This window comes from Pseudoduganella albidiflava (assembly GCF_004322755.1).
In the GTDB taxonomy this organism is placed as follows: Bacteria; Pseudomonadota; Gammaproteobacteria; order Burkholderiales; family Burkholderiaceae_D; genus Rugamonas; species Rugamonas albidiflava.
In genome coordinates this window covers 4,072,994-4,130,664 of sequence record NZ_CP036401.1, presented here as the reverse complement: position 1 = coordinate 4,130,664, position 57,671 = coordinate 4,072,994, and the positions used below count along the sequence as shown (strand labels likewise).

At 67.5% G+C, this 57,671-nt stretch carries 45 protein-coding genes (1 of these 45 cut by a window edge); 25 read left to right on the top strand and 20 right to left on the bottom strand.

All coding sequences use genetic code 11. The annotated features are described in order from the left end of the window. Positions 1–1,283: the 3' portion of a glycoside hydrolase family 35 protein gene (locus tag EYF70_RS16970; RefSeq protein ID WP_131146456.1), read on the top strand. The gene continues 466 nt to the left of window position 1, outside the view; only the last 1,283 of its 1,749 coding nucleotides appear in the window; its start codon lies beyond the left edge, outside the window; the stop codon is at positions 1,281–1,283. Here EYF70_RS16970 and EYF70_RS16965 read toward each other — a convergent pair. After that, complete coding sequence (locus EYF70_RS16965; protein WP_165497703.1) at positions 1,280–3,778, bottom strand: polysaccharide lyase 8 family protein; 2,499 nt, start codon at positions 3,776–3,778, stop codon at positions 1,280–1,282. The genes EYF70_RS16970 and EYF70_RS16965 overlap by 4 nt on opposite strands. Positions 3,779–3,951: 173 nt before the next feature. On the opposite strand from EYF70_RS16965, the gene EYF70_RS16960 reads away from it, so the two are divergent. After that, entirely contained in the window at positions 3,952–5,061 is a 1,110-nt protein-coding gene (locus EYF70_RS16960; protein WP_131146454.1) for an ABC transporter ATP-binding protein, read from the top strand. Beyond that, complete coding sequence (locus EYF70_RS16955) at positions 5,058–5,873, top strand: hypothetical protein (protein ID WP_131146453.1); 816 nt, start codon at positions 5,058–5,060, stop codon at positions 5,871–5,873. Before EYF70_RS16960 ends, EYF70_RS16955 begins: the two co-directional genes overlap by 4 nt. A gap of 50 nt (positions 5,874–5,923) precedes the next feature. Here the strand turns inward: EYF70_RS16955 and EYF70_RS16950 are convergent, their stop codons facing one another. Beyond that, a complete protein-coding gene (locus EYF70_RS16950) occupies positions 5,924–7,984 on the bottom strand; it encodes an EAL domain-containing protein (RefSeq protein WP_131146452.1) in 2,061 nt (686 codons plus the stop codon). A gap of 209 nt (positions 7,985–8,193) precedes the next feature. Next, positions 8,194–9,054 (bottom strand): alpha/beta fold hydrolase, encoded by an 861-nt coding sequence (locus tag EYF70_RS16945; RefSeq protein WP_131146451.1) that lies wholly within the window; start codon positions 9,052–9,054, stop codon positions 8,194–8,196. A gap of 116 nt (positions 9,055–9,170) precedes the next feature. Between EYF70_RS16945 and EYF70_RS16940 the strand changes: the two genes are divergently transcribed. Beyond that, positions 9,171–10,022: a LysR substrate-binding domain-containing protein gene (locus tag EYF70_RS16940; protein WP_131146450.1), complete on the top strand. Its 852-nt coding sequence runs from the start codon at positions 9,171–9,173 to the stop codon at positions 10,020–10,022. 107 nt (positions 10,023–10,129) lie between these two features. Here the strand turns inward: EYF70_RS16940 and phaP are convergent, their stop codons facing one another. Next, the gene (gene phaP / locus EYF70_RS16935; RefSeq protein ID WP_229420423.1) at positions 10,130–10,774 is read right to left on the bottom strand and encodes a phasin family protein; all 645 of its coding nucleotides are present in this window, start codon (positions 10,772–10,774) and stop codon (positions 10,130–10,132) included. Between the two features lie 697 nt (positions 10,775–11,471). On the opposite strand from phaP, the gene EYF70_RS16930 reads away from it, so the two are divergent. The 3 genes from EYF70_RS16930 to EYF70_RS16920 all read left to right on the top strand — a co-directional run bounded on the left by EYF70_RS16930 (position 11,472) and on the right by EYF70_RS16920 (position 17,179). Beyond that, positions 11,472–12,617 (top strand): GGDEF domain-containing protein, encoded by a 1,146-nt coding sequence (locus tag EYF70_RS16930; protein ID WP_165497702.1) that lies wholly within the window; start codon positions 11,472–11,474, stop codon positions 12,615–12,617. Between the two features lie 278 nt (positions 12,618–12,895). Beyond that, positions 12,896–13,516 (top strand): PEP-CTERM sorting domain-containing protein, encoded by a 621-nt coding sequence (locus EYF70_RS16925; protein WP_131146448.1) that lies wholly within the window; start codon positions 12,896–12,898, stop codon positions 13,514–13,516. A gap of 111 nt (positions 13,517–13,627) precedes the next feature. Then, complete coding sequence (locus EYF70_RS16920; RefSeq protein ID WP_131146447.1) at positions 13,628–17,179, top strand: pectinesterase family protein; 3,552 nt, start codon at positions 13,628–13,630, stop codon at positions 17,177–17,179. Between the two features lie 86 nt (positions 17,180–17,265). Here the strand turns inward: EYF70_RS16920 and EYF70_RS16915 are convergent, their stop codons facing one another. Then, a complete protein-coding gene (locus EYF70_RS16915) occupies positions 17,266–20,202 on the bottom strand; it encodes a glycosyl hydrolase 115 family protein (protein ID WP_229420422.1) in 2,937 nt (978 codons plus the stop codon). A 294-nt stretch (positions 20,203–20,496) separates the two neighbouring features. On the opposite strand from EYF70_RS16915, the gene EYF70_RS16910 reads away from it, so the two are divergent. Next, on the top strand, positions 20,497–21,510 hold the full coding sequence (locus EYF70_RS16910; RefSeq protein WP_131146446.1) for an alpha/beta fold hydrolase: 1,014 nt from the start codon (positions 20,497–20,499) through the stop codon (positions 21,508–21,510). A 22-nt stretch (positions 21,511–21,532) separates the two neighbouring features. On the opposite strand, the gene EYF70_RS16905 is transcribed toward EYF70_RS16910, so the two are convergent. From EYF70_RS16905 to EYF70_RS16875, 7 genes are all read right to left on the bottom strand, one after another. Continuing rightward, a complete protein-coding gene (locus EYF70_RS16905) occupies positions 21,533–22,279 on the bottom strand; it encodes a hypothetical protein (RefSeq protein ID WP_131146445.1) in 747 nt (248 codons plus the stop codon). Between the two features lie 31 nt (positions 22,280–22,310). Beyond that, positions 22,311–22,844 (bottom strand): TlpA disulfide reductase family protein, encoded by a 534-nt coding sequence (locus EYF70_RS16900; RefSeq protein ID WP_131146444.1) that lies wholly within the window; start codon positions 22,842–22,844, stop codon positions 22,311–22,313. Then, positions 22,841–23,401, bottom strand: a complete 561-nt coding sequence (locus tag EYF70_RS16895) for a carboxymuconolactone decarboxylase family protein (protein WP_131146443.1) — start codon at positions 23,399–23,401, stop codon at positions 22,841–22,843. Before EYF70_RS16895 ends, EYF70_RS16900 begins: the two co-directional genes overlap by 4 nt. Positions 23,402–23,713: 312 nt before the next feature. Further along, positions 23,714–25,309, bottom strand: a complete 1,596-nt coding sequence (locus EYF70_RS16890) for an outer membrane protein assembly factor BamB family protein (RefSeq protein WP_131146442.1) — start codon at positions 25,307–25,309, stop codon at positions 23,714–23,716. Between the two features lie 131 nt (positions 25,310–25,440). After that, on the bottom strand, positions 25,441–25,950 hold the full coding sequence (locus tag EYF70_RS16885; RefSeq protein ID WP_131146441.1) for a response regulator transcription factor: 510 nt from the start codon (positions 25,948–25,950) through the stop codon (positions 25,441–25,443). Between the two features lie 192 nt (positions 25,951–26,142). Continuing rightward, positions 26,143–26,697: a nuclear transport factor 2 family protein gene (locus tag EYF70_RS16880; protein ID WP_131146440.1), complete on the bottom strand. Its 555-nt coding sequence runs from the start codon at positions 26,695–26,697 to the stop codon at positions 26,143–26,145. A 128-nt stretch (positions 26,698–26,825) separates the two neighbouring features. Then, complete coding sequence (locus EYF70_RS16875; protein ID WP_131146439.1) at positions 26,826–27,338, bottom strand: ferritin-like domain-containing protein; 513 nt, start codon at positions 27,336–27,338, stop codon at positions 26,826–26,828. A gap of 414 nt (positions 27,339–27,752) precedes the next feature. Here EYF70_RS16875 and EYF70_RS16870 point away from each other — a divergent pair, with 414 nt between their 5' ends. The 11 genes from EYF70_RS16870 to EYF70_RS16820 all read left to right on the top strand — a co-directional run bounded on the left by EYF70_RS16870 (position 27,753) and on the right by EYF70_RS16820 (position 44,972). Beyond that, the gene (locus EYF70_RS16870; protein ID WP_131146438.1) at positions 27,753–28,982 is read left to right on the top strand and encodes a DUF5009 domain-containing protein; all 1,230 of its coding nucleotides are present in this window, start codon (positions 27,753–27,755) and stop codon (positions 28,980–28,982) included. Positions 28,983–28,984: 2 nt separating this feature from the next. Next, on the top strand, positions 28,985–30,091 hold the full coding sequence (locus EYF70_RS16865; RefSeq protein ID WP_131146437.1) for an acyltransferase family protein: 1,107 nt from the start codon (positions 28,985–28,987) through the stop codon (positions 30,089–30,091). Between the two features lie 18 nt (positions 30,092–30,109). Beyond that, positions 30,110–31,414 (top strand): glycoside hydrolase family 18 protein, encoded by a 1,305-nt coding sequence (locus EYF70_RS16860; protein WP_165497701.1) that lies wholly within the window; start codon positions 30,110–30,112, stop codon positions 31,412–31,414. Positions 31,415–31,750: 336 nt separating this feature from the next. Next, a complete protein-coding gene (locus EYF70_RS16855; protein ID WP_131146435.1) occupies positions 31,751–34,411 on the top strand; it encodes a TonB-dependent receptor in 2,661 nt (886 codons plus the stop codon). A 2-nt stretch (positions 34,412–34,413) separates the two neighbouring features. Beyond that, positions 34,414–35,328: an SMP-30/gluconolactonase/LRE family protein gene (locus tag EYF70_RS16850; RefSeq protein WP_218943687.1), complete on the top strand. Its 915-nt coding sequence runs from the start codon at positions 34,414–34,416 to the stop codon at positions 35,326–35,328. A 76-nt stretch (positions 35,329–35,404) separates the two neighbouring features. Next, complete coding sequence (locus tag EYF70_RS31645; protein WP_131146434.1) at positions 35,405–37,318, top strand: MFS transporter; 1,914 nt, start codon at positions 35,405–35,407, stop codon at positions 37,316–37,318. 52 nt (positions 37,319–37,370) lie between these two features. Then, a complete protein-coding gene (locus EYF70_RS16840) occupies positions 37,371–38,609 on the top strand; it encodes an ABC transporter substrate-binding protein (protein WP_229420923.1) in 1,239 nt (412 codons plus the stop codon). Between the two features lie 85 nt (positions 38,610–38,694). Next, positions 38,695–41,343: a family 20 glycosylhydrolase gene (locus EYF70_RS16835; protein ID WP_229420421.1), complete on the top strand. Its 2,649-nt coding sequence runs from the start codon at positions 38,695–38,697 to the stop codon at positions 41,341–41,343. 69 nt (positions 41,344–41,412) lie between these two features. Next, positions 41,413–42,840: an ABC transporter substrate-binding protein gene (locus tag EYF70_RS16830; RefSeq protein WP_229420420.1), complete on the top strand. Its 1,428-nt coding sequence runs from the start codon at positions 41,413–41,415 to the stop codon at positions 42,838–42,840. Then, positions 42,809–43,519 carry a response regulator gene (locus EYF70_RS16825; protein WP_174800453.1) on the top strand — a complete coding sequence of 237 codons (711 nt, stop codon included), beginning with the start codon at positions 42,809–42,811 and terminating at the stop codon, positions 43,517–43,519. The genes EYF70_RS16830 and EYF70_RS16825 overlap by 32 nt, the downstream gene beginning before the upstream one ends. Beyond that, positions 43,482–44,972 carry a sensor histidine kinase gene (locus EYF70_RS16820; protein ID WP_131146432.1) on the top strand — a complete coding sequence of 497 codons (1,491 nt, stop codon included), beginning with the start codon at positions 43,482–43,484 and terminating at the stop codon, positions 44,970–44,972. Before EYF70_RS16825 ends, EYF70_RS16820 begins: the two co-directional genes overlap by 38 nt. A 139-nt stretch (positions 44,973–45,111) precedes the next feature. On the opposite strand, the gene EYF70_RS16815 is transcribed toward EYF70_RS16820, so the two are convergent. Next, complete coding sequence (locus tag EYF70_RS16815; RefSeq protein WP_131146431.1) at positions 45,112–46,269, bottom strand: branched-chain amino acid ABC transporter substrate-binding protein; 1,158 nt, start codon at positions 46,267–46,269, stop codon at positions 45,112–45,114. A 189-nt stretch (positions 46,270–46,458) separates the two neighbouring features. On the opposite strand from EYF70_RS16815, the gene EYF70_RS16810 reads away from it, so the two are divergent. Continuing rightward, positions 46,459–46,899, top strand: coding sequence for an FKBP-type peptidyl-prolyl cis-trans isomerase (locus tag EYF70_RS16810; RefSeq protein WP_131146430.1), 441 nt, complete (start codon positions 46,459–46,461; stop codon positions 46,897–46,899). Between the two features lie 5 nt (positions 46,900–46,904). Here EYF70_RS16810 and EYF70_RS16805 read toward each other — a convergent pair whose 3' ends face one another. The 5 genes from EYF70_RS16805 to sdhC all read right to left on the bottom strand — a co-directional run bounded on the left by EYF70_RS16805 (position 46,905) and on the right by sdhC (position 52,041). Beyond that, on the bottom strand, positions 46,905–48,587 hold the full coding sequence (locus EYF70_RS16805) for a GGDEF domain-containing protein (protein WP_229420419.1): 1,683 nt from the start codon (positions 48,585–48,587) through the stop codon (positions 46,905–46,907). Positions 48,588–48,754: 167 nt separating this feature from the next. Next, positions 48,755–49,465: a succinate dehydrogenase iron-sulfur subunit gene (locus tag EYF70_RS16800; protein ID WP_131146429.1), complete on the bottom strand. Its 711-nt coding sequence runs from the start codon at positions 49,463–49,465 to the stop codon at positions 48,755–48,757. 13 nt (positions 49,466–49,478) lie between these two features. Beyond that, positions 49,479–51,257 (bottom strand): succinate dehydrogenase flavoprotein subunit, encoded by a 1,779-nt coding sequence (gene sdhA, locus EYF70_RS16795; protein ID WP_131146428.1) that lies wholly within the window; start codon positions 51,255–51,257, stop codon positions 49,479–49,481. Between the two features lie 3 nt (positions 51,258–51,260). Continuing rightward, positions 51,261–51,623 carry a succinate dehydrogenase, hydrophobic membrane anchor protein gene (gene sdhD / locus EYF70_RS16790; protein ID WP_130184892.1) on the bottom strand — a complete coding sequence of 121 codons (363 nt, stop codon included), beginning with the start codon at positions 51,621–51,623 and terminating at the stop codon, positions 51,261–51,263. A gap of 1 nt (position 51,624) precedes the next feature. Then, positions 51,625–52,041 (bottom strand): succinate dehydrogenase, cytochrome b556 subunit, encoded by a 417-nt coding sequence (gene sdhC / locus EYF70_RS16785; RefSeq protein ID WP_131146427.1) that lies wholly within the window; start codon positions 52,039–52,041, stop codon positions 51,625–51,627. A 158-nt stretch (positions 52,042–52,199) separates the two neighbouring features. On the opposite strand from sdhC, the gene EYF70_RS16780 reads away from it, so the two are divergent. The 4 genes from EYF70_RS16780 (at position 52,200) to EYF70_RS16765 (ending at position 54,548) form a co-directional block, all read left to right on the top strand. Further along, positions 52,200–53,156, top strand: a complete 957-nt coding sequence (locus EYF70_RS16780) for a LysR family transcriptional regulator (RefSeq protein WP_131146426.1) — start codon at positions 52,200–52,202, stop codon at positions 53,154–53,156. After that, complete coding sequence (locus EYF70_RS16775; protein WP_131146425.1) at positions 53,153–53,581, top strand: hypothetical protein; 429 nt, start codon at positions 53,153–53,155, stop codon at positions 53,579–53,581. Before EYF70_RS16780 ends, EYF70_RS16775 begins: the two co-directional genes overlap by 4 nt. A 225-nt stretch (positions 53,582–53,806) precedes the next feature. Next, positions 53,807–54,247, top strand: coding sequence for a hypothetical protein (locus tag EYF70_RS16770; RefSeq protein ID WP_131146424.1), 441 nt, complete (start codon positions 53,807–53,809; stop codon positions 54,245–54,247). 28 nt (positions 54,248–54,275) lie between these two features. Further along, positions 54,276–54,548 carry a hypothetical protein gene (locus EYF70_RS16765; RefSeq protein WP_131146423.1) on the top strand — a complete coding sequence of 91 codons (273 nt, stop codon included), beginning with the start codon at positions 54,276–54,278 and terminating at the stop codon, positions 54,546–54,548. Positions 54,549–54,638: 90 nt separating this feature from the next. On the opposite strand, the gene EYF70_RS16760 is transcribed toward EYF70_RS16765, so the two are convergent. Beyond that, entirely contained in the window at positions 54,639–55,127 is a 489-nt protein-coding gene (locus tag EYF70_RS16760; RefSeq protein WP_131146422.1) for a hypothetical protein, read from the bottom strand. Between the two features lie 198 nt (positions 55,128–55,325). Further along, a complete protein-coding gene (locus EYF70_RS16755) occupies positions 55,326–56,348 on the bottom strand; it encodes a glycoside hydrolase family 43 protein (RefSeq protein WP_131146421.1) in 1,023 nt (340 codons plus the stop codon). 307 nt (positions 56,349–56,655) lie between these two features. On the opposite strand from EYF70_RS16755, the gene EYF70_RS16750 reads away from it, so the two are divergent. Continuing rightward, on the top strand, positions 56,656–57,618 hold the full coding sequence (locus tag EYF70_RS16750; RefSeq protein WP_131146420.1) for an alpha/beta hydrolase: 963 nt from the start codon (positions 56,656–56,658) through the stop codon (positions 57,616–57,618). Positions 57,619–57,671: the final 53 nt, after the last annotated feature.

Here is a 57,671-nt window from a genome sequence, read left to right as displayed (position 1 = left end):
TGCAGGTCGAAAATGAATACGGCAGCTACGGCAGCGACAGCCGGTATGTGGAATGGGTGCGCGCGCTGATGGTGGAACTGGGCGTTGAAACGCTGCTGTTCACGTCGGACGGTGCCACCGACCACATGCTGACCCACGGCACGCTGCCCGCTGTGTACAAGACGGCGAATTTTGGTTCGCGCGCCGACGGCGAGTTCGCCAAGCTGCGCGAATACCAGCCGGACGGGCCGCTGATGTGCATGGAATTCTGGAACGGCTGGTTCGATCACTGGGGCGAGCCGCACCATACGCGCGACGCGGCCGATGCGGCACAGGCGCTCGACGAGATTCTCGCCAGCGGCGCATCCGTCAATGTCTACATGTTCCATGGCGGGACCAATTTCGGCTTCATGAACGGCGCCAACACCGATCTCGACACGCGCGCCTACCAGCCCACGGTCAACAGCTATGACTACGACGCGCCGCTGAGCGAGGCGGGCGAGCCGACCGCCAAGTTTTACGCCTTCCGCGAGGTGATCGCGAAATATGTCGACCTGCCGCCGCTGTCGCTGCCGCCACCCGCGCCGATCCTGGCGCCAACCGCGGCACGCTTTGCCGGATCGGCCGCGCTGGCCGATGCGCTGCCCGTGCTGGCGACGGCGCACCGCGACATCGTGCCGCGCGCCATGGAAAGCCTGGGGCAGGACTATGGCTTCCTGCTGTACCGCACCACGGTCGCGCATCCGCCGGGCAAGGTCACCTTGTCCGTGGAACGCGTGCACGACCGCGCCCAGGTGTTCGTCAACGGCGTCGAGGCGGGCGTGCTGGCGCGCGATGGCGACGGCAAGCTCGAGATCGACCTGCCCGCCGGCCCGGTCACGCTGGACCTGCTGGTCGAGAACATGGGGCGGGTGAACTACGGACCGGACCTGCAGGACCGCAAGGGCCTGCTGGGCTGGGTGCGGCTGGGCATCAACAAGCTGTATCACTGGACCATGTTCCAGCTGCCGCTGGCCGACCTGTCGCGGCTGGAATTCGCCGCCGCCGCGACGGCCGGCCCGGCATTCCACCGCGCCGTGTTCGACGTGGCGGCGCCGGGCGACAGCTTCCTGTCGCTGCCCGGCTGGAGCAAGGGCGTGGCCTGGGTGAACGGCTTCAATCTGGGCCGCTACTGGGAGCGGGGACCGCAGCAGGCGCTGTACGTACCGGCGCCATTGTTGCGGCAGGGCGAGAACGAGCTGATCGTGTTCGAGCTGCACGGCGTGCGCGGTGGCGACGCCGTGCTGGGCTGGCCGGTTCCCTAGCGAACTTCGGAAGGCGCCAGCCGGAAGCTGGCGCTGAACGAGCGGCCCGCCGCGCCGGCCACGTCGACCGCCAGGCGGATCGTCGGCCGCGTTTGCAGGATCGCGATGCCGGGCGAGGTCGCCACGATCTCGCCGGCCGCGCGCGCGATGTCGATCGTGACCGGTGCCGTGCCGGCCTGGGTGGGATCGGCCACGGCCACATGTAGCATGCCGCCAGCCTCCTGCACGAGAACCGCCGCCTTGCGGTCGCTGGCCAGGTAGGGCACGTGATCCATCTTCACGACCGCGGCGCCGTCGGCCCAGAAGGTCGCGCCGACCAGGCCGAGCGCCGCGTCGCGTACCGCGGTGACCGAGGCGGAGCGCTCCAGCACCGTGACAGTGGGTGCGGCCGCATACGCGGCCGCCTGGGCGGCGCTGCGGCCCGGCAGGATCACGTACGCATAGCCGGCATCGCGCGGATTGCTGCCGTGCGGCAGGGCCAGGCTATGGAAATGGTTCGTCACCACGTTCGTGCCACCGCTGGCAGACATCGTGCGCCAGGTGGCGCTGCGTGTCTCGCGCAGGCTCTCCAGCGCGGGCTTGTCGGGGAAGTACCACGCCACGTCGGACCCCGGCACGTTGCCAGCCAGGTGTGCCCAGCGGACGGCGGGCAGGGGCGCGGCGCTGCCGGACACCGGGCGCTGCACGACGCCGTCCACGGTCAGCACATTGCCGCCGTGCGCGGCAAGTTTGCGGTTCTCGACGATCGTCTCGACCGGCACGCCGTCCGTGCTGGCGAGCCCGCTGCCGACGGCCACGATCCGGTCGCCGAACAGGAACCACGATTTGCGCCCCGTGAGCGTGCTGCCGGTTACGCCCCCCGTCGCGAACGCCATGCCGGCCACGGCGTACTTGCCAGCCAGCGTGGCGCCGCCGGTCCAGCCGCCCGTGTTGGGATACTTTTTCCAGTCCACCGGCACGCCGCTGCCGGAACGGTCGGTGGTCGTGCCGGGCAGCCGCCGCTTGTCGATGGTGGGCCAGTAGCCGCCCAGGTAGCGCGCCTGGTCGGCGTCGTACAGCGCGAGCATGCCCATGCCGGTCCACCAGCCGGCCAGGTTTTCGCCGTTGCCGTACTCGAACGCCGAGATCCGGTCCGAGAACAGCGCCAGGCTGGCGGCGAAGCCGGGGCCGCGCTGGACCACGCGGTCCATCGATGCGAAGACGCGCACGCCTTCCGGCTCGGCCGCGGCGGCCACGCGGGGATCGGCCATCAGCGCCTTGATCGCGACGATGTCGTCGACCGGCAGCGGTGCCGGCACGAACGCATCGGTTGCCGTTTTTGCGGCGGCAAGCGGCGCGGCATGGCTGCCGCCGAAGGTCGTGTCGCGCGCGATCCAGCCCTTGGTGGCGGCCGCGATGGCGGCGCCTTGCCGGGGATACGCCGTGGTGCCGGCCCGCGCCAGCCGCACCAGCGCCGCGATGGTGCTGCGCCCTGCCGTGTGGTCGGTCGAATTATGGCGCGCGATGGCGCGGCCCCGCACCGCGTCCATCATCGCGCCGTCGTAGATAAATGGAGCATAGGCGGTAGTAGCCCAGTCGAATACGTTGGCAACGTTCGGATCGGCCAGGGCCCACCGCGAACCTTCCAGCAGGGACAGCAGGCGGGACATGTCGTCGATCACGGCGGGGCCGTACGCGCCAGTGTAGGGCACGTAGTCGTGCTGGATGAACGAACCGTCGCGGTAGAAGCCGTCGCCTTCCGTGACGTACAGCAGCGCGGGGCCGATGGCGGCGCGGCCCTGCGCGATCTTCGCCGCCGACTGGCCCAGCACGCCGCGCAGGATCACGGCAAGCGACTTGTCGAGCAGGTTGGCGCCCGTCTCGGCGGCCAGCACGGTGCCGTCCGGTTTCAGCCGCACCGCCGGGTCGGGCACGAAGCGGTCGATGGCCGCCAGCCACGCCGCGCGCCGGCCCGCGCCCAGCCGTTCGTGCATCAGCGTCATCGTGTTCGCCAGCGCCAGAGGCGTGCCGATATGCCAGTCCCACCAGTTGCCGTACCAGGTGACGGTGGCGTTGTAGCGGTGCGCGTGCAGCCAGTCGAGGCCCGCCACGATGTCGGCCGCCAGCGCCGCATCGCCCCGCAATGGCGAGCCGGCGGTGGACCAGGCCAGCGCCATCGCCTGCAGGCGTACGTAGCTGTTGGTGATGTTGGCCGAATTCGCCGGCGCTGCCAGGTCCGGCCACAGCGCGCCGCGCGCCGGGCGCTTGTCCATCGCATCCCAATGGCGCCGCGCGTTGGCGGCCAGGGTCGCGACGGCCCGGGCGATGTCCGGATCGCGGGTGTCGAGGGCTTCGCCGCCGGTCAGGCGGGCATGCCACCTGGTCCGCAGCTGGTCGAACTCACTGGCATCCACGGCCGGGGCGGCCCGGGTGGCCACAGGTGCGAGTGCCAGCATGGCGGCGCACAGGACGGGCAGCGCGCGGTGGCGGGGGCGAAGGGCTGGGCGGATCGGCATAGGTCTCCATTGTCGATGCGCTGGCGGCGGGCAGCAAGCGGGCGCCAGCGGTGGATAGATAACGTTATCAATTTTGTGCGCGCTGATTTGTACTGGCCCGTTGCGCCACCGGAAAACAAGGACTAATATACATGACATCATAGTTAACGTTAACATTTCAGGGATAAACCAGCATGGCGGCGATCTCGTTACAACAGGTGCGCAAGTTCTACGACAACGGTTTCCATGCCGTGCGCGATTTCAGCCTCGATATCGGCGATGGCGAATTCGTCGTCTTCGTCGGCCCGTCCGGCTGCGGCAAGTCGACCACGCTGCGCATGATCGCCGGCCTGGAAGACATCTCCGACGGCACGCTGCGCATCGGCGGCACGGTCGTCAACGACCTGCAACCGAAGGAGCGCGATATCGCCATGGTGTTCCAGAGCTACGCGCTGTATCCGCACATGACGGTGCGGCAGAACATGGGTTTCGCGCTGAAGCTGGACGGCGTGCCGAAGGCGGCGGTCGCGCAGCGGGTGGACGAGGCGGCGCGCATGCTGCAGCTCGATCACCTGCTGGAACGCCGGCCGAAGGAACTGTCCGGCGGCCAGCGGCAGCGGGTGGCGCTGGGCCGTGCCATCGTGCGCAAGCCGCAGGCGTTCCTGATGGACGAGCCCTTGTCCAACCTCGACGCCAAGCTGCGCGTGGAGATGCGCGCGTCGATCCTGAAGCTGCACCGCCAGCTGGGCGTGACCACGGTCTATGTCACGCACGACCAGGTGGAGGCGATGACGATGGGCGACCGCATCGTCGTCATGAAGGGCGGCGAGATCCAGCAGGTGGCCAGCCCGATGGAGCTGTACGAGCGGCCCGTCAACGTGTTCGTCGGCGGCTTCATCGGCTCGCCGGCGATGAGTTTCCTGGACGGGGAATTGCGCGATGGCTGCGTGGTCGGCGACGGCTATGCGTTGCGCCTGCCGGCGGCGATGGCGGACCGCGTGGCGGCCGGCCTGGCAATGAACGGGGGGCGCGCCGTGAAACTGGGCCTGCGCCCGGAAATCCTGTCGCTCGACCGGGCTGCCGGCGAACCGCTGGCCGCCGTGGTGGACGTGGTGGAACCGCTGGGCGCCGAGACCATCGTCACCTTGCGCGTGGGCGGCGGCACAGTGGTGGCACGGCTCGGCGGCCATGCGAGACTGGAGCCCGAGCAGGCGCTGACGCTGTACCTGGACACAGCCCGCACGCACGTGTTCGACGCGGCCACGGAAGCGAACATCGGCCTCGGCCAGCGGGAGGCCGCATGATGCCCGCGCTGACCCTGCTGGCGATCGACGAAGGCCGCCAGCGGCTGCACCTGGTCGATACGGGCGATGCGCGCGCCGGCTGGCAGCGCGACCTGGCCGACTTTCCGCTGGCGCGCGACCTGCAGCGCATCGGCCGCGACCGCGCGCTGGTGGGCTTCGAGCGCGGCTTCATCGAGCTCGACATCGCCACCGGGGCCGTGCTGCGCGCCTGCGACCGGTGGACCGGCGTGACCGCCGCGCGCCGCCTGCCCGACGGCCGCACGCTGGTGACCGGCATGAACCTGGACGGCGGCGTCGACGGCATCCACGTGCTGACCCTCGATGCGGACCTCTGTCAGGTCGCCTCGGTCCGCCGCGACGGCGACTACGTCCGCCTGATGCGGCCCGCCGGGGAGGGCTACCTGCTGTGCACCAACGACCATATCCTGGAGACGGATTCGCAATTGCGCCCGCTGCGCAAGCTGGCGGCACCGGGCTTCGAGCATGCGTGGAAAGCCGAGCGGCTGCCCTGCGGCGGCACGCTGGTGTCGGCCGGCTATGGCGCGTTCATGGCGCGCTTCGACGCGGGTGGCGCGCTGGTGCATACGTTCGGCCGGGCGGGGCAGGTGCCGGACGACGTGGCGCCGCATTTCTATGCCACGTTCCAGGTGCTGGACGACGGCCGCGTCATCGTCGCCAACTGGCAGGGGCATGGCCCGGACAACGGCCACAAGGGCCGCCAGCTGCTGTCCTTCGGCGCCGATGGAACACTGCTGGACACGTGGTCGGACCCGGCGCGCATCTCGTCGCTGCAGGGGATCCTCGTGCTGTGATGTGATTCCTGACGGCGATCCCCGCCGTGCCCATTGCTTTTCGATGCTATCTATCGCGCCCTGGCGCCGGCGCCTGCCGGGGCCGCGCCCGCCGACTGTTCGCTCGCGCCGGCCGCACGGTACTGCTCCACCTGTGCGGGCGGTACCGGACGCCCGAAGAAATAGCCCTGCATTTCAACGCAGCCGAGTTCCCTGAGCCGGGATGCCTGGGCGCCGGTTTCCACGCCCTCGGCGATCACGTGGATGCCCAGGCCACGGCTGATATCGATGACGCCCTTGACGATGGCGCGCGAGCGTGCGCTATCCTGCAGGCCGCCGATGAAGGAGCGGTCGATCTTCAGCTTGTCGACAGGCAGTCGCATCAGATAGGACAGGCTGGAAAACCCGGTGCCGAAATCGTCGAGGCTGAGCGTGACGCCGAGTTCCTTCAGCTGGTACATGATGCTGATCGCGCGGTCGACGTCGTGCACCGCCACCGATTCCGTCAGTTCCAGTTCCAGCAGGTGCCCGGGCAGGCGATGGGCGGCCAGGGCTTCGCGCACCGAGCCGGCGATGTCGCCATGCAGGAACTGGCGCGGCGACAGGTTCACGGCGACGGGCAACGGCATGCCGCCCGCATCGGCCCAGGCGCGCAGCTGCCGGCATGCTTCGTCCAGCGTCCATCGCCCGATGTCCACGATCAGGGCGCTTTCCTCGGCGACGGGAATGAAATCGGCCGGCGAAATCAGGCCCAGTGTCGGGTGCTGCCAGCGGATCAGGGCCTCCACGCCGGCCATCCGGTCGCTCTCGACGTTGCGTTTTTCCTGGTAGAGCAGGAACAGCTGGCCACCCGCCACCGCGCCCCGCAAGTCGTGTTCGAGGGAGCGATGATTGAGCCGGTACAGGGCCTGGTTGAAAGCGCTCATCAGTCCGTGGCCCAGGGCCTTGGCCTGGCGTACCGCTTCATGTGCGGTATTCAGCCACGCCCCGGCATCGGCCCAGCTGTCGCGCAGCGGCGCGTACCCGGTGGTCAGGCTGCAGTGGATGACCAGGTCGTCGCTGAGGACCAGCTTGTTCAGGGCTTCGTGCACAGCGCCGAGGCGGCCGGTTGCCGCGGCCAGTGTCGTGTCGCCCTGTACCAGCAGCGCGAACATGCCGCCGCCGATCCGGGCACAGGTATCGCGTGCGCCGGCGAGCTCCTTGAGCCGCTCCGCCACCACGGCGATCAGGCGGTCGCCGATCCGGTGGCCCAGCCGCTCGTTGATGCCGGCGAGGTTGTCGATGTCGATGAGTGCCAGCAGCGCCGTGCCGCTGCGCCGCGGCGCGAGCGCCAGCATTTCCTCGATCTTCCGGTCGATCGCGAAACGGTTGGGCAGGCCGGTCAGCGGGTCGCGCAGCACCTGGTTCTTCAGCGAATGGACCCGCACGTGCGGGTCCGGGCCTTGTTGCGTCGTGGTCCAGGCGTCCACCAGTGCCAGCGATTCCAGCGCCGTCTGCCGGAAGTACAGCAAGTCTTCGATGGTGCGGGCCAATGCCTGCAGCAGCACGATTTCCTGCGGCGTGGGACTGCGCGGCACCGTGTCGATCACGCACAGGGTACCGATCCGCCTGCCGGCCGAATGAATGGGGATGCCCGCATAGAAGCGGATGCCAGGGGCGCCCGTGACGAGGGGATTGCCGGCGAACCGGCCATCGCGGGTGGCGTCTTCCACGATGAAGGGCTGGTCGGCGAGGATCGCGTGGCCGCAGAACGATACGTCGCGCGGCGTTTCGCGGGCATCGAGGCCGCAGCTCGACTTGAACCACTGGCGCTCGTCGTCGACCAGCGAGATCAGGCTGACGGGCACCGACAGCGAGGCGCAGGCGACACGGGTCAGCCGGTCGAACAATTCCTCGGGCTCGGAGTCGAGCAGCTGCGTGGCGCCCAGGGCGATCAGCCGTTCGGCCTCGTCGGCAGGGCAGGGCGGCGGCAGGTAGGCCAGCCCAGGGAACTCGCCGATTCCTTTGCCGATTCCTTCCCCGATCCCTTCGCCGCCCCCGGCAAGGTGCGCATTGCCGTTCCCGGCATTGTCGTTCCCGGCATTGCCGTTCCCAACATTCTCGTTCCCAGTCTTGTCGATCATCTTCAGCATCGGCGTGCGCCGCCCGGTTGCCGTCGGCCGGTCGGGTCCGCGTGCGGGGGCGGAGCAGCGGTTGGCGAACCGGTCGGCTACATGGTTGGAAAGGCTATCATTCTGCCATGTTTGCGGCGCACCGGATGACCATCTTTACGACACCCGGGACGGTGCGGACGGCCGGTAGCAGGCACTTGCCGCCCCAGCCTGCCCGCGGGTTCAGCGCATCATGCCGCCGACGCGCGGACAAAGCCTTCGATGACCCGGTTGAACGCCGCCGGATGCGAGACGTTCATGCCGTGCGACGCGCCGGCGATGGTGCGCTTTTCCGCGTCCGCATGCCACGCCAGCAACTGCGCGGCGTTGTCGCGATACATGCGGGGGCTGCGTTCGCCTTCGACGAGGAGCAGCTGGCAGCGCAGGCCGGCGGCGTCCGCCTGCGTGTAGGCCGGCAGCGGATCGCGGAACTGCTTGGGCAGGGTGGCAGCGTTGTCGATCGCCATGCGGCGGAAGCCCGCGGGGCTCTTGCGCCAGGCCCCCGGCATGCTGACCGAATCGACGAACAGTTCGAGGCCGGCGTCGACGGCGCCTTCCTCGATCAGCGCGGCGGCCCGGGCGCGCAGGGCCACGGTCGCCGCCGGCAATTGCGCTTCGGCCGTGCCGGCCACCTGCAACGGCCCGCCCGGATCGGCCAGCGTCAGCGTCTTCACCAGGTGCGGATATTCGCGCGCCAGGTGGAAGGCCACGCAGCCGCCACGCGAATGACCCACCAGGTGCACCGGCCCCACCTGCATCATGGCGATGAAGTCGGCCAGTTCCTCGACATGGGTGCGCCAGCCGAACTCGCCCGGCATGCGGTCCTGGTCGTCCGGCCAGTAGTGGCTCAGGCTGACCGACATGCAGAAGAACTGTTTCGACAGTGCGCTGGCCTGGCTGCCCCAGTAGCGGTAGTCGCACAGCGAGCCGTGGATGAACAGCAGCGGTTCGCCATAGCCGCTGGCCACGTAGGGCACCCGGGTGCCGGATGGCAGCGTGGCGAAGTACACCTCCGGGAGGGCAAGGCTGGACAGGTCGGTTCGTGCGTTCATGGGTGGGCTCCTTTCCGCTACTATGCATGACCCACTCGTCCAGGAAAATCGCATAATATTGATCGTTGCTATCAGATTTGCTGATAGCGATGCATTCGAAATAATACGGGACCCCCATGAAAGCACTCGACCTGGATGTCCTCGCGATGATCGTCGCCGTGGCCGACACCGGCAACATCAGCCGCGCGGCCGAAGTCGTGCACCGCTCGCAATCGGCGGTCAGCATGCAGATCAAGACGCTCGAGGCGGCGCTGGGCAAGCCGCTGTTCGTGCGCAAACCGCGCAGCGTGACGCCGACCCAGGACGGCGAAGTTTTGCTGACCTATGCGCGGCGCATGCTTGCCCTGCGCGAAGAGGCATGGGCCGCCGTGGTGCGGCCCGACGTGACCGGCCGCGTCGTCATCGGCGTGCCGGACGACTATGCGTCGTCGCTGCTGCCGGCGATCCTCAAGAAGTTTTCCGCCACCTACCCGAGGGTGGAAATCCAGGTGGTCGGCCTGCCCAGCGTGGCGCTGGCGCCGATGGTGAAGGAGGGCTCGGTCGACCTGGTGTGCGCCACGCGGGTCAAAGGCCTGTCGGGCGAATTCATCCGCTTCGAACCCATGGTGTGGGCGGCGTCGCCCGGCGCGGCCGGGATCTGGCGCGAGCGGCCGTTGCCGATCGCCGTGTTCCTGCCCGGCAGCGTGGCGCGGGAAAACGCCATCCGCAGCCTGGAGCGGGCCAGGATCACGTACCGGACGTCGTTCGAGAGTCCCAGCCTGATGGGGCTGCTCAGCATGGTCGAGGCCGGGCTTGCCGTCGCGCCGCTGGCGCAGTGCGCGGTGCCGCGCCACCTGACCTTGCTGGGGCAGGCGCAAGGCTTGCCGGAGATCGATGCGCTGGAAGTCATTTTGGCGCGCAGTGCCAAGTCGCGGCGCCCGCCGTGCGATTTCCTGGCGGAGCGGATCATGGCGGAGTTGCGGCGCTGAAAAATGGTAGATAAAGAGCTGGGGAACAAAGGCCGCGCACGCAGGCTTCGCGGGCGCGGGCCGAGGCACGCGGGCGACTGGCGTCACCCGCGGCTTACAGATTCAACTCAGGCCGACTTGCCCTGTTTCGTGCCGTGCTGGTTGCCCTGCGCAGCCTGGCCACCTTGCAGGTTGCCCTGGGTCGATGCCTCGCCATCCACCTTGAACTGGGCGGAGCCGGCTTCGCCGCGGACTTCCGCCTGCATGCTGCCGTGGTGGGTGCTGCCGTTGCCGCGCTGCGCGCCGTCCTGGGCGAACGGGTCGCGGAAGTTCTTCAGCGATTCTTCCTGGTGGCGCAGCGAGCGGTCGGTTTCTTCGGCGGCGGTGCGCGCCACCTGGTCAGCCAGCGCGCGTGCCGTGCGCGAGGTTTCCTGCACGTGCTGTTCGGCGACCTGGGCGAAATCGACCTGGCTGTCGGCGGCCACGCGCGAGATGTGCTGCTGGTAGGCGCGCAGCTTTTCCGTAGCAGGCTGGGCGCGTGCGGCGGTCACGGAGATCAGGTCGGAAGGACGATCGGTGGTCAACAGCTGGTGGCCGACGATGGTGCTTTCCTCCAGCATGGTCTGGCCCAGCTGGATGTTCAGCTGGCACAGTTCCTGGAACGAACGGGTCAGCGATTTCGACACGTCGTTCAGGAAAGCTGCCTGGGCATTCAGGTGCGTACGGACTGCGGGCGTAACGGCTTGCGAGAACGGGAACATGGCATACCTCATGAAGTGAAGTTCATCAACTGGCGAACACGGCAGTTGCAGGATGCGCATCTGGCGGGTGGCCGGAAAGGGCAACGTCATTGCTGAGTTGCGTGCAGCGCGCCAGGGTGGCCTGGTGCGTGCTGCCTACCTTATGGACCATTTGTGACAGGCGTTTGACGTGCCGGGTCGGATTATTCTGAATCGTTCCGGTGTGGCCGCGAGCCTCGGCGCGAGCCCTGCGGCACTTGCAAACGGGCGCCCGGGGTTGCTTTCATCTGGCATGATTTCCCCTGCCAGCCGCGCGTTTCCCAAGGGAACATTACCGGTCCGCGTGGCTTGTCAAGCGCCTGTTTTGCGCGCGCCTGCGCCCGTGCAACAGGTGTCTGGCGGATGAAAATAATGTCCGTTCCCATGTTATAGTGCCAGAAATCAACTAGTTTCCTGACCGTTGCCATGGCCGGGCCGTTGATGACCCGGGCATGGAGGAGGGATGAGCGGCCACCCGGCCGTGGCCAGCCATCCATGTTGACTTGCACGAGCGGCAATGGACCAGCGCACCAGACCTTGAAGCCACCAGTCTCCACCCCAGCACATCGCCAGGTTCCAGAGCAGGCAGCACATTCACCGCGGTACTGCAAGGCGCCGTCCCGTAGCGGATGGCCCTCCACCGACCGTCGTTCGTGGGGCGATGCCCTTTCCACCAGCCCGGAAGGCCATCGTGGATGCCATTGAAGTGGGCAAGGCGGCCCGGCCCGTGATGGCACGCGCGGCGCAGCGCATCGGCGATCTCGTCCTCTCGGCCGACTTCAAGCAGCGCCGCCGGGCGATCGTGGCCCTGATGACGGCGGGCGTGTACGCGATCTGCATCGTCATCCTGTTCTACGGCGGCGAGCGGGGCATCTTCGATCCCGGCTGGACCGGCGTGCTGGCGCTGGCTTGCGGCTCCGTCGTCACGGCGTTCTATGCCGCCATCCGCAGCGGCTTCAACCTGCGTTTCAGCGCGCCGTCGCTGGCGCTGCCGCAGGCCATCTGTGCGCAGACACTGGTCGCGGCGGCCTATATGATCGCCGGGCCGGCCCATCCCTCCATGCTGGCGCTGGCGGCGATGGTGATCGTGTTCGGCATGTTCGAGATGCGTACCCGCTACGTGTGGCTGCTGATGCGCTATACGCTGGTGCTGATGGGCGCCGTGATGGTCTGGTGCGCGCTGCACGATCCGCTCACGTATCCGCCCGAGGTCGAGGTGATCCATTACGCGATCCTGGCCACCGTGCTGCCCGCGATCTCGTCCCTGTCCGCCCAGCTGCGGGCGATGCGCGAGCGCCTGCAGAAGCAGAAGGCGGAACTGGAAACCGCGCTGGAAAAAATCCGCCGCGTGGCCACCCTCGATGAACTGACCGGCTTGCCGAACCGGCGCCACATGCGCGAGCTGCTGGCCGAGCACATCGCGCGCTTCGACCGGGGCGGCCCGGCGTTCGCGGTGGCGCTGGCCGACCTCGATCATTTCAAGAGCATCAACGACCGCTTCGGCCATGCCGTCGGCGACGACGTGCTGACCGGCTTTGCCGACCGGGCCCGCGCCCACCTGCGCACGACCGACATCGTCGGCCGCTGGGGCGGCGAGGAATTCGTCATCATCCTGGCCGGCTCGCCCCCGGCCGACCTGGATTCCGGCATGGAGCGCATGCGCCGTTCGCTGCGCGACACACCGGTCTGCGCGGACGTGCCGGAGATCCGGCTCACGTTCTCGGCGGGCGTCACGCCATACCGGGAAGGCGAATCGATCGACGACGTGATCGAACGCGCCGACAAGGCCCTGTACGACGCCAAGCATGCGGGGCGGGACCGCTCGGTGAGCCGGTAGCCCCGCCATCCACGGCGTTTGGCCGGACAGGGCGTGGATCACGGCGTTGTCAGGACGTTACAACATAATTGGTCCGGACGATTGAAAAATCGGCCTGACCAATCTACAATAGGCCGGACCGAAAGTGCTGATCTTATAGCAACTTCCGGCTTGACCGTCCGCGCGCAAGGCCATCCTCCTCCGGCCGCCCCCGCAACGGCGCGGGACACGCGAGGTGTTCCACGGCGACCGCTCCCCGCGGCGCTTCCGACATCACAATAACCAGATCGGAGACACGTTTGAACACCCAAGACCTTTTCAAGGCCCTGGCGCTTGCCGCCGTGGGTACCACCCTCGGCATGGGCAGCGCGCACGCGGGCATGCTGCCGCTGCAAGGCGCCACCATCACGGCCACCTACAACGGCGATGCGGCGGGCATGCTCGGCCTCGACCATGGCTTCGCCGCCGAACCGGGCTCGAACACCAGCGCGCTGGATCCCACCGGCACGGGCGTGGAATTCCTGACGGCCGATTTCCTGTTCGGGATCGATTTTTCCGCCAGCGGCGCGCTGACCGTGATCGCCAACGGCACGATCCCGGCCGGCGCCTACAGCATGCGCTTCGACTTCGGCAACAGCCTGGCCAGCCCGATCGGCGCCTTCACCTTCACAGGCACGGATGGCGCCAGCGGCGTGCCGGGCCTGTCGATCGTCGATCCGCACACCATTGCGCTGGAACTGGGCGGCGTCGAGTGGAACGAATTCGGCGCGATCACCGCGCAGATCGACACCGTGGCCGCGGTTCCCGAGCCTTCCAGCGCCGTGCTGCTGCTGGCGGGACTGGGCTGCCTGGCCGCCGTGCGCCGCGCGCGCAACGGCTACCGGTCCGCCGCGCACGGCACACGCCAGCGCCGCGGCTGACCGCAGACACGACGTACTACACGACGCAATTCACGACGCAAAACTCGAAGGGCACTTCCGCCAGGGCGGAGGCAGCCCCACGCCAATTCGTTCCTCCACCAGGAGAATCACATGCGACTTCTTGCATTCAAGGCGGCGCTGTGCGCCGCATTCGTCTTCGGCGCCGCGCCCGGCCATGGCGCCGATCCGGTCGACCCGGCCCGCCAGGGCGCGCCGCTGGACGGCTGGGCCAGCCAGGGCGGCGGCACGCGGGGCGGTGCCGCCGCGCCGTCCGAACAGATCTACTCGGTCACCAACCGCGCGCAGCTGCTGGCGGCCATCCATAACGGCGGCGTCAACGCCAAGATCATCAAGCTGGCCGGCACCATCGACATGAGCGAAGGCCTGCCGTTCACCAGCAGCGCCGACCAGGCGGCACGGGGCGCCATCCGCCTCAAGAGCAATACCACGCTGATCGGCGCCGGTCCCGGTACCGGCATCGTCAATGGCCATATCGTGCTGTCCGGCGTGTCGCAGGTCATCATCCGCAACCTCAAGCTGGTCAATCCCTGCGACGTGGGCCCCGTGTGGGATCCCACCGACGGCTCCACCGGCAACTGGAATTCCGCCTTCGACGCGATCGGCATCTCGGGGTCCGACCATGTGTGGGTCGACCATGTCAGCTTCACGGATGCGCCCGTGACGGACGACCTGCTGCCGGTCGAGAATGACCACGTGAAGCAGTGCCACGACGGCGCGCTCGACATCACCAACGGCTCCGACTACGTGACCGTGTCGTATAACGTGTTCGAGCAGCACAACAAGAACAACCTGGTCGGCGGCAGCGACAGCGCCACGGGCGATGAAGGCAAGCTGCGCGTCACCTTCAGCAACAACGTGTTCCGCGACGTGGCCAGCCGCGCGCCGCGGGTGCGCTTCGGCCAGGTCCACCTGTTCAACAATTACTACGCCGGTGCGAAGTCGCACCCCGTGTACCCGGTCAGCTATGCGGTGGGCGTGGGCACGGCGGCGAAGATCCTGTCGAACAACAATGTGTTCGAGGTGGCCGGTGCGCGCGTTTGCGCCGACGTGGTCCGCGACTTTTCCGGCGCCATCGCCGGCGCCTTCCAGGACAAGGGCTCGCTGCTGAACGCGGCGGCGCTGGGCAGCTGCGGTGTCGCCGCCAGCGCCGGCTGGACGCCGCCGTATGCGTACAGCGTGCGCCCGGTGGCGCTGGTGAAGGCCAACGCGCTGGCGCAGGCCGGCGGCGGCAAGCTGGCGACGGCCGTCACCGGCACGGGCAGCACCACCATCGACACCGGCCCGACCCTGGCCTGCCCGCCGTCCGGCCTGTACTTCTGCGATGACTTCCAGGGCGGCGGCGCAGCGAAGTGGGACTTGCTGCCGGTGCCGGGCCCGAACGGCAGCTTCCGCGTGCAGGACGAAGTGGCCGGCAGCGCCAACAAGGTGCTGCAGTACACGGCCGCCTCCACCGGCGGCGTGCTGGCGCTGATCAAGCCGGCGGCGCTGGACAAGGTGCCCTCGGGCGACTACTTCGTCGAAGCGCGCATCCGGCCGATGACCAACGGCACCACGGGCAACAAGCAGCTGTACCTGGTGACCCGTTATGTCGATGCGGGCAACTGGTATGGCGGCGGCCTGAACGTGCAGAACAGCACCGCCAGCACGCAGGTCGAGATCGCGAAGATGTTCGCCGGGTCGCTGAGCCGGCCGAAGCAGGTGCGCAAGCCGATCTCGATGGATGGGCCGTTCTACACGGTGCGCTTCGAGATGATCGGCAGCACGCTGACGGTGTACCTCGATGGCGAGAACCTGGGCTCGGTTACCGACAGCGCGTTCGCCGCGCGCGGGCTGGTCGGCCTGTACACGGCCAATAAGTCGTTCCAGGTCGACGACGTCCGGATCGGCGACCCGGCCCTGAAGCCCGCCCAGTTGACGCTCGATCCCGCGGTGACGAGCTTCGCCGCCGAAGCGGGCGACGCGCCGTTGCAGGTCACGGTCAATGCGCGCGCTCCCGACAGCACGCCGGACAGCTACACGGCGGTATCGAGCAATCCGGCGGTGGCCGCGGTGACCATGGAGGGCAATGTCGCCACCATCACCCCGGTCGGCGGCGGCACGGCGAAGATCGTCTTCACGTCCGGCTCGGACCCGCTGCTGACGCGCACGATCGATGCCACCATCGCGCCGCGCTTCGTGCAGCCCACGCAAACCTACCCGCTCGACAACGCCACCTGGCCGGCCGCGCAGGCGGACAGCGAGCCGGTCGACCTGTCGCTCAAGCTGGTGTTCGACAAGCCGCCGGTGCTGGGCAGCGGCGGCACCATCCGCGTGTTCCGCAAGGCCGACGACGCGCTGGTCGACGTGGTGCGGCTGACCGGCGAAACCGACACGCTGGGCTACCCCGGCCAGGCCCAGGTGCGCAAGGTGAACACGGTGCCGGTCACGATCGACGGCAATGCGGCGACCATCCGGCTGCACGGCAACAAGCTCGAACCGGGCACCGAATACTACGTGGCGATCTCGGATGGCGTGTTTACCGGCACCTCGCTGGGCGGCGTGCCGTTCGCCGGCATTGGCCGGCTGGGCGGCTGGTCGTTTACCACCCGTGCCGCCGTGCCGTCGGGCGACAGCGTGACGGTCGACGACGATGGCGCCGCGGACTTCCGCACGGTGCAAGGGGCGCTGAACTACGCGATGCAGTATTTCGGCAAGGCCGATCCCGTCACCATCCGCGTGAAGAACGGCGCCTACCGCGAGCTGCTGTTCTTGCGCGGCAAGGACAACGTCAGCATCGTCGGCGAAAGCCGCGATGGCGTGGTGATCCGCTACACCAACAACGATTCGCTCAACTCGGGCACCGGTGCCAGCCAGGGCGCCAGCACGAGTGGCGCGCGGGGCGGGCGGGCCATCATGCTGGTCGAGGCGGCCGACATGCTGAGCCTGGAGTCGCTGACGTTCAACAACACGACCCTGCGTTCGCCGGCCATCTCGGCCCAGGCCGAAACGCTGTACTTCAACAGCGATGGCGGCCGCCTGGTGGCGAAGAACGCCGCCTTCCTCAGCGAGCAGGACACGCTGAACCTGAAGGGCTGGTCATGGTTCTACCGCACGCTGGTGGCGGGCAATGTCGACTTCATCTGGGGCAGCAGCCGCGCCGCGCTGTTCGAGGAAAGCGAGATCCGTTCGGTGGGCGACTCCAGCAATGCCGCCAACGGCGGCTACGTGCTGCAGGCCCGCGTGCCGACCGCCGCCGACAAGGGCTTCGTGTTCCTCAACAGCGCGCTGACGCACGGCCCCGGTCCGGGGCCGTCGCATGGCGACGTGCCCAACGGCGCCACCTACCTGGCGCGCAGCCCGGGCGGTACCGACAGTTGGGACAACATCGCCTTCATCAACTGCCGCATGGACCGGCACGTGGCCGCCGCGGGCTGGGCCGGCCTGGGCGTCAACAACCAGCCGGCGCCCAACCCCGTGACGCCCGATGCCGCCGCGGGCTGGCGCGAATACGGCACCACCGACCTGGCCGGCACGCCGCTCGACCTGGGCGCGCGGGTGGGCGGCTTCCAGCTGAGCGCCAGCGACGTGGCGGCGGGGTTCTCCTCGCGTGCGCAGGTGTTTGCCGGGTTCGGCGGCGGCGCGGGGTGGGAACCGCAGCCGTGACGGCCGATTGAGGCGGCTACGCAACGGCCTGGTCGTGCCACGCCGTTGCCGCCGCCCCATCTTCAACTCCGCCGTCACCTTCGCCTTCATCTTTCCTTACCGGCCGGGCTTTCCGGCGGGCCCAGGTAACTCGGCCGCAAGCCGCCCGCATCGATGACCAGCCGTTGCAGTACGAGCCCGGAATCCAGCGTCCAGAATTTCACGGTATGCAGGCCGGGCCGGTCCACCTTGTGCGTGGTGACGAACTTCGCCACGCCGTCGGAAACGATGCGGCGCCAGTAGTCCTCGCTGCTATCGGCATGCACGTTGACTTCCTGCAGGGGGCCATCATCGATCGACACCGCGTAGCGGAAGCCGGGGCCGGGCTGGAATTTCAGCGTGGGGCTCAGGACCGTGTGCAGCTTCACCTCGCCCGCGCTGAACAGGTGCACGTCGTACTCGAGCCGCATGCCATCCTTCGCCGCCAGGGCAGGGGACGCGGCCGGCAGCGGCGTGACGCCGGACAGCCTGTGCCCGTAACCCGGGATGGTCTGCCATTGCCGGCCTGCCGGCGCATGCGACCGGCTGTAGTGCTCGGCCTCGATGGCCACCACCCCGCCGGTTTCAACGTGCCCGCCAGCGGCAGGCCGCGCATGCACCGGGACCTTGACGACGACACGGGCCTTGTCCGGCCCGTGCACCACCAGCTCCGCTTCCGAATCGCCGGCAGGGACGGCCCGCCAGTCGACGTCCACCGCGATGCGAAGATCCTTGCGCACGGAACCGGCGCCCTGGCTGACCTTCAGCCAGGGCTGGCTGGCGGTGATCGTGAAATCGAAGGGCACGTTGCCGCGGTTGAACAGCTCGATGTGGCGGGGCTGTTTCTCATGCATGTCCAGTGCCGGTACGGCCAGCTGGCGGATCGGGAACACCGGCCAGGCGATCGCGTCGCCCTGCACGGCAACGCCCATCCGGTCCGACGGGTGGATCCCGTTCGGCGCGGCCAGCTGGCCCGGCTCGGGCACGCGCAGCTCGGCCACGGCCGGCATCACGTCGCGATAGGGCTGGTCCCAGTTGGTGTAGCCGAAGCGCGTTTGCGACATCATGTGGTTCCACTTGCCGTTGCTGGTGCCTTGCTGGTACCGGCGGGTCAGTTCCGCATCGCGCCTGAAGAGCTGGCGCACACGGGCTGCCATGTCATTGGTGGAAACGCGGCCCTGCCGCGCATACAGCTGGTTGCGGCCCGCCGAAACGACCATGTCGAGCGCGTTCGCCGAGGCGAGCACCGGGTATTCCACCAGCTGGAAATAGGCATCGCGCATGGGGCGCGGCAGCGATTGTCCGATGCGCCCCGCTTCCTCCGCGAGTGCGTTGTATTCGGCGACCACCCGGTCGGCCTCCTCGTAGTTCACCAGGCTGTAGGTGTCCGGCGCCAGCTGTTCCGGCCGGCGGCGCGCATTGTAGCGGGTGTAGCGGTCGACGATGCCGGCGATCCGGTCGGCGTGCCGGACGCCGAACTCGCGCGCGGCCCACTGCCGCAGGTACTCCGGCAAGCGCGCGGCAGGCCAGTTCGCCGGATTCCAGGCGTAGGCCAGGAAGAATTCGGTCGGCACTTCCATCGGCTTCAGGTCGCCCACGTTGACGATCCACATGCGGTCGGCGCCGAATTCGTCGGCGAGGTTCATCTGCTCCCACACCTTGCCGATCTGCGTCACGTTCAGCCACTTGTACGAACGGGGCACGCCCACGTAGTCGAAGTGGTAGTACACGCCCGCGCCGCCGCTGCGCTTGCGCTCTTCCGCGGTCGGCAGCCGGCGGATATTGCCCCAGTTGTCGTCGCACCACAGCAGCAGCATGTCGTCCGGCACGCGCATGCCCTTCTCGTAGTACTCCTGCACTTCCTTGTACAGCGCCCACAGCTGCGGCACCGTGTCCGGCTCGCGCCGCCATTCCTTCCGGATCAGGTCGCGCTGGTCGGCGACGATGCGTTCGAGCAGGCCCACGTTGGCGCTCTCCGACATCGGTTCGTCGCCATCGCCGCGCATCGCCATCGTGATCACGCTCTCGTAGTTGCGCGTGTTGCGCAGGCCGCCGGCCCAGAACTCGCGCAGCGTGTCGCCATTGCGCTGGTAATCCCACGGACCCTTGCCATGGCGGTGCCACTCCTGCTGCGAGCGCATCATCGGTTCATGGTGGGAGGTGCCCATCACGATGCCCATCGAGTCGGCCAGTTCGCCATTGCCCTTGTCGTCGTCATAGAACGACGAGTACCACATGGCCGGCCACAGGTAGTTGGCGCGCATGCGCAGCATCAGTTCGAACAGCTTTTCGTAGAACCGCCGATTGAAGCCGCCGAAGCGTTCCTTCGCCCAGTTGGTCAGCGCGGGCGCTTCGTCGTTCAGGAAGATGCCGCGGTACTGGACGACGGGTTTTTCCGTCACACGGGTGGCCAGTGGCACGCTCAGCGAGCGATGGCGGGGCGCCGGCACGTCGGCCCACCAGTGCCAAGGGGATACGCCGATCTGTTCGGACAGCGTGTAGATGCCATAGATCGTGCCGCGCTTGTCGCTGCCGGCGATGACGAGGGCGCGCTTCACACCGGGCATCGGGTCGGCGACCGCCTGGATCAGGAAGCCCTCCCACTGTCCGGCGACTTGCGAGGTATCGATCCTGCCCTCGCGAGCCAGGCGGTCGATCACCTCATGCCGGCCCAGCGTGCCGGCAATGATGACGTCGCCCGCCATCGAAATGGTACCGGTAACCCACTGCGGTTTGCTGCCGCCGACCATGCCGATATCGCTCTGCAGGTCGCGTGCCGCGCGCAAGACGCCCGGGAAATCGCCCGTCGACACCAGCAGCGGGGCAACGCGGCCCGGCGCCGCGATCAGGACCCCGTCGCGGCTGTCCATTTGCACAAACTGTGCCGTGCCGAGTGCCTTCGCCGCGGCGGGCGCCAGCAGGCAGGCGAGGGCGGCCAGGCCGGCCACCAGGCGTGAGCGGGCGACCAGGCGCCATCGCGATTTCGCGCTCATCCAATCATTCATCTTGTCTCCTCCAGGCTTGTTGATGTTCGCTACCATCATTCGTTTGCGTTTTGTTAGCGCAAACAATGTAGCTCTCGATGGTAGCGGTGTCAACGCGCTTTGTGGAAAGTGTCACCGCACTTCGCGGCGCCGGTCGGACACCTTCGGCGCGGCACTGTGCGCGAAGCGCTGGCTGGCCAGCCATTCCGCCAGGCGCAACGATGAATTGACCGCTACATCGTTTCGCCGCGCGCGTCCGGCTCCTACCATTGGCTTGCCGCTGTGGCCTTCACCGACAAGTCAAGGAGAAACACCATGCAAGCTCCCGTCCTCTTCCGCCCCACCTTCCACCTCGCATTCCAGGCCATCTCCGCGCTCGGCCTGGCCGCCACCTTCCACGGCGCGCTGGCCGCGCCGGCCGGGGCCGTCGCCACCACGACCGCCAATGCGCCGGCCAACGCCGTCAGCTACCGCACCGTGAACATCGATGGCGTCAACGTGTTCTACCGGGAAGCCGGCCCGGCGAACGCGCCCACACTGCTGCTGTTGCATGGCTTCCCCACGTCGTCGCAGATGTTCCGCAACCTGATCCCGCAACTGGCCGACCGCTACCGCGTGATCGCGCCGGACTACCCCGGCTACGGCCAGAGCGACATGCCGCCGATGGGAGAATTCACCTACAGCTTCGACAACCTGGCGAAAGTGATCGACAAGTTCACCGTGGCCGTGGGAGCCAGGCGCTATGCGCTGTATGTGCAGGATTACGGCGCGCCGGTCGGCTTCCGTCTGGCCGCGGCCCATCCGGAACGCGTAACGGCCATCGTGGTCCAGAACGGCAACGCCTATGACGAAGGCCTGGACAACGAGTTCTGGAAGCCGATCAAGGTGTGGTGGACGGACAAGTCGGAGGCGAACACCGCGAAGCAGCGGCCGATCCTGGAACTGGCTGCGACGAAATGGCAGTACACGGAGGGCGTGCGCGACGTGCGGCGCATCAGTCCCGACGCGTGGATGCTTGACCAGGCTTACCTGGACCGGCCGGGCAACAAGGAGATCCAGCTGGCGCTGCTCCACGACTACGGTTCGAATCCGCCACACTACCCGGCGTGGCAAGCCTACTTCCGCAAGCACCAGCCGCCGATGCTGATCGCGTGGGGCAAGAACGACAAGATCTTCCCGGCGGCCGGGGCCCATCCCTACCTGCGCGACCTGCCGAAAGCGGAACTGCACCTGCTCGACACGGGCCACTTCGCCCTCGAGGAGGAGAGCGCCACGATCGGCGCGCTGATGCGCGACTTCCTGGGCCGCACGCTGAAGCCCGGCATGTAGCGCGGGCTGCCGTGCGCGAGACCTACTGTGCCGCCTTCTTCTCCACCTTGCCCGGCAGCGTGAGCTTGCCGGACGCCACCTTGAACACGTCGGCCACGCAGACCAGCGGGTTGTGCACGCTTTCGTTGACGCGCAGCGCGGCGGTCACGCCATCGAAGCCGGCGGCATCGACCACGCCGATATCGTCGAACGGCACGCGTACTTCCAGCGTGTCCCCCTTGAACACGGGGCTGTAGGCGGGACTGTCGATCAGGATCGGCAGGCCCGGCCAGGTTTTCGGCAGCCGGGGTTTCGCGCCCGCGGGGATGTCGACGATCTTCAGCGCACCCTTGCCGCAGGCGTCGTCGGGTTGCAGCACCACCCAGTGCGAGTGCCACAGGTCGCCGTCGTTCCCCAGGTCGCCATCGCCGTTCTCATCGTACAGCGGGGTATCGTCGAAGTCCGGGTGAGCCGTCACGGCGAACGCCAGGATGCCCGTTCCCTTGTCGAAGCCGGCCACGTAGGGATCGATCGTGGTGGGCCACACATACGAAAAGATCTTGCTGCCGGCCAGCTTGCCGGTTTTTGCCGGCCGCGATGCGCCGGCCTTGCCCGAGACGGCGACATGGAACACGGCGAGATTGCCTTCCGTGGTGATCTTCGTGTGGACGATGTCGAACGCCGGCGTGACGGCTTTCGCGCCGGCGCTGTGGATGCCGCCGGTATGGGCCTGCGCGACAATGGTCACGGCGAGCAGCGCGATGGCGAGGAATGGCTTGAAGCGTTTCATGGTGTTTTCCTTGTAAGGATGTCGTCGGTCGTCAGGTCACGGTGGACAGTGGAATACGGCAGCCGCCCTCGTCGCATTGCGGCTCGCCCGCGTATTCATGGACCAGGCCCGCCACCAGGGCGCCGACCTGCATGTCGTCGGCCATGCCGAAGACCTGCTGGCGCAGCATGCCCTGCCGGTCGATCAGCAGCAGCGTCGGCGTTCCCCGCATCCGGTAGCGCGCCATCGTGCGCGGCACCGGGCCGCTGTCCGAGGGCTGGTCGATGCCGACCGGGAAATCGATGCGGTATTCGTGGAGGAAGGCTTCCAGCGCATCGCGGCCCATCACCGCGTGATGCTCGAATACCGTATGCAGGCCCAGTACCTCGACGTCGCCGCGGTCGAACGTGGCGGCGATCTTCTTTGCCTGCGGTATGCCATGCGAGACGCAGCCCGGGCACAGCATCTGGAACGCGTAGACCACCACCACCTTGCCGCGCAGGGCGGCAAGGCTGGGCGAGCCGTGGGCGTTCAGCCAGGCCGCCACCTCCAGTTCGGGGGCGGCCGTCACGGTGGCGGGCCTCATTTGGCGCGCAGCTTCACTTGCGGGAAGTCGACCGGCACCGCCAGCGCCACGTTCACGTAGTTCGTGAACAGGTTCAGCGCCACGTGGGCCACGATTTCCACCACCTGGCCATCGTCGAAGCCGGCCTCGCGCAGTGCATCGACATCGCCGGCACCGATCCTGGCGCGGTTGCGCACCACGCTCGTGGCGAACTTCAGCGCGGCTGCCGTCTTCGGGTCCTGCGACTGGCCGGCCTGGGCGGCGGCCATTTCGTCGCTCGTGGCGCCAGCCTTGCGGCCCAGGGCCGTGTGCGCGGCCAGGCAGTATTCGCAATCGTTGATGTCGGCGATCGCCACAGCGAGCTGCTCGCCCAGCCTGGCACCCAGCGTGCCGTTGCCGAGGGCACCGAACGCGCCCCACATGCTGGCCAGCGCAGCAGGGGAGTTGGCGACGGCCTTGAACATGTTCGGCGTGACGCCGAAGGCGCCATGGACCTGTTCGAGCAGTGCTTGCGAGGCGCCCGTCGCGGTGTCGCGGGTGAGGAGGGCAACGCGGGCGGTGTTGGCATTCTGGGACATGATGATTCCTTTCGAGGTTGGCCGGATCGGGGAATGGAAATGCTGGCCTCGGCATTTACATTAGGACTCCTAACTATGGTTCTGAAAAAAAAGAACTGGACTTGCGTTGCCTTGTCAGTGTTCGGCGCGCCGTCCATGTGAAGTATCTTAGCACGGCCAGGAATTATAGCAAGGAGTCCTAAGTAAATATTTTGTGCGGCTTGCGGTAGGCCAGGGCGCGGCCGGATACTGCCGATCAAGGTGAAATCTTCCCGATGGGGCGCGCGACCGGGAAGGTGGGCCGAGGCGAGGGAGCCCCGGCCGGGCGCTGTATCAATGGAGGTTGAACGCCACCAGCTTGCCGCCGCCGGCGATGTACAGGATGCCCCGGTTGGACAGCGACAGTTCGCCGCCAAGCGGATATTCCCAAACCTTCTTGTGGGTGGTCAGGTCGATGGCCCAGGTGCTGTTGGCGCCGCTGACGAAGACCAGGTTGTTGGTGACGAGCAGGGTCGAGGAGGCTCCTGGGCTCGGCCTGCTGGCGGTCCACTGCACCGTGCCGGTGGCGACATCGCGTGCATCGACCGTCGTCCCGTCCCAGCCGAAGATGTACAGCATGTCGTTGGCTACCGCGGGCAGGCCGGCGACCTTCCCGGTACTGCGCCATGCCAGCGTGTCCCTGGTCACGTCGAACGCGAACAGCGTGCCATCCTCGACCACGAAGGCCATCCGTCCCGTCCCCGACAGGACGACGTTCTCCGCCATGCCACGGTCGGAGACGACGCCGTCATTCCGGATCGACGCCGCCACTTTCCCGTCGCTGGCCCGGACCTTGTACAGTGTTTTCTGTCCGTACACGTAGAGGTGGTCGCCGCTGGCCGCGGGGGTCTTGGTGTCGTGGGGAATCCCGTCCGCGCGCCAGGCCAGTGTCCCGGTGGCCGCATCGTACCTGGCCATCAAGCTGTCGTAGCCGGCCTCCACATACACGCCGTTGCCGTGCACGATGGGTGCCTCGTTTTGCTGGCCGGCCGCGCCGTGGATAGCGAATCCCGAGAGATTGACGCCTGCCTGGTCAAGAGTCCGTAGCCAGGCGGTAGGGGAGCCCTCGAGATAGTAGATCCTGCCGTTCGCCACCGCCGCCGGATAGAGATGCGTGTACGTGTGGTCCTTGCGCCAGACTTCCGTGCCGGTCTCCTCGCTGATGGCGCGCACCGCGCCCGACACGCGCGGGCCCAGCTTGGCCAGGATAACCAGGCCGTTGTCGTGCGCGACCGATTCCTCTTTCACGTCTTCCAGCACCCAGCGGCGCGAAAAGTTCAGCGGATCGAAGGCGGCTGGAACATAGGCGTTGTGTGCGGCATTGCCGCGCGCGGTGCTCCAGTTGGCGAGGGCGGTGATATGCCGCAGTGGCGGCGTCATATTGGCCGGCTTGACAGTGATCTTGATAGGGATCAGCCACGGCGAGCCCGCGACCGGTGTCCTGCAGACCAGCGGGTCGTCTTCGCACAGCCGCAGTTCGATGCTGGAGGCATGGGTTCCCACGGCCAGGGTGGCCGAGGTGGTCATCCTGGCCTCGTAGCTCATGCCCGACGGGCTGCTGCGCAGCGAAATTTCCGGCGCGATCACGCCGTTCTTTTCCACCACGCCGACATTGAATATTTGCGAGAGGATCTTGGTCGAATCGGCATCGATCGAGAACTCGACCGGTTCGCCTTCCAGCACCGTGAGATCGACCGACCCTGGCGTGAGGTGGAGCCAGGTCTGGTCGGGTTTGGGCGTGCCGGTTCCGGTTCCCGTGCTGCCGCTACCACCAGGACTGCCGCTGCCGGTGTTGCCGTTATTGCTACCGCTTCCGCTCCCGCCACCGCCGCATGCGGAAAGTGCCAACACGCAGCAGAGTGCCGCCGCGCGCCTGATCAAACTGGACATCGCTTACCCCTTGGATTCCCCCGCGAAATGCAGGTTTATTATTGGTAATAAGGAGTATATAACTTTTGACAACCTTCGGCGGTATGCGGATGTTTTCCCATGTCCATGTCCAGCCTGGACCTGCGGGCTGGCTAGGCGTAACTGCCGGCGCCGTGCGATGGCATGGCGGTATTGTCGCTTTGCCGCGACCCCTCGCAGGCCGGTCCCGCAAATGGCAACGCCTGCTCCGTCTTGTCATGCCGGCAGTGCGCAGCAATGGCGGCAAGGACGGCTGACAGGCTCGATGGCTTGGCCAGGTGCCGGTCGAAGCCGGCCGCGGCGACGCGGGCCCGGGTGGTGGCATCGTCCCAGGCGGTCAGCGCGACGATGTACGCCGACGACCGCTGTTCGCCGCGCAGGGCGCGTATCACGGCGAACCCATCCATGACAGGCATGCCGAGATCGAGGAAGATCACGTCCGGCTCGAACGTGGCCGCCAGCTCGATGGCTTGCCTGCCGCTGAAAGCGGGGCGCGCGTCGATGCCGTTCAGGCAAAGCAGCTGGGCCAGCATGTCGGCCGCGTCGGGGTCGTCGTCGATGACGAGCACACGCGGTTGGGGCGTAAAGGAATGCGAAGCGGAATGCGGAAGAACGATAGTCATGGCCAATGTCCGTGAATGCCGCCGAGGGCGGTAGAGCAAACGGCATTGGCTTGGCCGTGGAGAAGTACAACAGGAGGAAGCGGCATGGCTTTCCTCCCGGTAATTCTAGCACGGCGCACGGCCGGGATCGCCATGAAATTTCATGATGTTGCAACGGCACCCGCCGGGCAGGGTTTGCCGCCCTGGTCCTAATCAGCGGGCGACAGGCGCCGGCACCCTCCGCAGCACGTCGTCGTAGGCGGGCAGGTCGAGGAAGGCGGAGGCTTCGATGACGCGCCCGCCGCGCATCCGGAAGATCCACGCGTAGCTGTTCCGGTAAGCCTGGCCATCGCCCGCGGTGCCTTCGCCTTTCCAGCGCACGATCACGTGGTCGGCGTCGGACCAGACCTGGCGCGACACCGGCCTGACCGGGGCGGCCATGCGCGCGGCGAAAGGTGCCACTGCGCGGTCCATGAACGCCTTGCGGCCGCGGTAGGTGCCGGCGGAAGGGCCGCTGCCCTCGATGGTCCACACCACATCCTCGTGCAGCAACTCGTTGAAGAAGCCGTTGCCGCCCGCCGTCCAGCGCTGGAACGCCGCGTCGACGATCTGGCGGTTGCCGGCCGCTTCGGCCTGTGGCGTGCCGGCGGCGGCGCAGGCGCCGGCCGCGGCCAGCATCACGATGGCGATGGCGCACCGGGCGCGCAAAACAGGGCTTGTCGCGACGCCGTCGGCCGGCTGGTCAATTCGGGCAATCGTGGTCGGCATGCGGTCCTCCGTGGGTTGACGGTACAGCCCACATCATGCCGCCCGTCCGTCGCCCGCGCACAGGCAGGAAAGTCCGGATTGATTGCCCGATCCTCTGGGAACGGCAGCCAACCGGACCGCCATCGCCCTTACACCTTGGCTTCCAGGCCCGGCGTGGCGGAGCGCGCCAGGAAGGCTTGCGTCAGCTGCGGCAGGTGCTCCAGCAGCCAGGCGGCCATGGCCTTTTCCTGCACGATGATGCGCTCGCACGCGGCCTGCGTGGTGGTATCGCCGGCCTGCTGCGCGGCGGCGATCAGCGCGGTGTAGCTGGCGATTTCCAGGTTCTCGAACACATAGCCGGCCATCGCGCCCTTGACCACTTCATCGCTGACGGTCATGCCGCCGACCGCCTGGCCGAACGCCATCAGCTTGCCGCCCAGGTCCTTCAATACCGAATTGCTGACGCCGCGGCGCGCCATGCATTCGTCGAGCAGGCCCTGTTGCCCGCGCGTTTCCTCGATGTGCTGGACGATGCGCGCCTTCAGCTCGGGATAGTGTTCCAGCCGCTCGGCCTGCGCCGTCAGCATCTTTTCCGCCTGCTGCTCCATCGCGTGCGCGTCGCGCAGCCAGTCGTTCAGGTTTTCGTTCACGTCGGTCGTCATCGCTTCCTCCATTGGCTGTCAGTAGGGGCGATGGAGAGCCATCGCCGCCGGGAGAACGCATGGTAGCCGCATGGTTCGAACCGATCTGTCGGGGCGACCCTTCAACGGATGTAGGAATGCGCCGAACCTGCTTGGCAAGTCGCCGGCAGGGCAGCCGGCCGGCAATTCGTAAGGATTTGTGAGGGCCGCGCCGCCGGGCTCCGTGCCGCGAACACGCATTTACGGGCTTGACGGCCACCCGTCATGGGCCTGTGTAAAGAAATGTAAGCCCTGCCTGCGGATCGTCACAGCAATATCGTTTGAAATCAATGGCTTGCATTTTCCGGATGCCGACTGGGCGGACCGTTGCCGGCGCCGCCGGGCCGTGTTACGGTCGGGACCGTTACGCCCGGAAACCGTTCTCCAGCCGACGCCATGCCAGCCCAGCCGACCACACTTTCGCCCGCACCGCCTTCACCCGCACCGCTGCCCGCGCAACGGCCCGGCCTGCCGCGCCAGCGCATCGCCTCGATCGATGCGCTGCGCGGCCTGACGTTCTTCGCCATGCTGTTCGTCAACGCGCTATCCGGCGCCGAAGGCGTGCCGGCCGGCCTGCAGCACCTGCCCGCCAGCGCCGACGGCATGAGCCTGGCCGATGTCGTGTTTCCCGCCTTCCTGTACGTGGTCGGCATGTCGATCCCGTTCGGCCTGGACCGGCAGGCGGCGAAGGAGGGTGCCTGGACCGCGCTGCGCCACGCGGTACTGCGCGCCTTCGGCCTGATCGTGCTGGGCCTGTTCATGGTCAACGCGGAGGAGAGCGACGGGGCATCGATGGCCATCCCCATCGACCTGTGGATCCTGCTCTTCTACGGCGCGGCGTTCCTCGTGTGGGGCGCGTGGCGTTTCGCCAATCCCTGGCATGCGCGACTGCTGCGCGGCGCCGGCATGGCCATCATCGTGGTGCTGGCGCTGCTGTATCGCGGGCAGGACGGCGGCTGGATGAACACCTCGTGGTGGGGAATCCTCGGCTGCATCGGCTGGGCCTACCTGGTGGCCAGCGCCGTCTACCTGTGCTGCCGGGGCCAGGGCACGCGCACGCTGGCCGCGCTGGCGGTTGCCACGGCCGGCTGCGTGCTGTGGTTCATGGCCAGCCGGGCCTGCAACGGCAATGGCATGATCGCCATGCATGCGACGCATACCTCGATCGTCCTGTGCGGCATGGCTTGCGTGCTGCTGTTCTTCGGCCCCGGCACGGGCGGCCAGGGCTTGCGGACGGTGGCCGCCGGTGCCGCGCTGGCGGCGCTGCTGGCGGCCTGCGCATGGCTGCTGCACCACCGGTATCCGGTTTCCAAGATCGGCGCCACGCCGCCGTGGGCCCTGTATTGCGCGGCACTGTGCACGGCGCTGTACGCACTGCTGTACTGGCTGGTCGAGCTGCGCGGCGCCGTGCGCTGGACCGCGCTGGTCGAGCCGGCCGCCACCAATCCGCTGGTGACGTACCTGCTGCCGATGATCCTGGTGTCGCTGATGCACCTGCTGGGCCTGCGCTGGTGGGCGGCCCTCATGCAGGGCGCCGGCGCCATCGCGTTTTCCCTGCTGTTCGCCGCCGCCACGCTGGTGGTGGTGGCCTTCCTCAACCGTTATCACGTCAGGCTGAAATTGTGAACATGCCGTCCTCCCCTCCCTCGCGCAACCTGGCCCTGGACGTGCTGCGCGGCCTCACGCTGGCCCTGATGATCATCGTGAACACGCCCGGCAGCTGGAGCAACCTCTATGCCCCGCTGGCGCACGCCGCGTGGCACGGCTTCACGCCGACCGACCTGGTATTTCCTACCTTCCTGTTCGTGGTGGGCGGCGCGCTGCGGCTGAACATGAAGAAGCTGGCCGCCCTGGACAACGCGGCGTTCCTGCGCACGGTGGCGCGGCGCGGCGCGCTGATCTTCCTGTGCGGTTTCCTGCTGTACTGGTTCCCGTTCTTCACGGCCGACTTCACGCCGGAACCGATCGGCACCACGCGCATCATGGGCGTGCTGCAGCGCATTGGCATCTGCTACTTTTTCGCCGCCGTGATCGTACGCCTCGGCGGCATCCGCGGCGCGCTCGGCTTTGGCATTGCAGCCTTGTTCGGCTACTGGTGGCTGCTGTGGCAGTTCGGCGACTACACGCTGGCCGGCAACGCCGTGCGCGCGCTCGACCTGGCCGTGCTGGGCGCGCCGCACATGTATGGCGGCGACGGCATCCCGTTCGACCCGGAAGGCATCCTCAGCACCTTGCCGGCCATCGTCAACGTGCTGGCCGGCTACCTGGCCGTGGCGTGGCTCGGTCACCGCGGCCGCACGATGGCGGCTGTCGGTGGTCTGGCCGCGGCCGGCGCCGCATGCCTGCTGCTGGCGTACGGGTGGGATACGCTCCTGCCGATCAACAAGAAGCTGTGGACCAGCTCCTACGTGCTGTGCACCGTCGGCTGGGACCTGCTGGTGCTGGCCGTCCTGGTCTGGGCGGTCGACATAGGCGGGCTGCGCGCCGGCCTGCCGTTCTTCGAAGCGTTCGGCAAGAACACGCTGTTCATCTACCTGCTGTCGAGCGTGGGCGCGACCGTGCTGGCGCTGGTGCGCGTGGGCGGCAAGTCATTGCACGGGTGGCTGTACGAAAAGGTCTTCCTGTCCTGGGCCGACCCTTACTTCGCATCGCTGTGCTTCGCCGTCGCCTACATGCTGGCCTGCTGGCTGGTGGCCTGGGCGCTGGACCGGCGGCGCATCTACATCAAACTCTGACACGGGAACACCATGCGCATGTCTTCTTCCATTCGGTTTCGCCGCCTGTCCATCTTCTGCGCCGCAACCTTGCTCGTTGCCGGCGCCGCTCCCGCCGCCACCTCTGCCAATGACTACCAGGTGGGCTCGTACTACACCGGCTGGAGCGTCGACAAGGGCTTCCGCCTGAAGCAGTTCGACCGCTCCCCGGCGGCCGACGGGTTCACCTTCCTGGTCTACGCGTTCGAGAACGTCTACCCGATGCCCGATGGTAGCCATCGCTGCGACAGCGGGCGCGACGTGCCGGACCGCGACGGCGCCGGCATGCGCGCCACGCTCGACTACGCACGCCGCTTCGGTGCCGACGAATCGGTCGACGGCAGCGCCGACCAGCCGGGCCAGCCGCTGGCCGGCAATTTCCACCAGCTGGCCCAGCTGAAGGCGCGCCGCCCGAACCTGAAGGTGCTGGTGGCGCTGGGCGGCGGCGAGTGGTCGCGCTGGTTCGCGCAGGGCGCCGCCACCGAGAAGGGCCGGCGCGCGCTGGTCAGCTCCTGCATCGACCTGTACTTGCGCGGCAACCTGCCGCGCCTCGACGGCCACGGCGGCCCCGGCGCGGCGGCGGGCGTGTTCGACGGCATCGACCTCGACTGGGAACACCCCGGCCCGGCCGACAAGGGCAACTTCACGCTGCTGGTGCAGGAACTGCGGCGCCAGCTCGATGCACTCGGCAAGGAGACCGGCAAGCGCTACCTGCTGACAGCGGCCGTCAACAGCACCGATGAAAAGATGCGGCACACCGAACCGGCCGTCTACAGCCGTTCGCTGGACTGGATCAACCTGATGACCTATGACTTCAACGGCGCGTGGAAGGCGCAGGGGCCGACCGGTTTCCAGTCGAACCTGTATCCCGATCCGGCCAGCAAGGACGCCAGCCCGCGCAGCGTCGATACGGGGGTGAAGCGCTTCCTGGCCGCCGGCGTGCCACCCGAAAAAATCGTCGTCGGCGTGCCGTTCTATGCGCGCGGCTGGCGCGGCGTGGCCCCCGCCAACAATGGCCTGTACCAACCCGCACAAGGCGCCGCGCGCGGCTTCGAGGAGGGCGCGGAAGAGTATGCGCGAATCGCCGCGCGCAAGCTGCCCGGCCAGTACCACCCCGTCGCGCGGCAATGGTGGACCTACGCGGACGGCACGTTCTGGACCTACGACGATCCGCGCGTGATCGAGGAAAAGGCCGGCTATGTCCGCACGCGGCGCCTTGGCGGCCTGATGTCGTGGGCGCTGGACCAGGACGACGCGGCGTTCTCGCTGTCGCGGGCGATGACGACGGTGCGCCGCGCGCCGTGAACGGCCGCTGTGGCATCGACGGCACACTGCTCTGTAATGATTTGTAAGCTTTTGAATCGGAATCTGCGGCCAGGGTAAGCGCGCTGCGGGGTTTCCGCCGATGCCCGCCGCGCTTCGTAAGGAAGTGTAAGCACAAGCGCCCTCGGGAATCAGAAAATCGTTTGGAATCAAGCATGTAGCAACTATTTTTGGCGGAAAGGCTGGAGGGTTGGCCGGTGCCGGGCGCGCTGTTACTGTCGAATCACCGCGGCGTAGCACACACAGGCATGCGGTGGAACACTCGAGCAGGTGGACCAGATGACGACCCAGCCGTCACGCTACTAAAAAGGAAAGAGCATGTTTGATTCGAACCGCAGCAAGACCCTGATCAGCTCCGCGGTGGCCGGAGCGCTGGCGCTGCTGGCCGCGCCGGGCGCCTTCGCACAGGAAGCGCCTGCGCCATCCGGCGACGCGATCCAGGAAGTCATGGTGACGGCCACACGCTACAGCACCTCGCTGCTGAAGACACCCGTCGCCGTATCGGCGCTGACGCAGGACGACCTGACGCGCAAGGGCGCGCTGAACATCAAGGCGCTGACCGGCGACATCCCCAACCTGCAGCTGGGCGGGGCGGTCGATGGCAGCTCGGGCGTGCAGATCGCCATCCGCGGCGTGTCCAATTCCGACTTCACCGAGATCGGCAATCCGGCCGTCGGCCTGCACGTGGCCGGCATCTACTCGCCGCGGCCGCAGGGCGCGCTGGCGCTGCTGTTCGACCTGGACCGGCTGGAAGTGCTGCGCGGCCCGCAGGGCACGCTGTTCGGCCGCAATTCCACCGGCGGCAGCATCAACATCATCCCCAACAAGCCCGTTTTCGGCAGCAGCGCCGGCAGCGCGGAACTCGACCTGGGCAACTTCAATCACCGCCAGCTGTCGGTGGTGCAGAACATCCCCGTCAACGACCGCTTCGCGCTGCGCGTCACGGCCAGCGGCGTCAAGCGCGACGGCTGGGTCGACCAGACGCAGGACCTGTACGACGTGAACATGCCGTCGAAAGGCTTCGTCGCCGACGGCATTCCCGATGTCGACCAGCGCCGCAACCGCAAGGTCGGCAAGAGCGACTTCTACACCAACCGCGACCAGTGGGCGGTACGCCTGTCCGGCCTGTGGAAGGTGACGGACCGGCTGCAATGGCTGCTCGCGTTCGAGAATTACCAGAACAACGATGCCGGCGATATCGCCCTGAAGGATTGCGAGCAGGCGGCCGGCACGCCGTATGCCTGCCAGGGCGGCATGTACGACGTGGCGATCAATGTGCCGGGCGTGACCGACATGTCGATCCGCACGCTGCGCTCGAACCTGGTGTGGAACGTCAATGCGCAGACCGACATCGAGTACAGCTACGCGCATGCGATCCAGCGCCGCTTCCAGCAGCAGGACAGCGACGCCGGCTACCACCGCATCGAAGCGGATGTGAACGCCACGGCGGCCGCCGGCGGCGCGCGCTGGCCCGTCGAGGACAATGCGACGTACACGCTGGGCTCGAAGTTCGAATCGGACGTGCACGAGCTGCAGCTGCGCCAGAACTTCGGCAAGCTGCGCTATGTCGCCGGCCTGTTCTACATGAAGGAACGCAACAGCATCGACTTCGGCCAGGATTTCCTCGCCAACGACAGCAACGGCTACCCGTACGCCAACTTCTACCACCAGCCGGACCGTGTCTCCGAATCGAAGGCCGTGTTCGCGCAGGCCGACTGGCAATTCCTGCCGGCGTGGACCTTCACCGCGGGCGTGCGCTACAGCCGCGACGGCCGCGCCGACCGTAATGGCCAGTTCTGGGAAGCCTACGGCACCGATTACTTCAACGGCCTGCTGGTGCCCGGCGCCCCGGGTACACCCGGCTACACGGGCATCAACGCCGGCATGCTGTTGCCCGGCATGGGTGCCTTCTACGGCGGCGGCGCCTTCCCGGCGGCTTCCACCATCAGCGACAATGCCGATTCCTGGAGCAAGACCACGGGCCGGCTGGGCCTGACCTGGCAGGTCGATCCGCGCAACATGCTGTACACGTCGCTGTCGACCGGCTACAAGGCGGGCGGCTTCAACGACCGCTTCAACCTGTGCGGCAACGACATCAACCCAGCCACGGGCGCGCCGTACGATTGCGCCACCGGCCCTGCCGGCCCGCAGTACTCGTTCCTGCCGTACAGCCCCGAGACCGTCACCAACCTGGAACTGGGCTACAAGGGCAAGATGCTGGAAGACCGCCTGACGCTGTCGGCCACGCTGTTCTACAGCCGCTACAAGGACATGCAGGTGACGGGCCAGCACACGGTGGGCCGCACCAGGCGCGTCTGCGAACCGGACAACCCGGGCTGCGACGCCGTCATCAGCTGGTGGTCGACGCAGAACGTGGGCCGCGCCAACATCAAGGGGCTGGAGCTGGAAGGGCAGTACCGGCCGTGGCGCGATGCCCGCATCACCTACTCGGCATCGCTGCTGAGCGCCAAGATCGCCGACTACCCGACCTACAGCGACGACATCGGCTGCGGGGCGCGCGAAGAGCAGGGCATCACGCCATGCCCGCCATACTATTCGGGCAGCGACCCGTTGCTGGCCCAGCTGCGGCCCTACGACGTGACCGGCAACACGCTGCCGTACTCGCCGCGCCGCACGATGAACCTGAGCTTCTCGCAGGACTTCCGCTTCGACAACGGCTGGTCGCTGACGCCGTGGCTGTCGGCACGCTGGCAGGACAAGGTGTACTTCAACCTGCGCAACCTCGATGAAGCGCACCTGTCCGGCGTGCAGAAGGCCTACAGCATGTTCGATGCGTCGCTGCGGCTGGACGGGCCGTCGGGGGGCCGCTTCCCGTGGCATGCGGAACTGTACGTGCGCAATATCGCCGACAAGCGCGTCAAGACCTGGGCCGGCGCCGGTGGTCCGGAGTCGAGCTTCACGCTGGCGTCGTACAACGACCCGCGCATGTTCGGCATGCGCGTGGGAACCGAGTGGTAAGCATGCCGATCGAGGCGAGGACCGTGGCGCCCCTGCTGCTGGCGGCCTGGCTGGGGGCGATGCTCCCGGCGGGTGCCACGGAACTGTTCGTCGCCACGCCGCTGACGGCGCCGCACGGCTTCACGGCCGGCATCGAAGGCCCTGCGGTCGATGCGGCCGGCAACATCCATGCCGCCAACTTCGCGCGCCAGCAGACCATCGGCATCGTCGCGCCGGACGGTACGGCCCGCGTGCTGCTCACCATGCCGGGCAAGGCGGTGCCCAACGGCTTGCGCTTCGGCCGCGACGGCACGCTATACGTGGCGGATTACGTGGGCCATGCGATCTACCGCGTCGCCCCGGGGACCACGACTGCCGTGCGGTTCGCGCACGAGCCGTCGATGAGCCAGCCGAACGACATCGCCATCACGGCCGATGGCGTGCTGTATGCCAGCGATCCCGACTGGCGGCGCGGCAGCGGGCGGATCTGGCGCATCGATACCGCCGGCCGCGCCACGCTGGCCGCGGACGGCCTGGGCACGACCAACGGCATCGAGGTCAGCCCGGACGGCCGCACGCTGTATGTCAACGAAAGCGAGCAGCGCGCCATCTGGGCATTCACGATCGGCAGCGGCGGCGCGCTGGAAGGCAAGCGCCTGGTCGCGCGCTTCCCGGACTTCGGGCTGGACGGCATGCGCGCCGACGTGGACGGCAACCTGTACGTGACGCGGCATGGCAAGGGTACGGTGGCCAAGCTGGCGCCGGACGGCACGCTGCTGCGGGAGATCACGCTACCCGGTGCACGCCCCAGCAACATCTGCTTCGGTGGCCCGGATGGCCGCACCGCCTATGTCACGGAAGTGGAGCATGGCCGGCTGCTGCAGTTCCGCGTCGACCGGCCGGGCCTGGAGTGGCAGCGGCTGCACGGGCCGCCCTAGCCGGGGCCGGCGGTCCGGCCGCTCATCGTCATCGTCATCGTCGAGTCTCAACAAGGTAACGAGTGCAAGGTAAAGAATGTCGACACAGCAAACGCAACGCATGCACCAGTATTTCCTTACCGCCGTCTGCGGCCTCGGCGGCCTGCTGTACGGCATCGATATCGGCATCATCGATCCGGCGCTGCCCTACCTGCACCGCGCCACCAGCCTGCCGGAAAGCCAGCTGTCGCTGGTGGTCGCCGCCGTGATGGCGGGTTCGATCCTCGGCTCGGTGGTGGCCGGCATGCTGGCCGACTGGCTGGGGCGGCGGCCGATGATGGTGGTCAGCGCGCTGCTGTTCGTCGGCAGCGTCACCGTGATCTGGCTGTCGCAATCCTTCGTGCCGCTGCTGCTGGGGCGCCTGCTGCAGGGATTGAGCGGCGGGGTGATCGCGGTAGTGGTGCCGCTGTACCTGGCCGAGTGCCTGCCGGCCGACCAGCGCGGCCGCGGCGTGGCGCTGTTCCAGTTCATGCTCACCGCCGGCATCGTGCTGGCCGCGTTCATCGGCAACCATTACCTGGGCAACGCGGAACTGGCCATCCAGGCCGCCGGCAGCGACACGCGCGCCGCGGTGGCCGCCGCGGACCATGCCTGGCGCAGCATGTTTCTGACGGTGGTCTACCCGGGCGTGCTGTTCCTGCTGGGCTGCTGCTGCGTGCCCGAATCGCCGCGCTGGCTGATGCGGCACCGCGGCCCGGAGCGGGCGCGCGCCGTGCTGGCGCGGCTGCGCTCACCAGCCACCTGCGAACAGGAACTGGCGGGCATCGGCGCGGCGCTGGACGAGGAACGCGCGCGGCCCCGGCTGTCGCGCGGCGCCGCACTGGCCGAGATGCTGACGCAGCGGCGCTACGTGGTGCCGTTCGTGCTCGCCTGCGTGATCCTCGGCTGCAACCAGGCCACCGGCATCAATTCGCTGCTGCAGTTCATGTCGACCATCCTGCAGCATGCGGGGCTCGACCCGGTCAGCGCGGCCAGCCACGGCACGGCGATCAAGATTCTCAACTCGGTGATGACGGTGGCCGCCATCGTGCTGGTCGAGCGCAAGGGCCGGGTCTACCTGCTGAAGCTGGGCACGGCCGGCATCATGGTGTCGCTGTGCCTGCTGGCGCTGCTGTTCCACCGCTTCGAATCGCAGCGCATCGACGTGCGCGAGCAGGTCGCGGCACTGGTGCGCGGCAATGCCCTGCAACTGAACCTTGCCGACGCGGGGCTCATCGCTGCCAGTCCGGCCGGCGCGCCGGAAACGGGGCCGATGCAGCTGACCATCCTGTACCAGTATGGCGACCGCCAGCAAGTGGCCGAGGCCTACACGCCTACCGCCGAGGCGCGCGAGGTGCTGGCCCGCGAGGCGGCGCTGGTGCGGGCGCTGCCGGCGGAACAGCGCGCGCTGCTGGAGGCGGCCCACGCCGCGTGGAGCGGCCGGGCCGATGCGGGTGCCGCGGCGGCCGCGCAGCCGCTGATCGCCAGCCTGCCGGCGCAGTCGCGCGCCACGATCGACGCGGCGCGGCGCATTTACCAGGCGCAGCACGTGCAAGTAAGGGCACCGGATGGCATGCCGGACGGCGCGCAGCTGACGATCGTCCGCGCCAGCCTGGGTCCCACGCCCGGCAAGGACAGCGGCGTGCTGGCCGCCCTGTGCATTGCCGCGTTCATCGCCTCGTTCTCGATCGGCCCCGGCGTGTGCGTCTGGCTGGCGCTGTCCGAGCTGATGCCGACGCGCATCCGCTCGGTCGGCATGGGGGTCGCGCTGCTGGTCAACCAGGGCATCGGCACGCTGATCGCCGGGGCCTTCCTTCCCATCGTGGGCAACCTGGGCTACCACGCGATGTTCCTGTTCTGGGCGGCCTGCACGGCGGTCTATTTCATCACCGCTACGTTCTTCCTGCCCGAGACCAAGGGCAAGTCGCTGGAAGAGATCGAGCGGCATTTCGCCGGCGCGGCGGGGCGGTGATCCGATGGCATCCTGGCCGATGAAGAAGCTTGCGGGGCGCGTGATGCGGCGGATGGGCGCCGCATGGCTGGCCGCTTGCCTGGCCTGCGGCATGGCGCCGGCCGGCGCCGGCACGCTGGTGATCGAAAGCTGGCGCGTCGACGACCGGGCGCTGTGGGAGAACGTGCTGATCCCGGCATTCGCGCGCCATCACCCGGACGTCGCCGTGAAGTTCGCGCCCACCGCGCCGACCGCCTACGACGCGGCGCTGGCCGGCCGCCTGGCCGACGGCACGGCCGGCGACGTGATCGCCTGCCGGCCGTTCGACGCCTCGCTGGCGCTGTACCGCAAGGGATACCTGGAACGCCTGAACGGCAGGCCGGGGCTGCAGAACTTCGCGCCGCCGGCCATGGTGGCCTGGCAGACCGACGACGGCAGGGAGACGTTCTGCATGCCGGTGGCGTCGGTGATCCACGGCTTCTTCTACAACAAGGACATGTTCCGCCAGCTGGACCTGCAGCCGCCCGGCACGGTCGACGAATTCTTCCGGGTGCTGGACGTGCTGAAAACAGCGGGCATCGCGCCGCTGGCGCTGGGCACCGCCGAGCAATGGGAAGCCAGCCAGGTGGTGTACACCAGCATCGGGCCGAACTTCTGGCGCGGAGAAGAGGGCAGGAAGGCGCTGATCGACGGCCGCGCCAGGCTGACCGACGCGCCCTTCGTCGAGGCGCTGCAGTTCACGGCGCGGCTGGGCCGCTACCTGCCGCGCGATGCCGCGGCGCTCACGTACCGCGACAGCCAGGCCATGTTCGCGGCGGGCCGCGCGGCGATCTATCCGGCCGGCTCGTGGGACATCGCGCAGCTGGGGCGGGTGCCGCGGCTGTCGCTGGGCGTGTTCGCGCCGCCGGTGCGCAAGCGGGGCGACGCCTGCTACATCTCCGATCACATGGACCTGGGCATCGGCATCAACCGCAACGCGCGCAACAAGGAGGATGCGTGGAAGTTCCTCGCGTGGGTGGGGTCGCAGGAATTCGCCGACCTCTACACCAACCGGCTGACAGGCTTTTTCACGCTGTCGCACCACCTGATCGCGGTGCGCGACCCGGTCGCCAAGCAGATGGCCGAATGGCGCGAGCGCTGCGCCTCGACGATCCGGTTCAACGCCCAGCTGCTCAATCGCGGCCAGCCGGGCATGGAAAGCGAACTGTGGAACATCAACACGCGGGTATTGGAAGGCAGCCTGGCACCGCGCGATGCGGCCGCCAGGCTGCAGGAAGGTTTTGCCCGGTGGCTCACGCCGCGGCAAAAGTAGTATCGCACCGGTTTGTCCCCCTTATCGGTGCGATTCCTTGGGCCGGCGCCGGCGGCGCCGGCCATTTTTTGAATCGGGAGAGCTCTTGCGTACTTGGACATTGAATTCGGCACTGTATTTCCATGACAGCCGCGCCGTGGCGAGGCTGAGGATGCTGCCGCAGCTGCGGGTGCTATCTGTGCTCGTGGCGGCGATGATGGCGGCAGCCGCGCCGGCTGCGGCACGGCAGGACGGGCAGGGCGCGCCGGCCGCCGCGGCAATGCGGGGCGAGCGGCAGGCCGAACCGCCGGGCGTGGCCAGCGGTGCCAGGCTGCGCTTGCGCTGGGAACTGCAGCGCAGCGTGGCCGAGGCGGCGCCCGGCCGCACGCAGGGGCGCTTCATCCTGACGAATAACGACAGCCAGCCCCTGCCGCCAGGCGGCTGGTCGTTGTACTTCAACTCGATGGACAGCCTGGCGACCGGCGAACTGGCCGGCAGGCTGGTGCTGGAACAGGTGGCCGGCGGCCTGTGGCGCCTGCGCCCGGCGCCCGGGTTCGCGGGCCTGGCGGCGGGCCGGACGCTGGAGATCCCCTACCTGCACAACCAGGTCATGATCAAGCTGGCGCACGCGCCGGTCGGCCCCTACCTGGTGTACGACGCGGCGCCGGATACCGCCGTGGCCATCACGGATTTCCAGCACCTGCCCGTGACGCGGCCGGAGCAGCTCGACCGGCGCAGCGCCCCCGGGCATGCGCTGGTGACGCCGGCCGATACCTACCGGCGCAACCAGCGGGCCGGCCTGCTGCCGGCAGCGGCGGTGCCGCCGGTGCTGCCGACCCCGTTGCAGCTGCAGCCGGGCGGCGGCACGCTGGCGCTGTCCGGCCAGCCGGCGGTGACGGCGCCGGCCGCGCTGGCCACCGAGGCGGCGCTGGCCCGTTCGCTGTTCCCGGCCAGCCTGCCGCCCGCCGGCGGCCCGGCCTTGCGGCTGTCGGTCGGTAGCGTGCCCGGCCAGTCGTCGCCGGAAGCGTATCGCCTGGCGATCGCCGCCGGCAGCGGCATCGACATCGTCGGCAACAGCGCGGCCGGCGTGGCCCATGGACTGCAGACTTTGCGCGAGCTGTTGCCGCTGCCCGGTGCGGCCGCGCCGGCGCTGCCGGAGCTGACGATCGTCGATGCGCCCCGGTTCGGCTACCGCGGCTTCATGCTCGACGTGTCGCGCAACTTCCACGGCAAGGAAACCGTGTTCAGGTGGCTGGACCTGATGGCGCGCTTCAAGCTGAACAAGTTCCACTTCCACCTGACCGAGGATGAAGGCTGGCGCCTGGAAATCGCCGGCCTGCCGGAGCTGACGTCGATCGGCGCGGTGCGCGGCCACAGCGCGAAGCCGGGCGTGCGGCTGCAGCCGGCCTACGGCTCCGGTCCCGATCCGAAAGATGCCGGGGGCAGTGGCTTCTACAGCCGCGCCGACTACATCGAGATCCTGCGCTACGCGGCGGCGCGGCACATCGAGGTAATCCCGGAAATCGAGATGCCGGGCCATGCCCGCGCCGCCGTGCAGGCCATGGAGGCGCGCTACCACCGCCTCAAGGCGGCCGGGGGCAGGGACGCGGCGAAATACCTGCTGAAGGACTTCGCCGACCGCTCGGTGTACAAGTCGCCGCAGATGTACAACGACCATGTGATGGATCCGGGCCTGGAGTCGACGTACACCTTCATCGAGCACGTGGTCGCCGAGGTCGTGAAGCTGCACCGCGCGGCCGGCGTGCCGCTGCGAACGATCTACATGGGTGGCGACGAAGTGCCGGACGGCGCGTGGGAACGCTCGCCCGCCAGCCAGGCGCGCATGCGCAAGGCCGGGCTGGAAAGCACCGTCGACCTGTGGGACGATTTCTACGAGCGGGTCGACCGCATCCTCAGGAAGCACGGCCTGTTCACCTCCGGCTGGGAAGAGATCGCCGCCCGCAAGACCCTGCTCGATGGCAAGCCGAAGCTGGTTCCCAACCCGCGCTTCACGCGCCACGGCTTCACCGCCTACGTATGGAACAACACCACCGGCGCCGAGGACCTGGCCTACCGGCTGGCCAACGCCGGCTACGACATCGTGCTGGCGCCGGTGACGAAGATGTACATGGACATGGCGCACAACGCCAATCCGGAAGAGCCGGGCGTGAACTGGGGCGCTTACGTGGAACTCGACGACGTGTATGGCTTCATTCCGTTCGATTACCTGAAGAACGCGCCGGGCGGAGCGGGCGCCGGCAAGGACCGCCTGACCGATGTCGGCAAGCGCCACGTGCGCGGCATCCAGGCCACGCTGTTCACGGAAACGGTGCGCGACCCGGCGCTGATCGATTACCTGGTGATGCCGCGCCTGGTGGCGGTGGCCGAACGGGCCTGGGCACCCGATCCGGCTTGGGCCACCGGCAGCGACGCCGCCCGGAACGAAGCGCTGTACCGCACCGCGTGGTCGGGCTTCGTCAACGCGCTGGGCCAGCGCGTGCTGCCGCGCCTCGACCTCGAAGGACGCGGCGTCGCCTACCGGATCGCGCCGCCCGGCCTGCTGGTGGAGGGCGGCCGGGTGCTGGCCAACCACGTGCTGCCCGGGCTGGCGCTGCGCTATACGAGCGACGGCAGCGCTCCTACCGCCACCAGCCGCGTGGTGGCCGGCCCGATCGCGGAGCGGGGCACGATCCGCGTGGCCGCCTTCGACCGCAACGGCCGGGCCGGCGCCGTGGCCAGCGTCGACAATCCTTGAGCGCCGGCCACGATGGGGTTCCCGCCGCGGAGTTCTTCGCTATAATCGATTTTTTCTGCGGGATAATGAGTGACAGCCTCGCGAGTGATAGCGTCGAACGAAACAGCTGCCGGCCGCCATGTCGATCGCTCGTCGCCGCGTCTTCGCACCCGCCGCGCGGTGCTTGCCGGCCTGCTGGCCACGGGCGCCGCACGCGCCATCGGCGCACCGTCCCATTCCATCGGCGCTCCATCCCCTGCCACCGGCGCACCAGCGCCATCGGCCACGCCACCGTCCGGCCTGCAGGTGCTGCACTGGTGGACCTCGGCCAGCGAGCGCAAGGCGGCCGACCTGCTGGCCGCGCGCGTGGCCGAAGAGCAGATCGGCTGGCGCGACGTGGCCATTCCCGGCGGTGCCGGGCTGGGCGCCGGCAAGGTGCTGAAGGGCAGGGTGCTGGCCGGCGATGCGCCCGAAGTCACGCAGATCATCGGCGTCTCGATCGCCGAATGGGCCGACATGGGCCTGCTGCTCGAACTCGACAACGTGGCCGCGGCCGGCGCCTGGCGCGGCGCGTTGTTCCCCACCGTGGCCGACCTGATCCAGCATCGCCAGCACGTGGTCGCCGCGCCGCTGGGCATCCACCGCGTCAATACGCTGTTCTACCACCGCGCGCTGTTCGCCCGGCTCGGGCTGGCGCCGCCGCGCACCTGGCGCGAGTTCGAGGCGGTGGCGCAGCGCCTGCGCGCGGCCGGCGTGGCGCCCCTGGCCCAGAGCAGCGAAGCGTGGCAGGTGGCGGCGCTGTTTGAAAACCTGGTGCTGGCCGAAAGCGGCCCGGCGTTCTACCGCGACCTGTTCGTGCAGCGCAGCCCCGTTGCGGCGGCGGACCGGCGCACGGCCGAGGCGCTGCTGCGCCTGCGCGCGGTGAAAGGCTGGCTGCGCGGCCGGCTCGACGAACGGCCGTGGACCGACGTGGTGCGCCAGTTCGCGCGCGGCCAGGCCGGCATGATGATCATGGGCGACTGGGCCAAGGCCGAGCTGGCGGTGCACGACGCCGCGCTGGAGCGCGACTATGGCTGCGCGGCGGCACCCGGCACGGGCGGCTACCACCTGTACAGCGTCGATACGCTGGCCATGTTCGCCGGCGACTACCGCCACATGGCGGCCCAGGAAAAGATGGCGCGGCTGCTGATGACGCCCGCGCTGCAGCTGGACTTCAATGCGCTGAAGGGCGGCGTGCCGGTGCGCAGCGATGCCAACCCGGCGCGCATGGACAGCTGCGCGCGTGCCTCGTGGACCACGTTCGCGCGCGGTGCCGCGGTGCAGGCGCCGAGCCTGGTGCACCGCATGGCCACCGACGAGGCCAGCCGCGACGCCATCATCGCCGAAGTGCACCGTTTCTTCCTCGACGACCGGGTGCCGCCCGCGCAGGCCCAGCGCCGCCTGGCCGCCCTGTTCAGACTGTTCAACCTCAAACCTCACGGAGTGGCTGGTGCGCAAGATCCTGATCGTGGACGATGACCAGAAAACCCGGGTCCTGCTGAAGGCCTACCTGGAAAAGAACCAGTATGAAGTGCTGCTGGCGCACGATGGCGAAAGCTTCCTGGCCGAGCTGCAGGCGCACGTGGACACGCTGTCGCTGGTGATCCTGGACGTGATGCTGCCGGACACCGATGGCTTCGTGCTGTGCCGGCAGGTGCGCCAGCGCTCCAACGTGCCGATCATCATGCTGACGGCCAGTTCCGACGAGACCGACCGGATCGTCGGCCTGGAACTGGGCGCCGACGACTACATCGCCAAGCCGTACAGCCCGCGCGAACTGCTGGCGCGCATCAAGGCGATCCTGCGCCGCACCGCGCTGGAAGCGCCGGCGGCGCGCTACTACCGCTTCGTCGGCTTCACGCTCGACCTCATGGAGCGCAAGGTCACCGACAGCGAGGGTACCCAGGTGGCGCTGACGGGACTCGACTTCCAGCTGCTCAAGTACTTCGTCGAGCACCCCGGCATCATCCTCGACCGCAGCCTGCTGTGCGAGGAAACCCGCGGCCGCGATGCCGGGCCGCTGGACCGCTCGCTGGACGTGCAGATCAGCCGCCTGCGCCTGCGCCTGAACGACGACGGCAAGCAGCCGGCGCTGATCAAGACCGTGCGCGGGGCCGGCTATGTGTTCTCCGCCGACGTCAGCGTGTCGAGTGCGTAGCGGCTGGCCCGCCCGCCTGTGGCCGGCCTCGCTGCTGGGCCGCCTGACGCTGGTGATGGTGGCCGGGCTGCTGGTGACCCAGCTGGCGGCCAGCGCGATCTGGGCCAGCCAGCTGCGCGCCAAGGCGCAGGTGGAAGCCCAGTCGGCGGCGCGCTACGTGGCGCACGGCGCGGCCGGCGCGATCCGTTTCTTCCGCAGCCTGCCGCCGGCCTACCGCCTGCTGATCATCCAGCAGCTGCGCGAGATGGGCGGCACGCGCTTCTTCGTCAACCTGAACCATGCCTATGTGCCGGTCGAGGCGATCGCCGGCCAGCCGCTGGCGGACAGCGTGATCGCCACGGTCGGCGCCACGCTGCGCCAGGACTTGCCGAACTCGCCGGGCTTCCGGCTGGCATTCGCGTGGCCGGACCGGCTGGCCGTGGCCGAACACGACGTGCGGCTGGACGACCTGCCGAATGCCTGGGTGCAGCACGTGCTGCTGCTGCAGCCCGACCCGGCGCCGATCCTCGTGATCCAGACCGAGATCGAGCCGGGCAACTGGCTGTACATGGCCGCGCTGATGCCGAATCCGTACTTCCTGAACACCAGCGATCCGTTCGCGTGGGACCGGCTGATGCCGCAGGCGCTGTCGCTGGCCGTGGTGCTGCTGCTTTGCCTGCTGGTGGTGCGCTCGATCACGCGGCCGCTGGCGGCCCTGTCCGACGCCGCCGCCGCGCTGGGGCAGGGCCACGACGAGGAAGCCAGGCCGCTGCCGGAAACGGGCAGCCGCGAATTCATCAATACCGCGCGCGCCTTCAGCGCGATGCGCGAACGGATCGGCCGCTACATCGACGACCGCGAACGGCTGTTCATCTCCATCTCGCACGACCTGCGCACGCCGATCACGCGGCTCAAGCTGCGCTCCGAACTGCTCGACGACGAAGCGCTGCGCAATGAATTCGAGGAAGACCTCGACGAGCTGGACATGATGGTCAAGGGTGCGCTGCAGTGCGTGAAGGATAGCGATATCCATGAAAACCCGGCCGAGATCCGCCTCGACGCGCTGCTGGGCCGGCTGGTGCGCAGCGCGCAGCTGGCCGGTCATGCGGTGGCCTTTTCACCGGCCGGCATCACGGTGCGGGGCAAGCCGCTGGCGCTCAAGCGCGCGCTCGGCAACCTGCTGGACAATGCGCTGTTCTACGGTGCGCGCGCCGAGATCGGCGTGGCCGAGGAGCCGGGCAGCGTGGTGATTTCCGTGCGCGACCACGGGCCCGGGGTGCCGGAAGACGCGCTGCCCCGGCTGTTCGACCCGTACGTGCGGCTGGCCCACGGCCGCGAGCAGAACGACGGCGGCATGGGGCTCGGGCTGGGCATCGCGCGCGGCATCATCGAGGCGCACGGCGGGCGGCTGGAACTGGCCAACCATCCGGAGGGCGGACTGGATGCGCGCGTGCGGCTGCCTGCATCCGGGTGACGGCGCCGGCGCAATGGCGTCGATGCAATGGCGTCGATGTAGTGGCGTCGATGTAATGGCGTCGATGCAATGGCGTCGACATAATGGCGTCGACATAATGGCGTCGACATAGCGGCAGCGGAACGGCGGCCGGCCTCGCTCAGCGCCCCCGCACCACCTGCAGCTTCACCTTGCGCCCCTGCCGGTAGGTGAACATCGTCATCGCCGCATTGCGCAGGTCGCCCCTGGCGTCGAAGGCGATTGACCCCGTGACGCCTTCATGGCGCACCTTCGCCAGCACGGGCAGGTAGCGGGCCGGCGCGGTCGATTGCGCCGCCTGCATGGCGGCGGCCAGCACCATCACGGCGTCGTAGGCGTACGGCGCATAGCTTTCCACGGGCAGGGCGAAGCGCGCGCGGTAGCGCTCCGAGAAGGCCGCATGGCTCGCTTCCTGCGGGCCGTCGATGCCGCCGGCCACCACGCAGATCACCTTGTCGTCGCCCAGCGCGTCGCCGGCCAGCAGCGGCAGGCGCTCCGAGCAGATCCCGTCGCCGGACACGAGCCGCGCATCGATGCCCAGCGTCTTCATCTGCTTGAGCATCGGGCCGGCCACCGCTTCCATGCCGCCATAGAAGATCACGTCCGGCTTCTTCGCGCGGATCTGCGTGAGGATCGCGCTGAAGTCCACCGCCTTGTCGTTGGTGAACTGCCGGCTGACGATCGCCTCGTTGCCGGCGATGGCGCGCACGCCCTTGGCGAATTCGTCCGCCAGGCCCTGGCCGAACGCCGTGCGGTCGTCGATGATGGCGATCCGCTGCGCCTTCAGCGCCTTCGCCGTGTACGTGGCCAGCGTGCGCCCGATCAGCCGGTCGTTGGCGACCACGCGGAACGCGGTCTTGAAACCCTGCTGCGTGTAGCCCGGCGTGGTGGCCGCGGGTGAAATCTGCGGGATGCCTGCGGCGGCATAGATTTTCGACGCCGGCACGGTGGTGCCGGAATTGAGATGCCCGACCACGCCGGCCACGCGCGCATCGACCAGCTTCTGCGCGACGGCCGTACCGGACTTCGGGTCGGCGGCATCGTCTTCGGCCAGCAGCTGCCACTGCACTTTCTGGCCGCCGATGACGATGCCTTTCGCGTTCAGGTCGTCGATCGCCAGCTGCGCGCCGTTCTCGATATCCTTGCCCTGGTGCGCGCCGGGGCCGGACAGCGGCGACGCGCTGCCGATCTTCACGACGGTCTGGGCGGAAGCGCTGGCGCCGAGCAGCAGTGTGCCGGACAGCAGGACTGCGGCGGCGATGGCGGCACGGGGCGGCATAGGAGCTCTCGATAGGGAAAGCGCCGATTGTAATGTCGAGCCGGCGGGCGTGGCGCGCGCGAACCCAACCCGCCGCACGCGGCGGTATCCATCCGCGCAAGCCGGGGCGCGTCACGCCAGGTGTTGGCATGGCGCCGGCCTCCCTGTATGCTGCGGCGGCATCATGTACAACCCATCACGAAAGAATCCATGAAACAGCTGCTTTCCTCCTGCGCTCTCGGCCTGGCACTGGCCTTCACGCTGGCCGCCTGCGACCGCGCCAAGACCCCGCCGCCGGCCGCCGCCGCCCCTGTCGCGTTCCAGAAGATCGATCACCCGGCCGGCACCGGCAAGGAAGCGGTCGCCGGCAGCACGGCTGTCGTCAACTACACGGGCTGGCTGCACGTGCCGGGCGCTCCCGAGCAGCGCGGCGAGCAGTTCGATTCCTCGGTCGGGCGCGACCCGTTCAGCTTCCGGCTGGGCGCCGGCCAGGTGATCCAGGGCTGGGACGAAGGCGTGCAGGGCATGAAGGTGGGCGGCAAGCGCACGCTGATCGTGCCGGCCGCCATGGGCTACGGCGAGGGCGGCGCCGGCCCGATCCCGCCGAACGCCAACCTGATTTTCGAAGTGGAATTGCTGGACGTGCGCTGAAGCGTTCAGCGGGCCGCGGCATTGGCGGCGGCCGCGCCGCCGCCCGCTGCACTACTTCCCGTTGCACTACTTCCCGTTGCACTACTTCCCGCTGCACTACTTCCCGACTCTCCGCGCACCTGGTTCCGGCCGGCCTGCTTGGCGTCGTACAGGTGCCGGTCCGCCCTTCCGATCAGCTCTAGCGCGGCAGCGGCACCGGTGGCGTTGCCGCCCTTGCCCGGGTAGAGCGTGGCCACGCCGAGGCTGGCCGTGACGACCTGCGCCGGCGAGTGCTGATGCGGGATGCGCAGCGCCATGATGCCGGCCCGGACCCGTTCGGCGACGGCGATGGCGCCGTCTTCGCCGGTATTCGGCATGATCACGGCGAACTCCTCGCCGCCATAGCGCGCGGCGAGGTCGCCGGTCCGGATGATCTGGTCGGACAGGACCCCGGCCGCCCGCTGCAGGCACTCGTCGCCCGCCAGGTGGCCGTAGTGGTCGTTGAACTGCTTGAAGAAGTCCAGGTCCAGCATGATCAGCGACAGCGGCGTGCGGCCGCGGTGCGCCCGCCGCAGCTCCTGCTCGAGCACTTCGTCGAAGCGGCGCCGGTTCGCCAGTTGCGTGAGCTGGTCCGTGTGGGCCAGCATGCGCAGGTCGACGTTGCGCTTTTCCAGTTCGCCGGAGTACAGCCGCAGCTGCGCGTCGAGCCGGTCGCGGATGGCGATCTGGCGCACCAGCTTCGTCGCGAACGTGGCCAGCATCGCACTGATGAGCAGGACCGCCACGCCGATCAGCATGCTGGAGCGCTTCCAGTCGCCCAGCAGTTCGGCCTTGGTCTGGCCGACCGATACGAGGAATGGGAAGTTTTGCAGGCGCCGGTAGCTGTACAGCCGTTCCACCTTGTCCACCTTGGCGACGAGGAAGGTGGATCCGACCGGCCTTTTCCGCAATTCCTTGAAGATGTTGCCGTTCGATAGGTCCGTACCGATCAGCTTTTCGTCGAACGGCCGGCGGTAGATCACCGTGCCGTCGTACAGCATCAGCAGCACGACGCCGGTCCGGCCGATGTCCAGTTCATCGTAGATGCGTTCGAAGAAGTTCAGCCGCAGCGTGACGAGCGCCACGCCCATGAAGGTGCCGTCGGCGGCGTAGATACCGCGCGACACGGGGATGATCCAGACCCCCGTCGACTTGCTCTTGACGGGCGCGGCGATATGGATTCCCGCGTCCCGGTGGGTGCGGTGATACTGGAAGTAGGCGCGGTCGGCGTTGTTGCCCTGGACCTCGCGGCCCAGCGACGTGGCCAGCCAGGAGCCGTCCGGCCCGTACAGGAACATGCCGTACAGCTCGGGCGTGACCTTGGCCAGCTCGCCGAGGTGGGTCCTCAGCCGCTCGCGCGCCGCCTCGCCGGTGCCTTCGTGCTTGGCGCGTTCGGCCATGTCGGACAGCGCCATGCTGGCCGTCTTCATCGCCGATTCCACCTGGGCGCCGACCATCCGTGCCACGTTCGACGTGGCGACCCGGGTCTGCTGGATCTGCGCCTGCCTGGCGCTCCACATGAACCAGGCGGAAAAGCCGGCGAGGGCGAGGCAGGCCAGCACCGTCGCCACGATCACGAGGCGAATGACGGGGTGCCGCCAGAGGGCGGGCAGGCTGGCATGGCTGTCCGCGTCGAAAGGCGCTGCCGGGTTATCCGGGGTAGGACTCAAGAGTGGCTTCCCTTGGTGAAGTGAGAGCTTGCTGGCTTGGCGAATTGTGCCATCGCGCGGGCGGGACTGTCGCAACGTGCGGAGAAACGCGCGGAGAAACGCCGGGCAGTGGCATGCGCGAAAAAAAACGCCCGGCAGGCCGGGCGCTTTCGGGACGGGAACGCGGATCAGATCGCGCGGCGGACCATCAGTTCCTTGATCTTGCCGATCGCCCGGTTCGGGTTCAGGCCCTTCGGGCAGACGTCGACGCAGTTCATGATCGAGTGGCAGCGGAACAGGCGGTACGGGTCTTCCAGGCTGTCCAGGCGCTGGCCGGTCGCTTCGTCGCGCGAATCGGCGATGAAGCGGTAAGCCTGCAGCAGGCCGGCCGGGCCGACGAACTTGTCCGGGTTCCACCAGAACGACGGGCACGACGTCGAGCAGCACGCGCACAGGATGCATTCGTACAGGCCGTCGAGCTCTTCGCGCTCGGCCGGCGTCTGCAGGCGTTCCTTCTCCGGCGGGATCGAATCGTTGATCAGGAATGGCTTGATCGATTCATACTGCTTGAAGAACTGCGTCATGTCCACGATCAGGTCGCGGATCACCGGCAGGCCCGGCAGCGGGCGCAGGATGATCGGTTCGGACAGTTCGTTCAGGTTCGTCGTGCAGGCCAGGCGGTTCTTGCCGTTGACGTTCATCGCGTCCGAACCGCACACGCCTTCGCGGCACGAGCGGCGCAGGGCCAGCGAATCGTCCACGTCGGACTTGATGCGCTGCAGCGCGTCCAGCAGCATCTTGTCGGTATCCTTCAGCTCGACCGTCAGGTCCTGCATGTAAGGCTTCTCGTCCTTGTCCGGATCGTAGCGGTAAATCTTGAATTTCAGGGTGCGTGCCATGTTTTTCGAGGCCTTAGAAAGTGCGTGCTTTGGGCTTGAAGGTTTCCACCGTCAGCGGCTTGGTGACGACCGGCTTGTACTCCAGGCGGTTGCCTTCGGAGAACCACAGCGTGTGCTTCATCCAGTTCTCGTCGTCGCGGTTCGGGAAGTCGCTGTGCGCGTGCGCGCCGCGCGATTCCTTGCGGGCCACCGCCGAGGTGATGGTCGCCTTGGCCGTTTCGATCAGGTTGTCCAGTTCCAGCGCTTCGACGCGGGCGGTGTTGAAGACCTTCGACTTGTCCTTGAACGACACGTGCTTGCGGCGCTCGTCGAGCTTCATGATCTCGTCGAAGCCGGCCTTGAGCAGGTCGTCGGTACGGAACACGCCGCAGTACTTCTGCATCGTGGCGCGGATATCGTTGGCCACGCCCTGCACCTTCTCGGAACCGGTCGAGGTTTCCAGGCGGTTCAGGCGGTCCATGGCGAAGTCCGATGCATCCTTCGGCAGGTCCTTGTGTTCCTTCTGCTTCAGGTTCGACGCCACCACATGGTTGCCGGCCGCGCGGCCGAACACCACCAGGTCGAGCAGCGAGTTGGTGCCCAGGCGGTTCGCGCCGTGCACGGACACGCAGGCGCATTCGCCGATCGCGTACAAACCGTTGACGATCTTCTGGCCGCCGTCGGCGCTAGGCGCGACGACCTGGCCGTGGATATTGGTCGGAATGCCGCCCATCTGGTAGTGGATCGTCGGCACGACCGGGATCGGTTCCTTGGTCGCATCGACGTTGGCGAACTTGTGGCCGATTTCCAGGATCGACGGCAGGCGCTTCTCGATGGTTTCCTTGCCGATGTGGCGCAGGTCGAGCAGCACGTGGTCCTTGTTCGGGCCCACGCCGCGGCCTTCCTTGATTTCCTGGTCCATCGAGCGCGACACGAAGTCGCGCGGCGCCAGGTCCTTCAAGGTCGGCGCATAGCGCTCCATGAAGCGCTCACCCTGCGAGTTGATCAGGATGCCGCCTTCGCCGCGCACGCCTTCGGTGATCAGGACGCCCGCGCCGGCCACGCCGGTCGGGTGGAACTGCCAGAACTCCATGTCCTGCAGCGGCAGGCCGGCGCGTGCCGCCATGCCCATGCCGTCGCCGGTGTTGATGAACGCGTTCGTGGAAGCGGCGAAGATCCGGCCGGCACCGCCGGTGGCGAAGATCGTCGTCTTCGCCTGCAGGATCATCACGTCACCGGTTTCCATTTCCAGCGCGACCACGCCGATCACGTCGCCTTCGCTGTCGCGGATCAGGTCCAGCGCCATCCATTCGACGAAGAAGTGGGTGCGGGCGCGAACGTTACGCTGATAGAGAGTGTGGAGCAGCGCGTGGCCGGTACGGTCGGCCGCGGCGCAGGCGCGCTGCACGGCCTTCTCGCCGAAGTTGGCCGTGTGGCCGCCGAACGGACGCTGGTAGATCGTGCCGTCGGGATTGCGGTCGAACGGCATGCCGAAGTGTTCGAGTTCATACACGACCTTCGGTGCTTCACGGCACATGAATTCGATCGCGTCCTGGTCGCCCAGGTAGTCGCCACCCTTGACGGTGTCGAACATGTGCCAGAACCAGTTGTCTTCGGCCATGTTGCCCAGCGAGGCGCCGATGCCGCCCTGTGCGGCGACGGTGTGCGAGCGGGTCGGGAACACTTTCGACAGCACGGCCACGTTCAGGCCCGCTTCAGCCAGTTGCAGGGAGGCGCGCATGCCGGAACCGCCGGCGCCAACGATCACCGCGTCGAAGCGGCGTACGGGAATGGAGGATTTGATTGCTGCCACGATTTACACACTCCAGAGGATCTGCACCGACCACACGGCGCACGCGATCAGCCACATGGCCGACGCGGTTTGAATGAGGAAGCGAACACCGACGTTCTTGATGTAGTCCTGGTAGACGGAAACGACGCCGACCCAGGCGTGATAGAACAGGCCGATCAGGGTGGCCAGCGTGAACAGCTTGAACCAGGTCTGCGCGAACAGCCCGGCCCAGCCTTCATACGAGAAGTTGTTCCCGGTGAGGAAAGCGGCCAGCAGCACGACGGTGTACACCACCATCACGATGGCGGTGGCGCGCTGCGCGAGGAATTCGCCCAGGCCGTAGTGGGCGCCGACGACGAGGCGCTTCGGTCCGATATTGTTTTTCATCTCAGAACACTCCGAACAGTTTCAGGGCGACCAGGAAGGTCACCGCCAGGCTGATGACCAGCACGGCCACCGACGTCTTGCGGGCCGAATCCTTGTCCAGGCCGATGTGGGTATCCATCACCAGGTGGCGGATGCCGGCGCAGAAGTGGTGCATGTAGCCCCACACCAGGGCCAGGATCACGAGCTTGCTGAGCGGGTGCTGGGCGATGCCCTGGAAGTGCGCGAACGAAATCTCGGAGCGGATGGATTCCTGCAGCAGGTACAGGATGAAGGGCAGCAGCACGAACAGCAGCATGCCGCTGATACGGTGCAGGATCGAAACGATTGCCGAGAACGGCATCCGGTAATTCGACAGCTCTGTCACGTGGATGTTGCGGAACTCTCGTCGCGCTTTTCTCTGGGTTTCTTGTACAGCCATTGGAGACCTCTCACCTGGTTTTTAAATCCCGCGCGTGACCATGCCCATGGTCAACGCAGGTTGCAAGGCGTGGATTATCGTGAAATGCCGCTATACTGTCCAATATATGAAACGTTTAGAATCCAGATGATAGTCAGATACCGGATCGGAAAATTGTCATGGAATTAAGACGACTCCGCTACTTCGTGGCCGTGGCCGAGGAGGGTAACGTGACCCGGGCCGCGGAACGCCTGGGCATCGGCCAACCCCCGCTGAGCCAGCAGATCCTCACGCTGGAGCGGGAACTGGACGTGCCGCTGTTCCATCGCACCGGCCATGGCATGTCGCTCACCGAAGCCGGCAAGGCCCTGATGGTCGACGCAAAACGGCTGCTGAACGATGCGCAAAGTGCTGTTGCAAATGCGCAACGCGCGGGCCGGGGCGAAACGGGCCACGTTCACCTTGGCTTGACGGCGTCCGCGGCGTTTCACCCGATCGTGCGCGCGCTGATCCGGGCCTTCCGGGCCACCTATCCCGGCGTCGCGCTGACCTTGACCGAAGGCACCACGACCCAGTTGCTGGCCTTGCTGGAAGAGGGCCGGCTCGACCTGGCGCTGATGCGCCCCGGCACTCACTCGTTCGCCGGCATCGCGCTGTACCAGATCGCCAGCGAGCCGATGAAGGTGGTACTGCCGGCCGGCCACCGGCTGGCGAAGAGCCGCCGCATTCCGCTGACGGCGCTGGCCGGCGAAGCCTTCGTACTGATTCCCCGCGAGGAAAGCCCGATGCTGCACGATGAGATCCTGAACGCGTGCCGGCTGGCCGGCTTCGAGCCGGTGCCGGGCCAGCAGGCGCCGCAGCTGTCGTCGGTCGTCAATTTGGTCTCCGCCGAATTCGGCGTCTCGATCGTGCCTGCTTCCGTGAGCCAGATCCGTGCCGAAGGCGTGGTCTATGTGGACATCGCCGACGTGAAGGTCGTCACCAACCTCGCGCTGGCCTCGCGCGACGCCGAACCGTCGGCGAAGGTGGCCAATTTCCTCGCGCTGGCCGACCAGGCTCGGTCGGCCGCGTCGGCGGGGGCGGGCAGCCATGCGGGGAAACGGCGCGGCAAGGCGAGCAACGGAGGACCGGCATGATCGACATCGGACGAATGGCGCGCGCGTTGTGCGTGGCCCTGGCATGCGCGGCACTGCCCGCCGGCGCCGCGCTGGCCCAGGGAAAACTGCGGACCGGTACCATCGGCACGGTGACCTATGCCAGCGGCGGGAACTCGGTGGACGAACGCGCCGCGCTGGAAACGATGCGGGCCGCGTTCAACCTGCGGCTGGCCTTCGCCGTGCACGACACCGGCGCCAAGCTGGGCAATGTCGCGCTGGTGGTCGAGGACGTGCGGCAGGGCCCCGTCTTCAAGCTGGCCGGCAGCGGTCCGCTGGTCTACCTCAAGCTGCCGCCGGGCACCTACACGGTGTCCGCCACGTCGAAGGGCGTCGAGCAGCGGCGGCGGGTCACGCTGGACCGTTTTGGCGAGGCGCGTGAATTGTTTATTTACTGGGTGCCGTGACGCGCTTTTTAGCTGGAATGCTGGCGATGGATCCAGCGCCCGGTTTCTTCCACCGCCATACGCTGGCGGACACTTTTAAATGGGCGCTCACAAGGCAGGGTGAGCCAGCTGACAAAATGATTTGTATTTCTGGATGGCAACAACATACAATCTGTGGTGACAATCCTCTGGAACCGGCCAATATCTGCCATTCATCAGCCATCCAGAATAACCACGGAGCCATGAATGACCAGAAGCTTTATCGTGTCCATCACTGTTGCTGCAGCCCTGGCGTCGACATCCGCCAGCGCTCAGGATACTTTCGACTGGTCGCTCCTCGAAGGCATGTGGGCGGAAAGCGCGCAACACAAATATGGGTGCCGCCAGGATAACCTGCACCAGCATTTCGAGGTGTCAGCCGACCGGAAGACGCTGGTTTTCAGGAACGACCGGAAATGGCGTGTCGCCGACGGGCCGGCGATCGAACGTTATTCGGCATCGATCGTCAGCCAGGCGCCCAACGTGCTTGTCATCCAATATGGTCCGGAGCTGGCGGGCGTTCCCGACGAATATCGCGAGTGGGAAATGCGTTTCATCGGGCCAGGTACCTATCGGTGGCGCGCCACCAGCTGGCCGATGGGCACCTATAACAATGTCATCGGCGTGAAGTGCCAGGCCGGTAATTAATAACTGTCCCCGTTGCTGGAGAGTGCTGATGAAGCGGATTCTTCCACACATCGAGATCGGATTGGACGAAGACAATCGATGCATCGTCGTCATCAAGGACTATGAACTGTTCGATGTCATTTCCGATTATCTCGGCGACGAATGTGACTTGCCGCATGAGTATCAATCGTCGGAACAGCGACCGGGCGGTGAGATTATCACCATGTATTTTCCTCAGTCGGTCGAAGCCGCGGCCGTCGAAGAGTGCCTGTCGAGGCTGTCTCCCGTCGAGATCGAGCGGATTTATCGCCTCAACAATTAGACACTGTGGCTGGCCGTTCGCAACGGAGCGGCAACGGCCGGCCGTGACAAGCGCCTGATGGCCCAGGCCATATCCAGGCTGAGAGGTACGTCAGCCGCCGCCCGTGCAATGCTGTGGTACTTCTTTCGCCAGTTTCATGATGTCAAGCGCTACCCATGCGCCGTTGACTTTCTGTTCGAACTTGTCGAAGCTGTAAACGAACATGGAATCTCCGTTTGCAAAGAACGCCGGGCAACCATAACTGTCACGCGCGATATAGCCTTCAATCATCTTGTCCGGCCATTCCTTGTCAGGATATTTCGGGTGGGCGCGCGCTTCGACACGGGGCTGCCCGAATACGGGATCGTCAGGGCTGTTGGATGTCGATTTGCCGGAATGCCCGAAACCGGGCGCCCGGAGGCCAGCGATCGCGCCAGCCGCCTTGCCCAGGCTGGAAAGGCCTTCGGTCAGGGTTTGCGCTTGTACTGCGTGTTGGGTGGCGCCGGCAATAATCAGTGCCACCAAAAGCGATTTCGTCATTTTCATCAATACCTTCGAGAGATTTCCAGTCACGCGGGGCAGCAACAGCGGGCCGAACATGTGTCAGCGCATGCCACAGTCTGCTCAGGCGTATAGCGCTGTCGAGTATGCCGTCCTGTCCGCGCTCTGTCTGTCAAACTTTGTATTCAGATGTCTGGAATTTTCGATGTCGACGAACGATTCCGGATTCTCGACGATGCGCGACAATATGCCGGCGCAAATGAAGGCAGTGTGGTGGGCTGTAGCCACGTCCAGCAATCAGGGGCGACTCGCTGCCGCCGCCTTGTCCGCCACAGGCTCGCCGAAATCGGGCGTGCCATCCGCACGCCACGCGATCGCCTGCGCGCGGGTATGCCGGTTCGGATCGTTCAGCGAATCGCCGGGAATGTGCTCGTAGCCGCGCGCGTGATAGACCAGGATGTCGGTCTTGCCATCCGGCGTGGTGGTGAACGAATTGTGCCCGGGGCCATACTGGCCGGCGGCCTTGCTGCTGGCGAAGACGGGGCGCGGCGACTTGGTCCATGAGGCGGCGTCGAGCAGGTTCGCGCCGGCATCGGCCGTCAGCATGCCCAGCGCGTAATTGGCATCGGTCGCGCTGGCCGAATAGGTGACGAACACGCGGCCATTCTTCACCAGCACGGCCGGCGCTTCGTTGACGTCGAACTTCACCTTTTCCCACGCGTACTCGGGCGTGGTCAGCAGGGTTGCCGGGCCCTTGATCGACAGCGGCGTATCCATTTCAGCGATATACACGGCCGTCATGTGCTTGTCGGCCGTGGGCGGGCGCTGGGTCCACAGCAGGTAGCGCCGGCCGTCGAGGGCGAAGGTGGTGGCGTCGAGCGCGAACACTTCCCAGCCCGTCTTCAGCTGCCCGCGCTCCTGCCATGTTCCCTCGAGCGGATTGGCCGCGTCGTTTTCCAGCACGTACAGGCGGATATCCAGCGGCGCATCGTCGCGTCCGGCCGTGAAATAGATGTACCACTTGCCATCGATCCGGTGCATTTCCGGCGCCCAGATGTTCCGGCTCATGGGGCCAGTGGCGTGGCTGCGCCAGACAACCTTGCTCTCGCCCTTGCCGATGCCGTTCAGGTCGCGCGCGCGGCGCACCTCGATGCGGTCGTACTCGGGGGCGGTCGCCGTCAGGTAGTAATAGCCGTCGGCCTGCAGCGTCACGTGCGGATCGGCGCGCTGCGGCACGAGCGGATTGTCGAAGACGGGCGCGGCGCCGGCCGGCAACGCGAAGACCAGGGCGGCAATCAGGGGCAGGGAACGGTATGGCATGGGATCGGGAGAGTAGACAGGAGCGGCGAGTGTGCCATCGCCGTCACTGCCCGCGCCAATCACATTTGCCTGCGGAGGGATGCCCGAATCGGTATCCCCACGCCCGCGCCGACGCTGCAAAAGTTATGATTGCGCTATCTTTGTCGCCTGCTTTATGCGAACATTCAGTGCACGGTATATGCACTGTTTGCGCTACCGGCGGTGACCGGAATGGCCCGGCAGGGCCACGACCGTCATCGTGGGAATCACCGTGAGCATCGCCGGCAAGCGCCATCCCGGCATTGCCGTAACCTGGAGAGGAGATCGAATGCAAGCCCAGATTTGCATGGAAAAAAACCGCCGTTCCATTCGTCCGCTGACGGCCGGACTGCTTGCCGGCGCTTTGGCGCTGGCGTGTGCCTTCGCGCCGCCCGCGATGGCGCAGGACGACAAGATGACGCCGATCGCGGCGCCGGCGCAGCCCAACGCGATCGTGCTGGACACCGGGGCGCTGCCCGGTGCGACGGTGCAGGAATCCTGGCACCGGCAGTACGGCAGCGTGTTCGCCCGCAACGTGACCGTGGCCACCCTGACACCGTTCCTGCCGCCCAAGGGCAAGGCGACCGGTGCGGCCGTGATCGTCGCGCCGGGCGGCGGCTTCCGCACGCTGTCGATGAACAACGAAGGCTGGGACGTGGCGCGCGCGCTGGCCGACAAGGGCGTGGCGGCGTTCGTGCTGAAGTACCGCCTGAACCAGACCCCGGCCGACATGCCCGCCTTCGAGCGCGCCATGGCCGAGATGTTCTCGGGCGCCGCCAAGCCGCGGCCGCAGCAGGATCCCGCCGTCGAACTGGCGCCGCAGATCGCCGATGCACGCGCCGCGTTCGCGCTGGTGCGCTCGCGTGCGGCGGAGTGGGGCGTGGACCGCGACCGCATCGGCATGGCCGGCTTCTCGGCCGGTGCCATGCTGACGCTGTCCACCGCGCTGTACGGGCAGGATGCCAAGCCGGCCTTCATCGCCAACATCTATGGCCCGCTGTCGCCGGTGACGCCGCCGGCCGGCGCGCCGCCGCTGTTCGTGGCGCTGGCCGCGGACGATCCGTTCTTCGCCAACGCCGGCTATGGCCTGGTCGACAGCTGGCGCGCGGCCAAGCGCCCGGTGGAATTCCACCTGTACGAGCAGGGCGGGCACGGCTTCGGCATGTATCCGAAGACGACCACCAGCACCGGATGGTTCGACGGCTTCACGCGCTGGCTGGGCATGCACGGCTACCTGCAGCGCAAGAGCTAGCCCGTACGAACCACGGCGGCACCGCTCAAGTTCCTGAGTGAATGGGGCGTGCC

Coding starts and splice junctions, on each gene's coding strand:
- EYF70_RS16965 (WP_165497703.1), bottom strand. CDS start 3,778: ATGCCGATCCGCCCAGCCCTTCGCCCCCGCCACCGCGCGCTGCCCGTC.
- EYF70_RS16960 (WP_131146454.1), top strand. CDS start 3,952: ATGGCGGCGATCTCGTTACAACAGGTGCGCAAGTTCTACGACAACGGT.
- EYF70_RS16955 (WP_131146453.1), top strand. CDS start 5,058: ATGATGCCCGCGCTGACCCTGCTGGCGATCGACGAAGGCCGCCAGCGG.
- EYF70_RS16950 (WP_131146452.1), bottom strand. CDS start 7,984: ATGCTGAAGATGATCGACAAGACTGGGAACGAGAATGTTGGGAACGGC.
- EYF70_RS16945 (WP_131146451.1), bottom strand. CDS start 9,054: ATGAACGCACGAACCGACCTGTCCAGCCTTGCCCTCCCGGAGGTGTAC.
- EYF70_RS16940 (WP_131146450.1), top strand. CDS start 9,171: ATGAAAGCACTCGACCTGGATGTCCTCGCGATGATCGTCGCCGTGGCC.
- phaP (WP_229420423.1), bottom strand. CDS start 10,774: ATGAGGTATGCCATGTTCCCGTTCTCGCAAGCCGTTACGCCCGCAGTC.
- EYF70_RS16920 (WP_131146447.1), top strand. CDS start 13,628: ATGCGACTTCTTGCATTCAAGGCGGCGCTGTGCGCCGCATTCGTCTTC.
- EYF70_RS16915 (WP_229420422.1), bottom strand. CDS start 20,202: ATGAATGATTGGATGAGCGCGAAATCGCGATGGCGCCTGGTCGCCCGC.
- EYF70_RS16910 (WP_131146446.1), top strand. CDS start 20,497: ATGCAAGCTCCCGTCCTCTTCCGCCCCACCTTCCACCTCGCATTCCAG.
- EYF70_RS16905 (WP_131146445.1), bottom strand. CDS start 22,279: ATGAAACGCTTCAAGCCATTCCTCGCCATCGCGCTGCTCGCCGTGACC.
- EYF70_RS16900 (WP_131146444.1), bottom strand. CDS start 22,844: ATGAGGCCCGCCACCGTGACGGCCGCCCCCGAACTGGAGGTGGCGGCC.
- EYF70_RS16895 (WP_131146443.1), bottom strand. CDS start 23,401: ATGTCCCAGAATGCCAACACCGCCCGCGTTGCCCTCCTCACCCGCGAC.
- EYF70_RS16890 (WP_131146442.1), bottom strand. CDS start 25,309: ATGTCCAGTTTGATCAGGCGCGCGGCGGCACTCTGCTGCGTGTTGGCA.
- EYF70_RS16885 (WP_131146441.1), bottom strand. CDS start 25,950: ATGACTATCGTTCTTCCGCATTCCGCTTCGCATTCCTTTACGCCCCAA.
- EYF70_RS16880 (WP_131146440.1), bottom strand. CDS start 26,697: ATGCCGACCACGATTGCCCGAATTGACCAGCCGGCCGACGGCGTCGCG.
- EYF70_RS16875 (WP_131146439.1), bottom strand. CDS start 27,338: ATGACGACCGACGTGAACGAAAACCTGAACGACTGGCTGCGCGACGCG.
- EYF70_RS16870 (WP_131146438.1), top strand. CDS start 27,753: ATGCCAGCCCAGCCGACCACACTTTCGCCCGCACCGCCTTCACCCGCA.
- EYF70_RS16865 (WP_131146437.1), top strand. CDS start 28,985: ATGCCGTCCTCCCCTCCCTCGCGCAACCTGGCCCTGGACGTGCTGCGC.
- EYF70_RS16860 (WP_165497701.1), top strand. CDS start 30,110: ATGTCTTCTTCCATTCGGTTTCGCCGCCTGTCCATCTTCTGCGCCGCA.
- EYF70_RS16855 (WP_131146435.1), top strand. CDS start 31,751: ATGTTTGATTCGAACCGCAGCAAGACCCTGATCAGCTCCGCGGTGGCC.
- EYF70_RS16850 (WP_218943687.1), top strand. CDS start 34,414: ATGCCGATCGAGGCGAGGACCGTGGCGCCCCTGCTGCTGGCGGCCTGG.
- EYF70_RS31645 (WP_131146434.1), top strand. CDS start 35,405: ATGTCGACACAGCAAACGCAACGCATGCACCAGTATTTCCTTACCGCC.
- EYF70_RS16840 (WP_229420923.1), top strand. CDS start 37,371: ATGGGCGCCGCATGGCTGGCCGCTTGCCTGGCCTGCGGCATGGCGCCG.
- EYF70_RS16820 (WP_131146432.1), top strand. CDS start 43,482: ATGTGTTCTCCGCCGACGTCAGCGTGTCGAGTGCGTAGCGGCTGGCCC.
- EYF70_RS16815 (WP_131146431.1), bottom strand. CDS start 46,269: ATGCCGCCCCGTGCCGCCATCGCCGCCGCAGTCCTGCTGTCCGGCACA.
- EYF70_RS16810 (WP_131146430.1), top strand. CDS start 46,459: ATGAAACAGCTGCTTTCCTCCTGCGCTCTCGGCCTGGCACTGGCCTTC.
- EYF70_RS16800 (WP_131146429.1), bottom strand. CDS start 49,465: ATGGCACGCACCCTGAAATTCAAGATTTACCGCTACGATCCGGACAAG.
- sdhD (WP_130184892.1), bottom strand. CDS start 51,623: ATGAAAAACAATATCGGACCGAAGCGCCTCGTCGTCGGCGCCCACTAC.
- sdhC (WP_131146427.1), bottom strand. CDS start 52,041: ATGGCTGTACAAGAAACCCAGAGAAAAGCGCGACGAGAGTTCCGCAAC.
- EYF70_RS16780 (WP_131146426.1), top strand. CDS start 52,200: ATGGAATTAAGACGACTCCGCTACTTCGTGGCCGTGGCCGAGGAGGGT.
- EYF70_RS16775 (WP_131146425.1), top strand. CDS start 53,153: ATGATCGACATCGGACGAATGGCGCGCGCGTTGTGCGTGGCCCTGGCA.
- EYF70_RS16770 (WP_131146424.1), top strand. CDS start 53,807: ATGACCAGAAGCTTTATCGTGTCCATCACTGTTGCTGCAGCCCTGGCG.
- EYF70_RS16765 (WP_131146423.1), top strand. CDS start 54,276: ATGAAGCGGATTCTTCCACACATCGAGATCGGATTGGACGAAGACAAT.
- EYF70_RS16760 (WP_131146422.1), bottom strand. CDS start 55,127: ATGTTCGGCCCGCTGTTGCTGCCCCGCGTGACTGGAAATCTCTCGAAG.
- EYF70_RS16755 (WP_131146421.1), bottom strand. CDS start 56,348: ATGCCATACCGTTCCCTGCCCCTGATTGCCGCCCTGGTCTTCGCGTTG.
- EYF70_RS16750 (WP_131146420.1), top strand. CDS start 56,656: ATGCAAGCCCAGATTTGCATGGAAAAAAACCGCCGTTCCATTCGTCCG.